Annotated in this window: 47 protein-coding genes; 17 read left to right on the top strand and 30 right to left on the bottom strand. The window is 67.5% G+C overall.

Going from position 1 to position 52,406, the window contains the following annotated elements; all coding sequences use genetic code 11:
- Positions 1–395 precede the first annotated feature (395 nt).
- Genes ACVK00_RS07105 through phnS form a run of 7 tightly spaced genes read right to left on the bottom strand, consistent with a single transcriptional unit; the run spans position 396 to position 7,684 of the window.
- Complete coding sequence (locus ACVK00_RS07105) at positions 396–947, bottom strand: phosphonate degradation HD-domain oxygenase (RefSeq protein ID WP_284894283.1); 552 nt, start codon at positions 945–947, stop codon at positions 396–398.
- Positions 948–951: 4 nt separating this feature from the next.
- Entirely contained in the window at positions 952–2,406 is a 1,455-nt protein-coding gene (gene phnY / locus ACVK00_RS07100) for a phosphonoacetaldehyde dehydrogenase (RefSeq protein WP_354123243.1), read from the bottom strand.
- Entirely contained in the window at positions 2,403–3,713 is a 1,311-nt protein-coding gene (gene phnA / locus ACVK00_RS07095) for a phosphonoacetate hydrolase (protein ID WP_284894281.1), read from the bottom strand. Before phnA ends, phnY begins: the two co-directional genes overlap by 4 nt.
- Positions 3,710–4,570, bottom strand: coding sequence for a 2-aminoethylphosphonate ABC transport system, membrane component PhnV (phnV, locus tag ACVK00_RS07090; protein ID WP_284894279.1), 861 nt, complete (start codon positions 4,568–4,570; stop codon positions 3,710–3,712). The genes phnA and phnV overlap by 4 nt, the downstream gene beginning before the upstream one ends.
- The gene (locus tag ACVK00_RS07085; RefSeq protein WP_228908434.1) at positions 4,560–5,480 is read right to left on the bottom strand and encodes a 2-aminoethylphosphonate ABC transporter permease subunit; all 921 of its coding nucleotides are present in this window, start codon (positions 5,478–5,480) and stop codon (positions 4,560–4,562) included. Before ACVK00_RS07085 ends, phnV begins: the two co-directional genes overlap by 11 nt.
- Complete coding sequence (gene phnT / locus ACVK00_RS07080) at positions 5,458–6,561, bottom strand: 2-aminoethylphosphonate ABC transport system ATP-binding subunit PhnT (RefSeq protein ID WP_284894278.1); 1,104 nt, start codon at positions 6,559–6,561, stop codon at positions 5,458–5,460. The genes ACVK00_RS07085 and phnT overlap by 23 nt, the downstream gene beginning before the upstream one ends.
- 34 nt (positions 6,562–6,595) lie before the next feature.
- A complete protein-coding gene (gene phnS / locus ACVK00_RS07075; protein WP_284894277.1) occupies positions 6,596–7,684 on the bottom strand; it encodes a 2-aminoethylphosphonate ABC transporter substrate-binding protein in 1,089 nt (362 codons plus the stop codon).
- Between the two features lie 254 nt (positions 7,685–7,938).
- Here phnS and ACVK00_RS07070 point away from each other — a divergent pair, with 254 nt between their 5' ends.
- A complete protein-coding gene (locus ACVK00_RS07070) occupies positions 7,939–9,048 on the top strand; it encodes a 2-aminoethylphosphonate--pyruvate transaminase (RefSeq protein WP_284894276.1) in 1,110 nt (369 codons plus the stop codon).
- Between the two features lie 101 nt (positions 9,049–9,149).
- On the opposite strand, the gene ACVK00_RS07065 is transcribed toward ACVK00_RS07070, so the two are convergent.
- From ACVK00_RS07065 to aroQ, 3 genes are read right to left on the bottom strand one after another with little or no spacing between them, the layout of a single operon-like run.
- Entirely contained in the window at positions 9,150–10,499 is a 1,350-nt protein-coding gene (locus tag ACVK00_RS07065) for an MFS transporter (RefSeq protein ID WP_284894275.1), read from the bottom strand.
- A 34-nt stretch (positions 10,500–10,533) separates the two neighbouring features.
- Complete coding sequence (locus ACVK00_RS07060) at positions 10,534–11,388, bottom strand: shikimate dehydrogenase (RefSeq protein WP_011659622.1); 855 nt, start codon at positions 11,386–11,388, stop codon at positions 10,534–10,536.
- Complete coding sequence (gene aroQ / locus ACVK00_RS07055) at positions 11,385–11,840, bottom strand: type II 3-dehydroquinate dehydratase (protein WP_138849552.1); 456 nt, start codon at positions 11,838–11,840, stop codon at positions 11,385–11,387. Before aroQ ends, ACVK00_RS07060 begins: the two co-directional genes overlap by 4 nt.
- 256 nt (positions 11,841–12,096) lie before the next feature.
- Here aroQ and ACVK00_RS07050 point away from each other — a divergent pair, with 256 nt between their 5' ends.
- Positions 12,097–13,989, top strand: coding sequence for a bifunctional sugar phosphate isomerase/epimerase/4-hydroxyphenylpyruvate dioxygenase family protein (locus tag ACVK00_RS07050; RefSeq protein ID WP_228908439.1), 1,893 nt, complete (start codon positions 12,097–12,099; stop codon positions 13,987–13,989).
- A gap of 285 nt (positions 13,990–14,274) precedes the next feature.
- Positions 14,275–14,538, top strand: a complete 264-nt coding sequence (locus tag ACVK00_RS07045) for a hypothetical protein (RefSeq protein ID WP_175694035.1) — start codon at positions 14,275–14,277, stop codon at positions 14,536–14,538.
- 74 nt (positions 14,539–14,612) lie between these two features.
- On the opposite strand, the gene ACVK00_RS07040 is transcribed toward ACVK00_RS07045, so the two are convergent.
- Positions 14,613–15,407, bottom strand: coding sequence for an AraC family transcriptional regulator (locus ACVK00_RS07040; protein WP_284894274.1), 795 nt, complete (start codon positions 15,405–15,407; stop codon positions 14,613–14,615).
- A 646-nt stretch (positions 15,408–16,053) separates the two neighbouring features.
- Between ACVK00_RS07040 and ACVK00_RS07035 the strand changes: the two genes are divergently transcribed.
- Both ACVK00_RS07035 and ACVK00_RS07030 read left to right on the top strand, forming a co-directional pair.
- The gene (locus tag ACVK00_RS07035) at positions 16,054–17,190 is read left to right on the top strand and encodes a branched-chain amino acid ABC transporter substrate-binding protein (protein ID WP_166721216.1); all 1,137 of its coding nucleotides are present in this window, start codon (positions 16,054–16,056) and stop codon (positions 17,188–17,190) included.
- A gap of 321 nt (positions 17,191–17,511) precedes the next feature.
- The gene (locus tag ACVK00_RS07030; RefSeq protein ID WP_284894273.1) at positions 17,512–18,822 is read left to right on the top strand and encodes an MFS transporter; all 1,311 of its coding nucleotides are present in this window, start codon (positions 17,512–17,514) and stop codon (positions 18,820–18,822) included.
- Between the two features lie 120 nt (positions 18,823–18,942).
- Here ACVK00_RS07030 and ACVK00_RS07025 read toward each other — a convergent pair whose 3' ends face one another.
- The 3 genes from ACVK00_RS07025 to ACVK00_RS07015 form a co-directional block, all read right to left on the bottom strand.
- Positions 18,943–19,380: a DoxX family protein gene (locus ACVK00_RS07025; RefSeq protein WP_175671802.1), complete on the bottom strand. Its 438-nt coding sequence runs from the start codon at positions 19,378–19,380 to the stop codon at positions 18,943–18,945.
- A gap of 224 nt (positions 19,381–19,604) precedes the next feature.
- Entirely contained in the window at positions 19,605–20,060 is a 456-nt protein-coding gene (locus ACVK00_RS07020) for an RbsD/FucU family protein (protein ID WP_006752322.1), read from the bottom strand.
- A gap of 79 nt (positions 20,061–20,139) precedes the next feature.
- A complete protein-coding gene (locus tag ACVK00_RS07015; RefSeq protein ID WP_284894272.1) occupies positions 20,140–20,532 on the bottom strand; it encodes a nuclear transport factor 2 family protein in 393 nt (130 codons plus the stop codon).
- Between the two features lie 172 nt (positions 20,533–20,704).
- Between ACVK00_RS07015 and ACVK00_RS07010 the strand changes: the two genes are divergently transcribed.
- The gene (locus tag ACVK00_RS07010; protein ID WP_284894271.1) at positions 20,705–21,190 is read left to right on the top strand and encodes a cysteine hydrolase family protein; all 486 of its coding nucleotides are present in this window, start codon (positions 20,705–20,707) and stop codon (positions 21,188–21,190) included.
- 68 nt (positions 21,191–21,258) lie between these two features.
- Here ACVK00_RS07010 and garD read toward each other — a convergent pair whose 3' ends face one another.
- Positions 21,259–22,812, bottom strand: coding sequence for a galactarate dehydratase (garD, locus tag ACVK00_RS07005; protein WP_284894270.1), 1,554 nt, complete (start codon positions 22,810–22,812; stop codon positions 21,259–21,261).
- A gap of 228 nt (positions 22,813–23,040) precedes the next feature.
- Here garD and kdgD point away from each other — a divergent pair, with 228 nt between their 5' ends.
- The gene (gene kdgD, locus ACVK00_RS07000; protein WP_006752326.1) at positions 23,041–23,955 is read left to right on the top strand and encodes a 5-dehydro-4-deoxyglucarate dehydratase; all 915 of its coding nucleotides are present in this window, start codon (positions 23,041–23,043) and stop codon (positions 23,953–23,955) included.
- A 135-nt stretch (positions 23,956–24,090) separates the two neighbouring features.
- On the opposite strand, the gene ACVK00_RS06995 is transcribed toward kdgD, so the two are convergent.
- Positions 24,091–24,642 carry a hypothetical protein gene (locus ACVK00_RS06995; RefSeq protein WP_228908443.1) on the bottom strand — a complete coding sequence of 184 codons (552 nt, stop codon included), beginning with the start codon at positions 24,640–24,642 and terminating at the stop codon, positions 24,091–24,093.
- A 176-nt stretch (positions 24,643–24,818) separates the two neighbouring features.
- Here ACVK00_RS06995 and ACVK00_RS06990 point away from each other — a divergent pair, with 176 nt between their 5' ends.
- Complete coding sequence (locus tag ACVK00_RS06990) at positions 24,819–25,016, top strand: type II toxin-antitoxin system VapB family antitoxin (RefSeq protein WP_354123242.1); 198 nt, start codon at positions 24,819–24,821, stop codon at positions 25,014–25,016.
- A 158-nt stretch (positions 25,017–25,174) separates the two neighbouring features.
- Here the strand turns inward: ACVK00_RS06990 and ACVK00_RS06985 are convergent, their stop codons facing one another.
- Positions 25,175–26,752, bottom strand: a complete 1,578-nt coding sequence (locus tag ACVK00_RS06985; RefSeq protein ID WP_284894268.1) for an aldehyde dehydrogenase (NADP(+)) — start codon at positions 26,750–26,752, stop codon at positions 25,175–25,177.
- Positions 26,753–27,000: 248 nt separating this feature from the next.
- On the opposite strand from ACVK00_RS06985, the gene ACVK00_RS06980 reads away from it, so the two are divergent.
- Positions 27,001–28,404: an MFS transporter gene (locus ACVK00_RS06980; RefSeq protein ID WP_284894267.1), complete on the top strand. Its 1,404-nt coding sequence runs from the start codon at positions 27,001–27,003 to the stop codon at positions 28,402–28,404.
- Positions 28,405–28,465: 61 nt separating this feature from the next.
- On the opposite strand, the gene ACVK00_RS06975 is transcribed toward ACVK00_RS06980, so the two are convergent.
- The gene (locus ACVK00_RS06975) at positions 28,466–29,191 is read right to left on the bottom strand and encodes a site-2 protease family protein (RefSeq protein WP_284894266.1); all 726 of its coding nucleotides are present in this window, start codon (positions 29,189–29,191) and stop codon (positions 28,466–28,468) included.
- Complete coding sequence (locus ACVK00_RS06970) at positions 29,188–30,141, bottom strand: DUF2167 domain-containing protein (protein ID WP_284894265.1); 954 nt, start codon at positions 30,139–30,141, stop codon at positions 29,188–29,190. Before ACVK00_RS06970 ends, ACVK00_RS06975 begins: the two co-directional genes overlap by 4 nt.
- 254 nt (positions 30,142–30,395) lie before the next feature.
- Here ACVK00_RS06970 and ACVK00_RS06965 point away from each other — a divergent pair, with 254 nt between their 5' ends.
- The gene (locus ACVK00_RS06965) at positions 30,396–31,244 is read left to right on the top strand and encodes a helix-turn-helix domain-containing protein (RefSeq protein ID WP_284894264.1); all 849 of its coding nucleotides are present in this window, start codon (positions 30,396–30,398) and stop codon (positions 31,242–31,244) included.
- An 18-nt stretch (positions 31,245–31,262) separates the two neighbouring features.
- Here the strand turns inward: ACVK00_RS06965 and ACVK00_RS06960 are convergent, their stop codons facing one another.
- The 6 genes from ACVK00_RS06960 to ACVK00_RS06935 are packed head-to-tail and all read right to left on the bottom strand — an operon-like array spanning position 31,263 to position 37,517.
- On the bottom strand, positions 31,263–32,474 hold the full coding sequence (locus ACVK00_RS06960) for an acyl-CoA dehydrogenase family protein (protein WP_284894263.1): 1,212 nt from the start codon (positions 32,472–32,474) through the stop codon (positions 31,263–31,265).
- On the bottom strand, positions 32,471–33,328 hold the full coding sequence (locus tag ACVK00_RS06955) for a hypothetical protein (RefSeq protein ID WP_284894262.1): 858 nt from the start codon (positions 33,326–33,328) through the stop codon (positions 32,471–32,473). The genes ACVK00_RS06960 and ACVK00_RS06955 overlap by 4 nt, the downstream gene beginning before the upstream one ends.
- 56 nt (positions 33,329–33,384) lie before the next feature.
- Complete coding sequence (locus tag ACVK00_RS06950; protein WP_006752338.1) at positions 33,385–34,041, bottom strand: methionine ABC transporter permease; 657 nt, start codon at positions 34,039–34,041, stop codon at positions 33,385–33,387.
- On the bottom strand, positions 34,034–35,209 hold the full coding sequence (locus ACVK00_RS06945) for a methionine ABC transporter ATP-binding protein (protein WP_284894260.1): 1,176 nt from the start codon (positions 35,207–35,209) through the stop codon (positions 34,034–34,036). Before ACVK00_RS06945 ends, ACVK00_RS06950 begins: the two co-directional genes overlap by 8 nt.
- 18 nt (positions 35,210–35,227) lie before the next feature.
- A complete protein-coding gene (locus ACVK00_RS06940) occupies positions 35,228–36,646 on the bottom strand; it encodes an LLM class flavin-dependent oxidoreductase (protein WP_284894259.1) in 1,419 nt (472 codons plus the stop codon).
- Positions 36,647–36,656: 10 nt separating this feature from the next.
- Entirely contained in the window at positions 36,657–37,517 is an 861-nt protein-coding gene (locus tag ACVK00_RS06935) for a MetQ/NlpA family ABC transporter substrate-binding protein (RefSeq protein ID WP_284894258.1), read from the bottom strand.
- A gap of 419 nt (positions 37,518–37,936) precedes the next feature.
- On the opposite strand from ACVK00_RS06935, the gene ACVK00_RS06930 reads away from it, so the two are divergent.
- The 5 genes from ACVK00_RS06930 (at position 37,937) to ACVK00_RS06910 (ending at position 44,183) form a co-directional block, all read left to right on the top strand.
- Positions 37,937–39,301, top strand: a complete 1,365-nt coding sequence (locus ACVK00_RS06930) for a 2-hydroxycarboxylate transporter family protein (RefSeq protein ID WP_228908453.1) — start codon at positions 37,937–37,939, stop codon at positions 39,299–39,301.
- A 145-nt stretch (positions 39,302–39,446) separates the two neighbouring features.
- Positions 39,447–41,351 carry a sensor histidine kinase gene (locus ACVK00_RS06925; RefSeq protein WP_284894257.1) on the top strand — a complete coding sequence of 635 codons (1,905 nt, stop codon included), beginning with the start codon at positions 39,447–39,449 and terminating at the stop codon, positions 41,349–41,351.
- Positions 41,341–42,702, top strand: coding sequence for a sigma-54-dependent transcriptional regulator (locus ACVK00_RS06920; RefSeq protein ID WP_284894255.1), 1,362 nt, complete (start codon positions 41,341–41,343; stop codon positions 42,700–42,702). Before ACVK00_RS06925 ends, ACVK00_RS06920 begins: the two co-directional genes overlap by 11 nt.
- A 25-nt stretch (positions 42,703–42,727) precedes the next feature.
- Positions 42,728–43,069 (top strand): DUF3579 domain-containing protein, encoded by a 342-nt coding sequence (locus ACVK00_RS06915; protein ID WP_284894254.1) that lies wholly within the window; start codon positions 42,728–42,730, stop codon positions 43,067–43,069.
- A 262-nt stretch (positions 43,070–43,331) separates the two neighbouring features.
- Entirely contained in the window at positions 43,332–44,183 is an 852-nt protein-coding gene (locus tag ACVK00_RS06910) for an alpha/beta fold hydrolase (protein WP_284894253.1), read from the top strand.
- Positions 44,184–44,277: 94 nt separating this feature from the next.
- Here the strand turns inward: ACVK00_RS06910 and ACVK00_RS06905 are convergent, their stop codons facing one another.
- Positions 44,278–44,718, bottom strand: coding sequence for a PACE efflux transporter (locus ACVK00_RS06905; protein WP_228908458.1), 441 nt, complete (start codon positions 44,716–44,718; stop codon positions 44,278–44,280).
- 98 nt (positions 44,719–44,816) lie between these two features.
- On the opposite strand from ACVK00_RS06905, the gene ACVK00_RS06900 reads away from it, so the two are divergent.
- Both ACVK00_RS06900 and ACVK00_RS06895 read left to right on the top strand, forming a co-directional pair.
- On the top strand, positions 44,817–45,707 hold the full coding sequence (locus ACVK00_RS06900) for a LysR family transcriptional regulator (protein ID WP_284894252.1): 891 nt from the start codon (positions 44,817–44,819) through the stop codon (positions 45,705–45,707).
- 189 nt (positions 45,708–45,896) lie between these two features.
- Positions 45,897–46,814: a helix-turn-helix transcriptional regulator gene (locus ACVK00_RS06895; RefSeq protein ID WP_354123241.1), complete on the top strand. Its 918-nt coding sequence runs from the start codon at positions 45,897–45,899 to the stop codon at positions 46,812–46,814.
- On the opposite strand, the gene ACVK00_RS06890 is transcribed toward ACVK00_RS06895, so the two are convergent.
- The 4 genes from ACVK00_RS06890 to ACVK00_RS06875 all read right to left on the bottom strand — a co-directional run bounded on the left by ACVK00_RS06890 (position 46,777) and on the right by ACVK00_RS06875 (position 51,745).
- The gene (locus ACVK00_RS06890) at positions 46,777–47,988 is read right to left on the bottom strand and encodes a hypothetical protein (RefSeq protein WP_284894250.1); all 1,212 of its coding nucleotides are present in this window, start codon (positions 47,986–47,988) and stop codon (positions 46,777–46,779) included. The two genes, ACVK00_RS06895 and ACVK00_RS06890, sit on opposite strands and share 38 nt — an antisense overlap.
- A gap of 328 nt (positions 47,989–48,316) precedes the next feature.
- Complete coding sequence (locus ACVK00_RS06885; RefSeq protein WP_350227440.1) at positions 48,317–49,606, bottom strand: DUF6765 family protein; 1,290 nt, start codon at positions 49,604–49,606, stop codon at positions 48,317–48,319.
- Positions 49,607–49,650: 44 nt separating this feature from the next.
- Positions 49,651–51,285 (bottom strand): LVIVD repeat-containing protein, encoded by a 1,635-nt coding sequence (locus tag ACVK00_RS06880; RefSeq protein ID WP_284894248.1) that lies wholly within the window; start codon positions 51,283–51,285, stop codon positions 49,651–49,653.
- Positions 51,286–51,331: 46 nt separating this feature from the next.
- Positions 51,332–51,745 (bottom strand): hypothetical protein, encoded by a 414-nt coding sequence (locus ACVK00_RS06875; RefSeq protein WP_284894247.1) that lies wholly within the window; start codon positions 51,743–51,745, stop codon positions 51,332–51,334.
- Positions 51,746–52,406: the final 661 nt, after the last annotated feature.

Below are 52,406 nucleotides of genomic sequence, written 5' to 3'. Positions count from 1 at the left end.
CTATCTGATCCGAGGATCAGCTCGCTTCCATCAAGCGCCCACACTTATCGGCTGTTAATTTTTAAAGAGCATTTCTGCGAGAAACCTTCTGTTTCCCAGCAGCGCTGCGTTTTCAGCAGCAGAGAAGCGAGATTATGAACCGTCTTTCTTCGCTCGTCAACAACTTTTTGAACTGCTTCGTTGCGACGGCGGGGGTTCAACTTCGTGTGCGCCGGAGTTCCTACAACCTACCCTCGCCAGCACCGCTTCCCTTCCCTCCCGCGCTGCGTTTCCGTTAGCGCGAAAGAGGCGTGATTGTAGGCAGCCCCCTCGAACTGCGCAAGGGGTTTCTCGAAAAAAATATAAGGCCCCGCACGCTGCCGCGTGCGGGGCCTTATATGGACGCAACCGGGCCGTCAGGCCACACGCACCTGGCGCGCCACTATCTCCATATAGTGATCGAGATTCGGCGTCACCTTGCCCGCTTCCTTCGCCGTATCGTCCCAGCGGCGCAGACGCAGCGCATCCTCCGCGAACGGGCGTCGCAGGAACGCCGCCGTCTCCTCCTCACTGAAGATGCCGCCCTGCAGCGCAAGACTGCGCACCGAATCCGGCGACAGGCTCTCGAAGTAGCCGGCGTCCGTCCGGCACAGGCAACGCTTCGCGTCGACGTGCAGCCGGATCGGCTCCAGCACCGCGTCGTTGAACAGCGGCCGCAGGAACGGCAGCACGTAATACTGATGAAGATCGTCAATTCCGCGTGCGCTCGGCGTCTCGCCCTGGCGATTCAGCAGATGCCCGAGGTCGTGCAGGAATGCCGCCGCGACCAGCGCGTCGTCGGCGCCCGCCTCCTCCGCCAGCAAGCCGCTTTGCAACGCATGCTCCAGCTGCGTGACCGGTTCGCCGCTATAGGCGACATGGCCATGCTCGCGATACAGCCCGTGGATCTCTTCCACCGTCAGTGCCATCCGCTTACTCCCAAGGCAGCGAAAACGTCTTCAGATTCGTGAAGCTCTTCATCGCTTCCTGAACGCCTTCCTTATAGCCAAGCCCCGAATCCTTGACGCCGCCGAAAGGCGACAGCTCGATCCGGTATCCGGGCACTTCCCAGACATTCACCGTCCCGACGTTCAACTCGTTCACGAACCGCACGACCGCGGCCGTACTGTCCGTGCACACCCCCGACGACAGCCCGAATGCCGTGCCGTTGCTGATCCGGATCGCATCGTCGATCGTGTCGAACGTAATGACGGGCGATACGGGGCCGAAAGTCTCTTCGCGCACGATCGTCATCGACGGATCGACGTTGTCGAGCACCGTCGGCGAATACAGCGCACCGCGCCGCACGTTGCCGGTCAGCAGGCGCGCACCCTGCGCAAGCGCCTCGCCGACCCGCGCCTCGAACAGCCGCGCCGCCGCGTCGTCGATCACCGTGCCCATTTCGTTCGCGGGATCGAACGGATCGCCGTAATTCCATGCGCGTGTCTTCTCGACGAGCAGTTCGGTGAACGCCGGCGCGATCGAGCGCTGCACCAGGATCCGCTTGACGGCCGTGCAGCGCTGCCCCGAATTGCGGTACGAACCGAGCACGGCCAGCGATGCCGCACGTTCCAGATCGGCATCGTCGAGCACGATCAGCGGATCGTTGCCGCCCAGCTCCAGCACGATGCGCCGGTAGCCGGCCCGCGCGGCGATCGCCTTGCCGATCGACACGCCGCCCGTGAAGGTAATCAGCGATGCATGCGGATGCGTGACGAGTTCGTCCGCGATCTCGCGCGGGTCGCCGGTCAGCACCTGCAGCATCGGCTCGGGCAAGCCGGCCTCGTAGAGCAGGTCCGCCAGATAGAACGCCGACAGCGGCACCTTCTCCGACGGCTTCACGATCACGCGGTTGTTGGTCGCGATCGCCGGCGCGATCTTGTGCGCGACCTGATTCATCGGGTGATTGAACGGCGTGATCGCGACGATCACGCCGTCGAGCGGCTGCCGCTGCGAGAACACGCGTCGCGCCTTGCCGTGGGGTGTCAGGTCACACGAGAAGGTCTGCGCGTCGTCGCGCAACGCCTCGACCGACGCGAACTTCAGCACGTCGGCGACGCGGCCGATCTCGTAGCGGGAATCCTGTTTCGACAATCCCGATTCGAGCGTGATCAGGTCGGATGCCGCCTCGGTACGCTCGCGCAGCAGCGCGGCCGCACGTTCGAGGATCTGCGAACGCTCGTAACGCGTGAGCGCGGGCCGGTACGCCATCGCGTAGTCGAACGCGGCGCGCACGTCGTCGACGCTCGCCAGCGGCGCCGTACCGACACGCGTGCCGGTGTACGGATCGGTGACGTCGAAAACACGGTCGCGCGTCGCACGCGTGCCGCACCAGCGCAGGGTCTCGGCGCGAAACGCGGGGTGATCCTGTCGGGGATGAGCCATCATGACGCGACCCGGTTCAGCACGAAATCGAAAACGTCGAAGTTGCGCGGCCGACGTGCCGGGTCGTCCCGCTCGATCCGACGGTTGAACAGCAACGGCACCTCCTGCTCGGACACGCCGCCGTGCGAACGCAGCGGCACGGTCAGGCCGGACAGGTCGTGTTCGCGCTCGCGCGTGCCGAGCGTCATGTCGCGCCGCGCGATCACGACGAGATCGCCGATCCGGTCGGCCGGCAGCTCGAAGCGGGCGGCGGCTTCCGCGTTGTCGAGCACGAGTTCGACGCCGTCGAGCCCGCCGACGCGCCACATCGCATCGGTCCGGTCGACACCCGGCGCCAGGTACACGGTCGCGAACGAGCCGAGCGCGCCGTGGTGCACGACGTACGGATCGGTGATCGGCAGGATCACGCGCGCGGCCCGCGCACCGAACCAGCCGTCGAACGCGTCCTGCAGATAGATCACGTTCGGGCGGCCGGTTGCCGGATCGTGCTTCGCGTTCATCCCGTGGTCGGCCGTGAGTCCGATCGCCCAGCCGAGCGCGTCGAGCTGCGCGAGATAGCCGTCCATCATTGCGTAGAACGCGTTCGCGCCGGCGCTGCCCGGCTCGCACTTGTGCTGCACGTAGTCGGTGGTCGACAGGTACATCAGGTCGACCTGGCGCGTCTGCGCGAGCCGCACGCCGGCCGCGAACACGAATTCGGACAGCGCCGCGCTGTATACGTCGGGCGACGGCAGGCCGACCCAGTCGAGCACGTCGACGATCCCGTTTTCCGCGAGATTCGCCTGCGCGGCCTTCTCCGCGGAAAAACAGATGCCGTTCATCTGCCAGCCGAGCAGCCGGCGCAGCTTGTCCTTCGCCGTGACGACGGCCACCCGCGCGCCGGCGTCGGACGCCGCCGCGAGCAACGTGCCGGCCCGCAGGTAGGCCGGGTCGTTCATCATTACTTCGGCGCCGCGACCGCCGTCGGCGGCCGGATCCCAGAAGTAGTTGCCGCAGATCCCGTGGACCGACGGCGGCACGCCGCAAACGATCGACAGGTTGTTCGGGTTGGTGAAGGTCGGCACGACGCAGTCGGCGCGCCACGCGGTGCCTGCCGCGATCATCCGGCCGATGAACGGCGCGACGCCCGCCTCCACCGCACGCTCGAGATAGTCGTACTCGCAGCCGTCGACGCAGACCACGACAGTCGGTTCGACCGGCAGCCGGTAGCGCCGGCCGTTCACGTCGACGGAACGTCCCGCGAGACCCGTCGATACCTTGCCCGCGGCCGCTTGCTCGCCGGGCAGCCGCAACGCGAACGCGGCGTTCATGATGCCGCCCGCGTGCCGCGCGGCACGCGCGCGGCGATCAGCAGCAGCGCCGCGAGCGACGCCCCGAGCATCAACAACGACAGCGCCGATGCCGGAAGGTAATAACCACGCTCCACCTGGCCGATCACGACGATCGGCACGGTCGCGAAACCCGGCGGGTAGACGGTCAGCGTCGCGCCGAGTTCGCCGAGCGACAGCGCGAAGCCGAGCGCGAGACTCGCACGCAGCGCCGGCACGAGCTGCGGCAGCAGCACGCGGCGCAGCACCATCGCGGGCGGCGCACCGAGGCTCGCCGCCGCTTCGCGCAGCACGGTCAGTTCCGGCCGCAGCGCGGCGGCCGCGCAGCGATAGCAGAACGGCAGAATCAGCGCGAGCTGCACGAGCACGACGATCGCCGCGGAGCTCGACAGGTCGAGCGGCTTCTGGTGATACGCGATCAGCACCGCGAGCCCGAGCACGACGCTCGGCACGCCGTTCGGCACCATCACGAGCGCATCGACGAGCGCGCCGAGGCTGCGCCGGTCGCGCCCTTCGAGTGCGAGCGCGAGCCACAGCCCGAGGATCGTGCCGAGCGCCGACACACCGAAGCCGATTTCGAGGCTCGTCAGCAGCGCGTCGTATTCCGGCGACCCGAGCCGTTCGAACCAGCGCAGGCTGTAGCCGGCCGGCAAAATCGTGCCCGACCACTGCGTCGACACGCTCGACAGCGCGACGACGACGACCGGCAGCACGAACAGCCAGAAGCAGGCGAACGCGGCCAGCGCGAGCGCGGCGCGCGACGCATGCTTGAGCAGCGTGTCGCCCCAGCCGATCTGGTGGCGCGGCACGGCTGGCCCGATACGGAATTCAGCGGACATCGTTTCCTCCCGTCGCACGCCGGTTCACCCGACGATAAACCGCATAGAGCGCCAGCGACAGCGCGAGCATCACGACCGCGCCGGCCGATGCGGTCGGCAGGTCGAGGTCGACGGTCGCGCTGCTGTAGATCGCGACCGGCAGCGTCACGAGCCGCGCACTGCCGAGCACGAGCAGAATCCCGAACTCGTTCAGCGTCAGCAGGAAACACAGCACAGTGCCGGCGGCAATGCCCGGCCACGCGATCGGCAGCACGACGCGGCGCGCGAGCATCCAGCCGGACGCGCCGAGACTGCGCGCCGCTTCGATCAGGCGCAGGTCGAGCGTCGCGAACGACGCGAGCGTCGGCCGCACGACGAACGGCGTATAGAAGACAGTCTGCGCGAGAATCACGCCGCCGATGCCGAACAGGAAGTCGAGCGGCGGGTTCTCGAGATGGAACAGCTGCTGCAGCGCGATGCTGATCGAGCCTTGCGAGCCGTACAGGAAGATCAGCGTGAACGCGACGAGGAACGACGGGAACGCGACGTACAGCTCCAGGAAGCGCGTGACGAGCGATGCGCCGGGGAACGGCCTGAAGAACAGCAGCGCGGCCAGCAGCACGCCGAGCACCGACGCGGTGCCGGCGCTCGCGAACAGCACGCCGACGCTCGTCAGCAGCACGCTGCGCGTGTCGGGGTTGCCGAAGAACGTCCGGTACGCGGCGAAGCTCAGCCCGTGATCGCCGGACACGCTCAGCAGCACGAGCCGCACCAGCGGATAGATGACGAGCGGGCCCAGCACGACGAGCGCGAGCGCGGCGAGATGCAGGTCGCCCATGCGCTTGCAGCGCCGCGCGGCGGCGGCATGCGCGGCGGCCGACGCGAGCGCCTGCGGCGGCAGGCCGGCTTCAGGGCTCGATAAGGACGACATCGTCTGCCTCGCAATGCAGGGAAACGCGCGCACCGCGCTCGGGAGCCGCGCCGCGGCCGCGTTGCATCGTGACGCGCACGGGCTCGTCGGGCGCCGCGTCGATCACGACCGCGATCGACAGGTCCGCGCCCTGCCATTCGACGGACGACACCGTGCCGTGCAGGCCGCCCGCCGCGAGCGGCATCACGGTCAGGCGCTCGGGGCGCACGCAGGCGACCTTGTCGCGCACGTCGTGACGCGGATCGCCGAGCGGGAAGATCACATGCGGGGGCAGCAGGTTGGCGGGGCCGAGATAGCGCGCGACGTAGCCGTCCTGCGGCGTGTCGTACAGCTGCTGCGGCGTGCCAAGCTGCGCGATGTGGCCGTCGCGCATCAGCAGGGCGCGGTCGGACAGCACGAGCGCGTCGTCGCGGTCGTGCGTCACGCAGACGACGGTCAGGTTCGGCAGGCGCTCGTGCAGCGCCTTCAGTTCGCTGCGCACCGATGCGCGCAGGTTGGCGTCGAGCGCCGACAGCGGCTCGTCGAGCAGCAGCACGTCCGGTTCGATCACGAGCGCACGCGCCAGTGCGACGCGCTGCTGCATCCCGCCCGACAGTTGCGCGGGCAGATGATGGCCCGCATCGCCGAGTTGCACGAGCTTCAGCGCGTCGGCGACGCGGCGCGTCACGTCCGACGAGGCCATGCCGCGGGCGCGCAGCCCGAATGCGACGTTCTCGAACACCGACAGGTGCGGGAACAGCGCGTAATTCTGGAACAGCAGACCGAGATTGCGCTTGTGCGGCGGCGCATAGGTCAGGTCGCGTCCGGCCACGGTCAGCGTGCCGGTCAGGCCGTCGGCCTTCACGAACCCGGCGATGAAGCGCAGCAGCGTGGTCTTGCCGCAGCCGCTCTTGCCGAGCACGGTCAGAAATTCTCCGGCGCCGATCGACAGCGACAGATCTTCCAGCACCGTGCGTGCGCCGTAGCGCACGCTCAGGTGCTCGATCCGCACGCCGCCCGGCACGCCGGACCGCAGCGTCGCTTGCGGTTCGGCGGCGCCGAATGCGCCGGGATGGGTCAGGGTGGTTTCCACCGGGTTCATCCTCTTGCTCACTAATACAGGCGGCGTGCGCCGATCACTTCGGCTTGACGACGTCGAGCTGCTTGCCCGAGCTGCCGATCACGTCCTTCTTCCAGCGCTCGATCCACACCGGCTTCTTCGCCATCACCTGGGTCCAGTCGACCGAGATCAGCTTCACGCCCGCGATCGCCTTCTTGACCGCCTCGCCGTTCTTGCCGGCCAGCGGAACGTCGGTGCGGCCCGGGATGCCGTACATGTCCGGCACCTTCGACTGCACTTCCGTCGACATCAGGTAGTCGATCAGCTTCTTGCCGACGTCCTGGTTCGGGCCGCTCTTGATCAGACCGATGCCGTACGGCAACTGGAACGTGGTCGGCTGGTCGCCGTCCTTCGCGGCCAGGAAGATCGGCTTGACGGACAGCGCGCCGTGTTCAGCGTCGTCGAGGTCCATCTGCAGGTCGCCGTTCGCGACGCTGATCTCGTTGCGCGACAGCAGCACGTTCAGGTAGCCGGTGCCCTTCGTGTGGAACTTCACGCTCTGCGACAGCTTCGCGAGGTAGTCGAACGCCTTGTCCTCGCCCATCAGCGAGGTCGTCAGGATCAGCACGGCCATCCCGTCGCCGGCGGTCGCCGGGTTCGAGTACGCAACCTTGCCGGCATAGCTCGGCGACAGCAGGTCGGCGAACGTCTTCGGCTGGTTCTTCACGACGTCCGGGTTGATCGCGAACGAGAAGTAGTTGTTCACGAACGTCGCCCACGTACCGTCTTCCGCCTTCGCGATCGCCGGCACGTTCTTGTAGTTCACGCTCTGATACGGCTGCAGCAGGCCCATCTGGCCGGCTTGCTGGATGAACGGCGGCAGCGTGACGATCACGTCCGCCTTCGGCGAGTTCTTCTCGATGTTCGCGCGGTTGACGACCTCACCGCTGCCCGCCGTCACGATGTTGACCTTGACACCTTCCTTCTTCTCGAAGGCCGGCAGCACATCGCGATAGAGGTTCTCGAGACCGTCCGCCGTATACAGCACGACCGCGTTCGCCGCATGCGCGGGCAATGCGACGCCCATCAGGCCAGCGATGCCGGCAGCCAGCGCGAGCTTGCGGAACGCGCCGGCAGCGGCGCGCGAGGAATTCTGCAGTGTCATCTCACTTCTCCGTAGGCGGAACACCAGGCGGCCGGGGCACGATCCGGCTCGTTTCAGTCGGGCAGACCGACAACCGGCCGGCCTCGCTGCCGCGCTGCAGGTGGTTTCGCGCGGCAACCGAAGGATCACAGCGTTCGATGACAAAGCCGTGACGCGCGCCACAATTTCCACAAAATGACACATTTCGCCAATATCATGCAAGTCATTCAGAAATGCCGCCCTCGCGTTTCATCCGACCTTTGCTGGAGAAAACCATGCCCAATCCCATTCTGCTCACGCCCGGCCCGCTCACCACGTCCGCCACAACACGCCACGCAATGCAACATGACTGGGGCTCGTGGGACGCCGCTTTCAATCAGTTGACGGCCAGCGTCTGCGCGGACCTCGTCGCGATCGCGCGCGGCGGCGACGAGTACGTGTGCGTGCCGATGCAAGGCAGCGGCACCTTTTCGGTCGAGGCCGCGCTCGGCACGCTGGTGCCGCGCGACGGCGTCGTGCTGGTGCCCGACAACGGCGCCTATTGCGCGCGCATCCTGAAGATCCTCGGCCGGCTCGGCATCGAAGCGATCGCGTTGCCGTTCGGCGAGGACGCAGCGGTCGACCCGGCAGTGGTGGAAGCCGCGTTCGCGCGTGAGCCGCGCATCACGCATGTCGCGCTGGTGCACCTGGAAACGAGCACCGGCATCCTGAATCCGCTCGACGCGATCGCGGCCGTGTGCCGGCGGAACGGCAAGCGGCTGATCGTCGACGCGATGAGTTCGTTCGGCGCGCTGCCGATCGCGCTGGCAGACAGCGGGATCGACGCCTTGGTGTCGGCGAGCGGCAAATGCCTGGAAGGCGTGCCGGGGATGGGGTTCGCGATCGTGCGGCGCGACGCGCTCGATGCAAGCGAAGGCAACTCGCCGTCGCTCGCGCTCGACCTTCAGGATCAGCACGCGTACCTGCGCAAGACGGGCCAGTGGCGCTTCACGCCGCCGACCCACGTGATCGCCGCGCTGCGCGCCGCGCTCGACCAGTATCTCGCCGAAGGCGGCCAGCCCGCGCGTGGCGCGCGCTATGCGGAGAACTGCCGGACGCTGGTCGAATCGATGCGCGCGCTCGGCTTCGCGCCGTTCCTCGACGCGAGCGTGCAGGCGCCCGTGATTGTCACGTTCCATGCGCCCGACCATCCGGCCTACGATTTCCGCCGCTTTTACGACGCGGTGCGCGACGCGGGCTTCATCTTGTATCCGGGCAAGCTGACGCAACTCGAGACGTTCCGTGTCGGCTGCATCGGCGCGATCGATGCCGGTGACATCCGGCGCGCGGTCGCGGCGATCGCGCAGGCGCTCGAGTCGCTCGGGATTGCCATGCAGCGCGCGTGAGCGCGGATGCGTGAGCCGGCCCGCAATCCGGCGGCAGAAATAAAAACGCCCGGCGACCAAGGTCGCCGGGCGAATGCACCGAGCGTGCGTGGAGCCGGTACTTACAATTCGATCCGCTTGATGTCGCCGACGACGAAGATGTACGACAGTGCACCGATCAGCGCGATCACGCCGATGAACACCAGCGCACCGACGAAGGATCCGGTCGACGCCACGATGAAGCCGACGACGAGCGGCGTGACGATCCCCGCGAGGTTCGCCGCGAAATTGAAGATGCCGCCCGTCACGCCCAGCAGGCCGTCCGGCGCGATGTCGGACACGAGCGTCCAGCCGAGCGCGGCCATCCCCTGCGCGAAGAAGGCGATCGACATGATCGCGATCACGGCTTCGTTGCTCTTCACGTAGTTCGCGAGAATGATCGTCGACGCGAGCAGCAGGCCCGCGATGATCGGCAGCTTGCGCGCGAGGTTCGCCGACTTGCCGCGACGCAGCAGCCAGTCGGAGAAGATCCCGCCGAACATCACGCCGACCGATGCGGCGATGAACGGCATCACCGCGAAGAAGCCGATCTTCAGCCAGCCCATGTGGCGCTCGGTCGCGAGATAGGTCGGGAACCAGGTCAGGAAGAACACGAGCGTCGAGTTGCCGGCGAACTGGCCGAGGCAGATACCCGCGAGCTGGCGCTTCTTCAGCAGCTGGCCGGCCATCGACCAGCTGAACTTCTTCTGCTCGCCCTTGCCGCCCTTGGCGCCGTTGTCGCCCTTGCGCACAGCGTGCACGAGGCCGCCGCCCGCCTCGATGTAGGCGAGTTCCTCCGAGTTCGCGCCCGGATGATCACGCGGCTCGTGATAGAACTTCCACCAGATCAGGCCGAACGCGATACCGACCGCGCCGACGACCCAGAACAGCGAGCGCCAGCCGAACGCACCCATCAGCGCGAACAGCACCGGGCTGAAGAACGCGAGGCCGATGTATTCGCCGACGGTATAGGTACCGGTCGCCATCGCGCGTTCGTTCTGCGGGAACCAGGTCGCGACGACGCGGCTGTTGGTCGGGAAGCACGGCGCCTCCGTCACGCCGAGGCCGAGCCGGCATGCGAGCAGCGTCGCGATACCCGGCACGAAGCCTTGGAGGAGCGTGCACAGCGACCACAGCGTCATCGACCAGTAATAAGTGACCTTGCTGCCGAAGCGGTCGAGGAACAGACCGCCGGGCACCTGCATCGCGACGTACGTCCACGAGAACGCGGAGAACATGATGCCCATCACCGCCGCGTTGATGCCGAGCTCCTTGGTGAGCTGCGGCGCAGCCACCCCCAGCACGGTACGGTCGAGATAGTTGATCATCGTGCCGATCGCGAGCAGCGCGAGAATCTTGTAGCGCGCCGATGTCCGCCGGACCGTGCCGGCCGCCTGCGCTGGCGCGGCGTTCGTGTGGGTGGTGTGCTGCATGGTTGTCTCCTGGTTTCTCTTTTGGATCGAAGGATCAGCGCGCGACGAGCGACTGAAAGTGTTCGAACATCCGCTCGTCGTCCGGCGTACGTCCGGTGAAGATTTCGAACGCATCGACGGCCTGGTACACGGCCATCCCGCCACCCGGCAGCGTCGCGCAGCCGGCCGCGCGCGCCGCGCGGATCAGTTCGGTTTCGAGTGGGAAATACACGATGTCGGCCACCCACATTCCCGCGTGGAGCAGTTCGGCCGGCAGCGGCAGGCCCGGATGCTTGGCCATGCCGGTCGGCGTTGCATGGATCAGGCCCGTCGCGGCGCGCATCGCGGCCGCGAGATCGCTGCCCGGCGTGACCCGGGCGGCCGGGAAACGCTGCTGCAGTTCGCTCGCGAGCGTGTCGGCACGCGTGCCGTCGACGTCGAAAATCGTCAATTCGGCGGCGCCCATCTGCAGTGCCGCATGCGCGACGGCCGCGCCCGCGCCACCCGCACCGAGCTGGACGACGCGCTCGAGCGACGCGTCGGGAAGCCCGCGGCGGAACGACTTCGCGAAACCCGACCAGTCGGTGTTGTGGCCGATCCGCTTGCCGTCCTTGAACAGCACGGTGTTCACCGCGCCGAGCGCGCGCGCGTCGTCCGACAGCGCGTCGAGGTGCTCGATCACGCGCTGCTTGCACGGGTGCGTGATGTTCAGCCCGTTGAAGCCCATCCGCTGCGCGGCCTCGAGCAGTTGCGGCAGCGCGTCGACGGTCAGGCCGAGCGCGTCGAGATCGATGCGCCGGTACACGTAGCCGAATCCCTGGCGGAATCCTTCTTCCTCATGCATCGCGGGCGACAGCGAACCGGCGATGCCCTGGCCGATCAGGCCGATCAGAAAAGACGGGCGGCTCATCGTGCGGCTCCCTGGGCAAAAAGGGTCGACAGGCGCTGCAGCGCGAATACGTAGCCTTCGGTGCCGCAGCCGCAGATCACGGCTTCGGCCACCGCCGACACATACGAGTGGTGACGGAACGCCTCGCGGCGATGCACGTTGGAGATATGCACCTCGATCACCGGCTTCGCGATCGCGGAAAGCGCGTCGGCCAGCGCGACCGACGTGTGCGTATAGGCAGCCGGGTTGATCACGATGCCGTGCGTGTCGTGACGCGCGGCATGCAGCCAGTCGATCAGCTGGTGCTCGGCGTTCGACTGGCGGAAATCGATCTCCAGCCCGAGCCCCTCGGCCGCCGTGCGGCAACGCTGCTCGAGGTCGGCGAGGGTTTCCGCGCCGTAGATATGGGGCTCGCGGGTCCCCAGCAGATTCAGGTTCGGGCCGTTCAGTACCAGTACCTTGTGCTTGCTCATGACGATTTCTGCTCTAAAAAAAGGGGGCGGAACCCTGCCGGATGCGCCCGGGTATCAGGAAGTTGGCGCTAGTGTGCGCCGGCATGCACGCGCTGTCTTTTCGGGTTTTCGCTTATTTGTACCACCTAGTTAGTTTGTATAATCCATCTCACTTCCCTAGTAAATTCGGGATATGGCGTTCGCCGTGAATTCAACGACTGGTTCATTCGGGTCCGATCGGCCGACGCCCCACCCCGCTCATCCGCAGGATTCGCCCATGCAGCGCTCGATCGCCACCGTGTCACTGTCCGGCACACTCGCCGAGAAGCTCGCCGCCGTCCAGGCCGCCGGCTTCGACGGTGTCGAAATCTTCGAGAACGACCTCGTCTACTTCGACGGATCGCCGGCCGACGTGCGCCGCATGGCCGCCGATCTCGGCCTCGACATCGTGCTGTTCCAGCCGTTTCGCGACTTCGAGGGCGTGAGCCCGGCGCAGCTCGCCCGCAATCTCGACCGCATCCGGCGCAAGTTCGACGTGATGCACGCGCTCGGCACCGACCGCATCCTGGTGTGCAGCAACGTGTCGCCCGACACGATCGCGGACGACGCGCTGCTGGTCGACCAGCTCGGCGCGCTCGCCGAAGCCGCGCGGCAGGCCGGCGTGGTCGCCGCGTACGAGGCGCTCGCGTGGGGCCGCGTCGTGAAGCGGTACGGCCATGCGTGGCAGCTCGTGAACGCGGTAAACAGCCCGCACCTCGGCCTCGCGCTCGACAGCTTCCATACGCTGTCGCTCGACGATTCGCCGGACGCGATCGCCGACATCCCCGGCGACCGGATCGCGTTCGTGCAGATCGCCGATGCGCCGAAGCTCGCGATGGACGTGCTCGAATGGAGCCGCCACTTCCGCTCGTTCCCCGGCCAGGGCGACTTCGACCTCGCGCGCTTCACGGCTCGCGTGATCGAGTCCGGTTATACGGGGCCGCTGTCGCTCGAGATCTTCAACGACGGCTTCCGCGCCGCGCCGACCGCGATCACGGCGGCCGACGGCCATCGCTCGCTGCTCTATCTGGAAGAACTGACGCGTGCGCGGCTCGCGCAGGACGGCCGCGCGCCGGCCGCCGACCAGCCGCTGTTCGCGCCGCCGGCGCCGCCCGCGCACGTCGGGTTCCAGTTCATCGAATTCGCGGTCGACGCGCAGGCGGCGGCCACCGTCGGCGCATGGCTCGGCCGGATGCGGTTCCGGCTCGCGGGCCGCCATCGGTCGAAAGATGTGACGCTGTTCCAGCACGGCGCCGCCTCGATCGTGCTGAACGCCGAACGCGACTCGTTCGCCGATGCGTTCTTCCAGCAGCATGGGTTGTCGCTCTGTGCGTCGGCGTTTCGCGTCGACGATGCGAAGGTGGCGTTCGAACGCGCGGCCGGCTTCGGCTACGCGCCGTTTTCCGGGCGCGTCGGCCCGAACGAGCGCGTGCTGCCGAGCGTGCAGGCGCCGGACGGCAGCCTCGAATACTTCGTCGACGAGACGCCGAACGCGCCAACGCTGTATGAATCGGATTTCGTGCTGACCGACATCGACGGACCCAGCGAGGTCGGCCCGCTGACGGGCATCGACCATGTCTGCCTCGCGCTGCCGGCCGACGCGCTCGATACGTGGATCCTGTTCTTCAAGACCGCATTCGGCTTCGAGGCCGAGCGCAGCTGGCTCGTGCCCGATCCGTACGGCCTGATGCGCAGCCGGGCGGTGCGCAGCGCGGACGGCTCGGTGCGGATCGCGCTGAATGCGTCGGTCGACCGCCATACGGCCGTCGCCGAATCGCTGGACCGCTATCACGGCACCGGGCTGAATCACGTCGCGTTCCGGACCGACGACATCGTGAAGACGGTCGCCGCGTTTGCAGCCGACGGCGTGCCGTTCCTGCGGATCCCGCCGAATTACTACGACGATCTCGCCGCGCGCTACGCGCTGCCGGACGACCTGATCGACACGCTGAGCGCCCACCATCTGCTGTACGACCGCGACGAAAACGGCGGCGAATTCCTGCATGCGTATACGGAACTGGTCGACAACCGCTTCTCGCTGGAGATCGTCGAGCGGCGCGGCGGCTACGACGGCTACGGGGCGACAAACGCGGCCGTGCGGCTCGCCGCGCAGGCCCAGCGCAGGAAATAAGGAAGCAACGGGAAGTTCGTTCCGGGTCGGAGCACGTGGGAAAGCCGCGGGCTCCCACGGCGCCAGCCGTGCGCACGCACCATCGTGGTGAATGTCCCGGCGGCGCCCCGCCCGGCAAGGTTGGCGCTTGCGCATCCGGCACGGCCGGCCGGCGCGAGTTACATCCGGTAATGCTTGCCGCGCCGCAACATCCGTGCGGTCGCCGCAATTTTAAGAATCGCTTAAGTCTTTCTCGGCACCATCCGCAACCAGTACCCGATGGATATCCCGAAAAGGAGGACAGCGATGAGCGCCGTAGATGCACCCGCGGGCCGCCCGGCCGCCCCCCCTGCGAAAAAGACGATGCTGCGCCGTTTGCTCAGCCATCACGAAATCGCGACGCTGCTCGTGCTGCTGCACGCGCCGATCGGCGCGAATGCCAAACCCGAATTGCCCGCGCTGCAAGAAGCCGGTCTCGTCGAGATGATCAAGCTCGACGCCGACACGTCACCGCGCTTCCGGCTGACCGAAGACGGCACGGCCGTCCTGAAAGGGCTCGGCTACCGCTGAGCCGACGCTTTCCCACTCCCCGCTCCCGCCTCACCCCGATCATCCCGAACCGCCGGCCCGGCCGGCGCGTCACTTCACCCTGTGCGGTCCTGCAGCATCAGCCGGTATTCCGTCGGCGTCACGCCGACGGTCGCCTTGAACTGGCGCGTGAACGCGCTGTGATCCGTATAACCGCATAGCGCCGCCACGTCGGTCACCTTGTCGTGCGTGACGAGCAACGCGGTGGCCGCGTCGAGCCGCGTCTTCAGCAGCACCTGGCGCGGCGTCAGGTGAAACACCTTGTGGAAGTAGCGCTCCAGCTGCGCGACCGACATCCCGGCCATCTGCGCGAGTTGCTTGAGGTTCAGCGGCTGCACGTAGTGATCCTGGATGTGCTGGACCACGTCGGCGAGCTTGCTGTAGGCCGGATGCGAGCCCTCTTGCGCCTTCAGGTCGCGCGAGATGCCAGCGAGGCCGACTACCTTGCCGGCCGCGTCGCGCAGCGGCTCCTTGCAGGTCAGGCACCAGCCCGGCTGGCGGCCCGGATACAGATGCAGCTCGAGCTGGTCCATCAGTTGCTGGCCGGCGTTGATCGTCGCCATGTCCTGCTCGAAATAGGTGCGGCCGAAGCGGCGCGGAAACACTTCGTCGGTCGTCTTGCCGAGCAGGTCGCGCTTGTCCTTGTAGCCGCAGCGCATGGCCAGCGTGCGGTTGACGAGCGCGTAGCGGCCGTTCGCGTCCTTCACGAAGAACGCGACGTCGGGCAGCGCGTCGAACACCGGCTCGAGCAGGCGGAAGTGCGCGAGCATCGCGCCGAGATCGGCGTTGTCGGGCTGGTAGCGCAACGTATCGGACAGGCTCATGGGTGGTGCGGCAAGGAAGGTCGTCATCCCGGCATCTGCGAAGGGAGTGGCTGATGGCGTCGATTATAGGAGTGCCCTCTCGAACGCGTCATGGCGATCGCGGGCAGGCGAGCGGGGCGGCTCGGCGAACGGTGGGACGCGCAATGCGCCGCCGATCGGATCGCATACGTTGGCCCGTAGTGCGCCGTGCGGTTGTGTGCACAACCACCGCGCCGCTCGCGTGTCCGGCGACAACGATTTCGCGTCGGCCCGCTGCATGTCGCCGCGCGTCGGTCGGCGCGGGCGGCGACATGCAGCGCACTCCGCCGGCGCCGCGACAACGCACGCCCGAACCCGCCATCCTAGAAATGCCGGCGTGTCGCGTCTTGGCGCGTTTGCGCACTCCGTATGACGATTTCAGCATATATCAGGGTTATCGACGATATGCCGAAATCGTCGCCGGCCGCGCACCGAACGCGCAAGACGCGCGCATTTTCGCTACCTAGACTTCGCTCAACGGTTACGAGACGACATCCCGCCGCCACCGCGCACGCCGATTCCGGCACAACCCGCGCGGCGCACGGCGAGCCGCGCCGCCGTCGCATTGGCGTGCCAACCGATACGTCTCGCCCGGTTTACCGCACCGGCCCGCTGGCCGGCGGCGGCCCAACCACGCCATCAAGGGGAAGTGAAAGTGAAGCTGAAGGTATCGCACGTCGCGCTGGCTGCTGCCTGCGCACTGTCGGGCGCACACGCCATCGCCGCCGACGTCGTCAAGATCGGTTTCGCCGCACCGCTGACGGGGCCGCAATCGAACTACGGCGCGGACATGCAGAAGGGCGTGCAACTCGCGATCGCCGATTTCAACGCGACGCATCCGACGATCGGCGGCAAGCCCGTCACGTTCCAGCTCGACTCGCAGGACGACCAGGCCGACCCGCGCACCGGCACGACCGTCGCGCAGCGGCTGATCGACGACAATGTCCGCGGGGTGATCGGCCACTTCAACTCGGGCACGAGCATTCCGGCGTCCGACCTGTACGATCGCGCGGGGCTGCCGCAGATCTCGATGGCGACGTCGCCGCAATACACGGCGCGCGGCTACAAGACGACCTACCGGCTGCTGACGAGCGACGCGCAGGCCGGCCGCATCGTCGGCACCTATGCGGTGAAGTCGATGCACTTCAAGCGCATCGCGATCATCGACGACCGCACGGCCTACGGCCAGGGCATCGCCGACGAATTCGCGAAGGCCGTGCAGGCCGCGGGCGGCACGATCGTCAAACGCGACTTCACGAACGACAAGGCGCTCGACTTCTCCGCGATCCTGACCAATCTGAAGGGCATCAACCCCGACGCGATCTTCTACGGCGGCGGCGATGCGCAGTCTTCGCCGATGATCCGCAAGATGCGCCAGCTCGGCATGAAGTCGGCATTCGTGACCGGCGAGATGTCGCGCTCGCCGACGTTCCTGAAGGTCGGCGGCGAAGCGGCCGAAGGCGCGATCGTCTACATGGGCGGGCTGCCGAAGGAAAAGATGCCGGGCTTCGCCGGCTACGCATCTCGCTACAAGGCACGCTTCAATGAAGACGTGATCACCTACTCGCCCTACGCGTACGACGGCACGATCGCGCTGCTCACCGCGATGAAGGACGCGAACTCGACCGACCCGAAGGTCTACACGCCGTATCTCGGCAAGGTGTCGGTCAAGGGCGTGTCGGCGCCGAGCATCGCGTACGACGCGAAGGGCGACCTGAAGGATGCGCCGGTGACGATCTACAAGGTCGAGCACGGTGCGTTCAAGCCGGTCGACACGATCGCCGGCAACTGATCGCGGGGCGCCTGCCCCGCGCGGCGCGGCAAGCGGTTCACCCCGCCTGCCGCGCCGCATGCGTTTCGGCTCGACGAAGTCCGAAACATCCCTCGGCGCGCCCCCGCGCTCGCGCATTTCGCGCTCCTGTAGAATCCCCCCACCCGCTTTTGACGCTTCGTCTGCGTCGCGCCCCATCCCGGTGCGACGCCGCGTGTTTCGTGCCCCATCCGGCACCCGGCACGCTTCGACGATGCAAGCCGCGCCTTGTCAGTCCATGCCGATAGCGGGCCCTGGAGACGCAGCACCGACAACTACATTCGAAAACCGATCGTCCTGACCATGCAAGCTTCCGAATTGAGCGGCGTGCCCCGCGCCGCCGAACGCGCGCTCACGCGCAGCGACTACAAAACCCTTGGCCTTGCCGCACTCGGCGGCGCCCTCGAGTTCTACGACTTCATCATCTTCGTGTTCTTCGCGCCGGCGATCGGGCAGCTGTTCTTCCCGCACGACATTCCCGACTGGCTGCGCCAGTTGCAGACGTTCGGCATCTTCGCGGCCGGCTATCTCGCGCGCCCGCTCGGCGGCGTGATCATGGCGCACTTCGGCGACCTGTTCGGCCGCAAGCGGATGTTTACGCTGAGCGTGCTGATGATGTCGGTGCCGACGCTGCTGATGGGCCTGCTGCCGACTTACGACTCGGTCGGCATCCTCGCGCCGGTGTTGCTGCTGCTGTTCCGCGTGCTGCAAGGCGCGGCGGTCGGCGGCGAAGTGCCGGGCGCATGGGTGTTCGTGTCGGAGCACGTGCCGTCGCGCCACATCGGCTATGCGTGCGGCACGCTGACCGCGGGCCTCACGGCCGGCATCCTGCTCGGCTCGCTGGTCGCCGCCGGCATCAACAACCGTTACTCGGGCGCCGAAGTCACCGCGTTCGCATGGCGCATTCCGTTCCTGCTCGGCGGTGTGTTCGGCCTGTTCTCCGTGTACCTGCGCCGCTGGCTGCACGAGACGCCGGTGTTCGCCGAGATGAAGGCGAAGAAGGCGCTCGCGGCCGAGATTCCGCTGAAAGCCGTGCTGCGCGACCACGGCCGCGCGGTGATCGTGTCGATGCTGCTCACGTGGATGCTGTCGGCGGCGATCGTCGTCGTGATCCTGATGACGCCCGCGCTGCTGCAGAAGCAGTTCCACCTGACGCCCGCGACCACGCTGTTCGCGAACAGCGTCGCGACGCTGTGCCTGACGGCCGGCTGCGTCACCGCCGGCTCGCTCGCGGGCTGGATCGGCGCGAAGCGCGTGCTCGGCATCGGCGGCTTGGTGCTGGCCGCGTGCTACTACCTGCTGTTCGTGCAGGTCGCGGCCGACGCGTCGACGCTGCCGCTGTACTACGGGATCGCCGGCTTCGCGGTCGGCACGATCGGCGCGGTGCCGTTCGTGATGGTCCGCAGCTTCCCGGCCGTCGTGCGCTTCTCGGGCATCTCGTTCTCGTACAACGTCGCGTATGCGATCTTCGGCGGCCTCACGCCGGTGATCGTGTCGCTGATGATGAAGTCGAATCCGCTCGCGCCGGTCGTGTACGTCGCGGCGATCTGCGTGCTCGGCGCGATCGCCGTGCAGTTCTCGAAGGATGCGCCGGATCCGAAGGACGCACGCTGATCGTCGGCGCGCACGCGCCGGCTGCATGAACGAAGGGCCGAATCCTGCGGCGTGCGGGATTCGGCCCTTTTGTTTTGCTTCAGTGCGACGACGTGCGTGCGTTGCCCGCTTCAGCTCGAATCAGCGCAGCGCGCCATACGACGAACTCGGCCGGCGCAGCGCGTCGATGCTCGCGCCGCCGGCGCCGGTCACGTACAGCAGCAGGAAGCCGCCGGCGATCGCGACGTTCTTCCAGAAGTGGATCACCATGTCGTGCTGGACCGCGGCGTCCGTCGCGTCCCAGAAATTGTGGCCGACCATCGCGGTCGCGATCGTATAGAACGCCAGCAGCAACGCGAGCGGCCTCACCTTGTAGCCGACGATCAGCAGCAGGCCGCCGAGCGCTTCGATCGTGACGACGATCGGGCCCATCACCTGCGGATAGGGCACGTTCAGCGCGTGCAGATAACCGATGAAATCGCTGTAGCCGAGCAGCTTCATCACGCCGCCCCACAAGAACAACGCCGCCAGCGCCAGGCGCGCGAAAAAAATGACGCCGGAATCGACGGAACGCGTCATGCCTCTCTCCTCGTATGCAATTCGGCCGTCCGCACGGGGCACACCCATGCAGTTCGGGGCCGCGTGGCCCTGCGGGGCCCGCGGCAAATGGGCCAGCATAGAGGGTCTTTCCGCGGTGTCCAAGGAAAAGGTTGTAGCAAATCTTTACATTGCGGCGGCGGCGCAGGCCCGGCGGCGCCGCGAAAAACGGCGTTCGCCCGTGCCGCAAATAAAGGGATGCGGCCCTAAGCCGCGTCGCTCAGCAGCACGCCTTTCTTGAACAGAAAGCAGCCGTAGCCGCGCAGCTCGCCGGTGACGATCACCGCGTAGGCCTGCTGCGCGCGCTCGTAGAACGCGAAACGATCGATGCCCGCGAGCGGCACCGCGCGCCCTTCCGCACGATCGATCTCGGCCTGCACCTCGCGCTGCACGGGCGGCACCGCGGCCGGATCGCCGACGACTTCCATCCGCCATGCGGGCGTGTCGACGAACGTGTCGAGCGGCAGCACCGACAGCACCGCGCGCGCGACGCGCGCCGAATCGGCGCCGTCGATGCGCAGCGCGCGGCCGACCACCGTGTGCTCGGCGACGGATTCCGCCGGGAAATTCGCATCGCAGATCGCCACTTCATCTCCGTGGCCCATCGCGCGCAGCGCGTGCAGGATGTCGGCGTGCAGCAGCGGATCGAGATTCTTCAGCATGTCGGCAAGTCTCCGGGATCAGGAACGAACCGCATAACGTTACCCGATCCCGGACGCCGCCGGGCATGCGCGGCTCGCGTCACGACGCCGCGGCCGGCATTTCGTCGATGAAACCCGTGACCGACTTCAGGCGGCCCGATGCGTCGACGGTGCCGAAATCCGAACCCTTCACGATCGCCGCGCCGTCGGGTGACACGAGCGCCCACGAGAAGCGCAGGTGCTGGCCGAACCCGTCGACGTCGGTCGTGCGGCGGAAACGGAACGCGGGGAAGCGTTCCTGCACCGCCGCGATCATCGTGTCGATGCCCGCGTGGCCGTCGCCGGCCATCAGCGGATCGCGATAGGCCGCGTCGTTCGCGTAGGTCGCATCGATCAGTGCGCGCCGGCGCGCGGCGTCGGGTTCGTTCCATGCATCGAAATAGCGGTCGATCAGGTCGGCGTGAGCGGACTGGACGGTTTGGGCTGTGTTCATGCGAGGCTCCTGGTCTGGATGAAGGGAGGACAGCGCCGCGAACCTGTCGGGTTCGCGTGCCGCTATCGTCGCCGGCTCCGCGCGGGTGGTCGATTACGTTCGAGGTAAGGAAATCGCGCCGCCGGCGCACGCGCTAGAATCGGCCTGCCTGGTACTCCGGACGTCATCCGCCATGCAGCAAGCCCTCCTGATCGTCGACATCCAGCCGACGTTCGCGCCGCCCGAATGGCTCGTCACCCGCGTGCGCGCGCTCGTCGGGCGCCTGCCGACCGTCGCGACGGTCGAGCGTCACGACGAAGCGCGCGTGCCGTTCGAGCGGCAGCTCGGCTGGCGCCCGTCCCGCGACGACGACAGCCTGATCGCCGCCGATCGCGTGTTCGTCAAGCACGGCTACGGGCTGCCCGTCGAAGTCGTCGAGCACTTGCGCGCGCTCGCGCCGGAACGCGTGCTCGTCTGCGGCATCCAGACCGACACGTGCGTGCTCGCGGCCGGCTTCGCGCTGTTCGACGCGGGCCTGCATCCGACGCTGCTCGCGGATCTCACGGCCGGTTCGTCGCTCGATCGCAGCGGCGAACTCGGCGTGCGGCTGTGGCAACATCATTTCGGCCGCGTCGAGTACGCGCATACCTTGTTCGACCTGCCGAACGACGACGCGTAGCGCGCCCGCCGCCGCAACGAAAACGGGCGCCCGAAGGCGCCCGCATCGTCGGCCGTCGCAACCGTGCTTCAGGTCACCGGCGCCGGATTGAACAGCGTCAGCGCATTCGCGAGCTTCCACTGCTCGGCCCACGTGCGGCGCTTGCCGCTCGCGACGTCGAGCATCAGCCGGAACAGCTCCCAGCCCACGTCCTCGATCGACGCCGCGCCGGTCGCGATCTGCCCCGCGTCGAGATCCATCAGGTCGTGCCAGCGGCGCGCGAGATCGCTGCGCGTCGCGACCTTGATCACCGGCACCTGCGCGAGGCCATACGGCGTGCCGCGGCCGGTCGTGAAAATGTGCAGGTTCATCCCCGCCGCGAGCTGCAGCGTGCCGCAGATGAAGTCGCTCGCGGGCGTCGCCGCGTACAGCAGCCCCTTTTGCCGAGCACGATCGCCGGGACGCACGACGCCGGCGATCGGCGCGCTGCCCGACTTCACGATCGAGCCCATCGCCTTCTCGACGATGTTCGACAGGCCACCCTTCTTGTTGCCGGGTGTCGTGTTCGCGCTGCGGTCGACGCGGCCGCGCTCCAGGTAACGGTCGTACCAGTCCATCTCGCGGATGATCTCGCGGGCGACGTCCTCGTTCGCGGCGCGCGACGTGAGTTGCGCGACGCCGTCGCGCACTTCGGTCACTTCCGAGAACATGATCGTCGCGCCGGCACGCACCAGCAGGTCGGCCGCGAAACCGACCGCCGGGTTCGCGGTCAGCCCCGAGAACGCGTCGCTGCCGCCGCACTGCACGCCGACGACGAGATCCGACGCCGGACAGGTTTCGCGGCGACGGCGGTTCAGCCGCTCGAGGTGCGATTCGGCCATCTTCATGATCGAATCGATCATCGAGTTGAAGCCGACGTGCGCGGCGTCCTGCAGACACACCACGCCGCCATTGTCGGTTGCGCCGTCGGCCGTCACCGGAATCGTGCCGGGCGGCAGCAGGCGCTCGGGCTGCAGCTTCTCGCAGCCGAGGCTCACCGTCATCACCTCGCCGCCGAAGTTCGGGTTCAGGCTGATGTTGCGCAGCGTGCGGATCGGAATGTCGGCGTCGGGTGCATCGATCGCGACGCCGCAGCCGTACGTGTGCTCGAGCCCGACCACGTCGTCGACGTTCGGGTAACGCGGCAGCAGTTCTTCCTTGATCCGCTTCACCGCATGCTCGACGACGCCGGACACGCACTGCACGGTCGTCGTGATCGCGAGGATGTTGCGCGTGCCGACCGAGCCGTCGGCATTGCGGAAGCCCTCGAACGTATAGCCTTCGAGCGGCGCCAGCGGCGGCGCGGCACGCGTGGCGAGCGGCAGGTTGTCGAGCCCCGGCGGCTCGGGCATGCGCATGGTGCGCTCGTTGACCCAGCTGCCACGGCGCAGCTCCGTGAGCGCGTAGCCGATCACGACGTTGTAGCGAACGATCGGGTCGCCGGCCGCGAGGTCGGCCAGCGCGACCTTGTGCCCTTGCGGCACGCCTTCGCGCAGCGTCAGGCCGTCGGCGAACGTCGCGCCCTCGGGCAGGCCGCCGTCGTTGACGACGATCGCGACGTTGTCGTCCGGGTGCACGCGGATGTAGAGAGGGGAAGCAGTCATCGGAATTCCTGGGAGGCTACCGGTCAAATCGTTAGTCATCATACGACATTCAACACTAACCGGGATGCTGAGTAAACCCTTATCCGGAAAGACCCTAACCCCCGCCCGCCAGCAAACCGCTTGCGTCACCTCTTCCCTCGTTGTACGATGACATACAACGACATCGCCAATACGGCTCGGATGCCGTGCCCGACAAACCAGCACTCGCGCTAGACGGACGACCCAACCATGACTTCACCGCAAGAACTCAAACAAATCATCTCCCACGGCCTGCTGTCGTTTCCGCTGACGGACTTCGACGCAGACGGCAGCTTCCGCCCGACCACCTATGCGGAGCGCCTGGAATGGCTGGCGCCGTATGGCGCGACCGCGCTGTTTGCGGCCGGCGGCACCGGTGAATTCTTCTCGCTCACGCAGCGCGAGTATTCGGACGTGATCCGCGTCGCGACGGAAACCTGCAAGGGCAAGGTGCCGATCCTGGCCGGCGCCGGCGGCGCGACGCGCGTCGCGATCGAATATGCGCAGGAAGCCGAGCGCCTCGGCGCGAGCGGCGTGCTGCTGATGCCGCACTACCTGACCGAAGCCAGCCAGGAAGGCATCGCCGAACACGTCGAGCAGGTGTGCCGCGCGCTGAAGATCGGCGTCGTGGTGTACAACCGCGCGAATTCGAAGCTGAACGCCGACATGCTCGAGCGCCTCGCCGATCGTTGCCCGAACCTGATCGGCTTCAAGGACGGCGTCGGCGAAATCGAGAGCATGGTCACGATCCGCCGCCGCCTCGGCGACCGCTTCGCGTACCTCGGCGGCCTGCCGACGGCCGAAGTCTACGCAGCCGCGTACAAGGCGCTCGGCGTGCCGGTGTACTCGTCGGCCGTGTTCAACTTCATCCCGAAGACGGCGATGGAATTCTACGAAGCGATCGCGAAGGACGACCACGCAACGGTCGGCCGCCTGATCGACGAGTTCTTCCTGCCGTACCTGCAGATCCGCAACCGTCGCGCGGGCTACGCGGTCAGCATCGTGAAGGCGGGCGCGAAGCTCGTCGGCCACGACGCGGGCCCGGTGCGCGCGCCGCTCGTCGACCTCAACGACGCCGAAGTCGCCGAACTGGACGTGCTGATCAAGAAGATGGGCCCGCAGTAAGCGGGGACGGCCGGCGCGGTGCGCTCAGCGGCACCGCGGCCGGCTTGTCGCCAGTGTTGCGTCGCGGCCGGCCCTTGCCGGCCGCGGTCGTGTGCCGCGGCAGCAACGCGCTGCATCCCGCCGCGACGCGTGCCGTCACATCTGCGCGATGACGCCGATGATCCGGTGACGCACGTTGCCGAGCTTGATGCGGGTCGTCTCGATCTGTCCCTGTGCGCCCGAACGCACGCGTGCGTTCGACTCGCCGCCGAGAATCTGCCCCAGCACGTCGCGGTCGACGACCGCATCGAAGAACCGGCCGACCGTGATCGTCGCCGACTGCTTCGCGGTCAGGAGCGCGCTGTTGGCCTGCATCAGCGCGTCGGTACGCAGGTTCTGGTCGCGTTCGTCGATGCCGCGGCGCTGCTCGAGCGCGAACACCAGCGCTTCCATGTCCTGCCTGAAACGGCGCACGGCGAGGCCGAACATGAGCGAATGCGCATCGGAGCCGGTCACGGGCCGCCCCTGGTTGATGGTCACGTCGAATTCGCTGCCGCCCAGGTCGCGCTGGAATTCCAGCAGCGCATTCGCGAGCACGCGCCCTTCGCTGTACTGGCCGATGCGGCTGCGCACGGAATGCGCGACGTCGCCGATCGCCTTCCACAGTCCGGCGGCAAACAGGTGGTCGCCGCGCTTGCTGATGTTCATCGGATGGTTCCTTGTTGGTCTTGTGTCGGTCTCTCAGGCTCGCCAGCGGACCGGACGGCCCGAGGCCTCGCTACTGTAGGAGAAATTCAGGCGGCGCGGAAGGTGGGGGCCGGCACGTCACGGCAACACATCATCTGATGCGACAATTGACGCGTCGACTTACTCGCGAGCCGTTCATGCGCACCACCTTGTCCCTCGACGACGCACTGCTCGCCAAAGCGCAGCAATTAACCGGCGTCACCGAAAAATCGGCGCTGGTGAGAGAAGCGCTGCGCGCTTTGATCGCGCGCGAAAGCGCACGACGACTTGCCCGCCTCGTCGGCACCGAGCCGGATCTTGAATCCGTTCCACGCCGGCCGTCAAAGCCCGCATGATTCTTGTCGACACTTCAGATCGCGCAACCCGCGGCACGAAACCCCGCCATAAATGAAAACGGCGGACGCGCCCGTGGGCACCGTCCGCCGCCATCCATCAACGTACCGAATCGCGCCCCTCCCGGGACGCGGCCTTCAGTCGGTCACGTTCCGCACCCTCACTCCGCCTTGCCGTCCCGCAACCGCGGAATCGCGAGCGGATTGCTTTCCCGCAACCCTTCCGGCAGCAGATCGTCCGGGAAGTCCTGGTAGCACACGGGCCGCAGGAAACGCTCGATCGCGGTCGCGCCGACCGACGTGACGGCCGGATTCGACGTCGCCGGGAACGGCCCGCCGTGCACCATCGCGTCGCACACCTCGACGCCGGTCGGATAGCCGTTGACGAGCAGACGCCCGGCCTTGCGTTCGAGGATCGGCAGCAGGCGGCGCGCGAGCGGCTTGTCGTCGGCGTCCATCTGCAGCGTGGCGGTCAGCTGGCCCTCCAGCGCGTCGAGCACGTGCGCGACTTCGTCGAGATCGCGGCAGCGCACGATCAGCGATGCCGGCCCGAACACCTCGTGGCTGAATGCCGGCTCCGCCAGGAACGCCTGCGCGGCGACTTCGTACAGCGCGCCGCCTGCCTGACATTCGGTCTGCGCCGTCTCGCCCGCGCCGATTTCACGCACGCCCGGCAATTCGGCCAGCTTGCCGCGACCGTTACGATACGCGTCCGCGATGCCGCGCGTCAGCATCACGCCGGCCGGCTTCTTCGCGAGCGCCTGCGCGGCGACCGACTCGAAGCGGTCGAGATCGGGACCGTCGATCGCCAGCACGAGGCCCGGGTTCGTACAGAACTGGCCAACCCCGAGCGTCAGCGAATCGACGAAGCCGGTCGCGATCGCGTCGCCGCGCGCGGCCAGCGCGGCCGGGAACAGCACGACCGGGTTGATGCTGCTCATTTCCGCATAGACGGGAATCGGCTGCGGACGCGCGTTCGCGAGCTGCACGAGCGCCATGCCGCCCTGCCGCGACCCGGTGAAGCCAACGGCCTGGATCGCCGGATGACTGACGAGCGCCGCGCCGGTCACGCGGCCCGGGCCGATCATCAGCGAGAACACGCCGGCCGGCATCCCGCATTTCGCCACCGCCGCGCGGATCGCTCGACCGACCAGCTCGGACGTGCCGAGGTGCGCCTCATGGGCCTTCACGATCACCGGGCAGCCGGCCGCCAGTGCCGACGCGGTATCGCCGCCGGCCACGGAGAACGCGAGCGGGAAGTTGCTCGCGCCGAACACGACGACGGGCCCGAGCCCGACCTTCTGCAGCCGCAGGTCCGAACGCGGCAGCGGCGTGCGCTCGGGCTGCGCGGGATCGATCGACGCGGCGAGGAAGCGCCCGTCGCGCACGACGCGCGCGAACAAGCGGAGCTGGCCGACGGTGCGGCCGCGCTCGCCCTGCAGCCGTGCGACGGGCAGGCCCGTTTCGGCGTGCGCGCGTTCGATCAGCGCGTCGCCGAGCGCGACGATTTCGTCGGCGATCGCTTCGAGAAACGCCGCGCGGGCCGCGAGCGGCTGTGCGCGGTACGCATCGAAGGCGTCGCGCGCGAGTTCGCACGCGCGCTCGACGTCGGCCTGCGTCGCGACGCCGAAGGCCGGCGCGTCGATCGGCGCGCCCTTCGACGGGTCGAACGCGTGCAAGGTACCGGCCGAGCCGGCCACCGCTTCGGCGCCGATCAGCATCTCTCCAGTCAGTTGCATGGGGTGTGCTCCGTGGTTCGGGAATGATTCGCCCATTGTAGCTCAACAGATATGATGTCTGCCGACGACATTTGGATATTTGCGCCGCGCGTCGGCAGCGTGGCCGCGTACATCAAATCCTTACCCATCCAGCCTAAGCACGATTTTCTGACCCTTTCGCGTCACCCGGCAAAGGGAAAACCCGAGGTTTCTGCGTGGCGGCGTTGCTCATAAACTCGCGGTCATGTCATACGACGACGTACCTTAACGTGCCCAACAATCAGACCACCTCTCGCGATCTTCCGATCGAACTCGCCGGCAGCGCGCGCCGGACCGCCGTGCGCTACTGGATCCTGGCGATGCTGTTCGTCGTCACGACGCTCAACTATGCGGACCGCGCGACGCTGTCGATCACCGGCACGCCGATCCGCAAGGCCTTCGGCATCGATCCGGTGACGATGGGCTACATCTTCTCGGCGTTCAGCTGGGCGTACGTGCTCGCGCAGTTGCCGAGCGGCTGGCTGCTCGACCGCTTCGGCGCGCGCCGCGTGTATGCGGCGAGCATCTTCCTGTGGTCGGCGTTCACGCTGCTGCAAAGCACGATCGGCCTCGGCGGCAGCGCCGCCTTCGCGGTGACCGCGCTGTTCGTGATGCGCTTCGCGGTCGGCATCGCCGAGGCGCCCGCGTTTCCCGCGAACGCGAAGGTCGTCGCGAGCTGGTTCCCGACCGCCGAGCGCGGCACGGCGTCGGCCATCTTCAACGCCGCGCAGTATTTCGCGGCGGTGGTGTTCTCGCCGCTGATGGCGTGGCTCACGCATGCGTACGGCTGGCACCACGTGTACCTGTGGCTCGGCCTCGCCGGCATCGCGCTCGCGTTCTTGTGGCTGCGCGTGATGAAGGACCCGGTCGACCATCCGGCGGTGAACCGCGCGGAACTCGAGCACATCGAGCAGGGCGGCGGCCTCGTTCGCGCGACGGCACGGCCGAACGCAGCGCGCGGTAGCGGCGCGGCGTCCGCGGCGTCTGAAGGCAGCCGCGTCGCGGGCTGGTACTACGTGCGCCAGTTGCTGTCGAACCGGATGCTGCTCGGCGTCTATCTCGGCCAGTACTGCGTGAACGTGCTCACGTACTTCTTCCTCACGTGGTTCCCGATCTACCTCGTGCAGGCGCGCGGGATGTCGCTGCTGAAGGCCGGCTTCATGACGTCGCTGCCGGCGATCTGCGGGTTCCTCGGCGGTGTGCTCGGCGGGATGCTGTCGGACCTGCTGATCCGTCGCGGCGTGTCGCTGACGCTCGCGCGCAAGATCCCGATCGTCAGCGGGATGCTGCTGTCGATGGTGATCATCGGCTGCAACTACGTCGACAGCGAAGTGCTGGTGATCGTGCTGATGGCCGTGTCGTTCTTCGGCAAGGGAATCGGCTCGCTCGGCTGGGCCGTCGTCGCGGATACCGCGCCGAAGGAAGCGATCGGCCTGTCGGGCAGCCTGTTCAACATGTTCGGCAACACGGCCGGCATCGTCGCGCCGATCGCGATCGGCTACCTGGTCGGCGCGAGCGGCTCGTTCAACGGCGCGCTCGTGTTCGTCGGGCTGAACGCGCTCGTCACGGTGTTCAGCTATCTGGTGATCGTGAAGGACATCAAGCGCGTCGAACTGCGTCATCGCGACGCGTGAGCTTCGGCGGGAATGAAAGGAAGATGACGGCGGCCGCGTGCAAACGGCCGCCGTTTTTGCGTCAGGCCGCCGAATGCGCGACGCGCAGCATGTCGTGCACGCCGGACGTCATCAGCGCGAGAAACGCGAGCAGGCCGATGTAGCAGAGCGCGTAGGTCGCCTTCGTCTCGATCGACGTCGCGTAGTACGCGCGGTTCTCCGGCGCGGCGGGATCGTAGCGCCACGCGCGCTTCAGCTGCGGCAGCGCGAGGATCGCCATCACGATCAGGAGCGGGCTCGGCCGGTACACGAACAGCACGATCAGCACGGGCACGCCCGCGAACCAGATACGCGGCGACAGCACCGCGGTGATGCGCCCGCCGTCGAACGGCGACAGCGGAATCATGTTGAACAGGTTCAGGAAGAAGCCCGTGTACGACAGCGCGAGCAGCAGGTTGCTGTCGTAGTGGCGCGCGGCCGCGTAGCAGGCGAGCGCGCCGAGCGTGCCGACGAACGGCCCGGCCAGCCCGACGTACGCCTCGGTTTCGGCATCGTGCGGCATCTCCTTCAACTGGATCCACGCGCCGACGAACGGAATGAACGTCGGCAGCCCGACGTCGAGCCCGCGCCGCTGCGCGGCCAGGTAGTGGCCGGCCTCGTGCACGAACAGCAGCGCGACGAAGCCTGCCGCGAAGCGCCAGCCGTAGAACAGCGCGTAGACCGCAATCGACGCGAGCATGGTGCCCGCCGACACGAGCACCTTGCCGAGCTTCAGGCCGCCGAAGATCAGCAGCAGCAGCTTCGTCATTCCTTGCGCTCCGTCTCCGGCGCGCCGGACGCATCGGCGATGACGGGTACCGCGGCTGCCTTCGGCTTGCGGCCGAAGAAGCGTTTCAGTGCCGCCCCGCCCGCCAGCAGCGCGATCGCGCCGATCTTGAAGAACTTCAGCGCGAACGCGCCGATCAGCGCGAGCAGGCCGAGCTTCTTCGCGCCGACGCCGACGATCAGCGCCGCGAGACCGTACTCGGCGACGTGGTCGGTCGACTTGTTGAAATCGGCATAGCGCTTGCCGTCGTTGAAGCGGATGTTCGCGAGCAGGTCGTCGGCCGAGGGCTTGTACTTCGGCAGATCGGCGAGCGTCGACGCCATCGTCAGCGACAGGTAGCCGTCGCGGCCGAGCACGAGCGTCCGGTAGTTCACACCGTCGTTCTCCGCGTTCGCGGGCGCGCCCTTGTGGCGGATGATCGCGGACCACACGAGCCGGTGCGTGGCCGCGTCGTATGCCGGCGCCTTCGCCCAGCCGACCACCTCGGTTTCCGGCAGGCCGCGCTCCTTGCGCGCGGGGTTGCCTTCCTCGGTGCCGGCCTGCAGGCTCTTCAGCAATTCGTCGGGTTTCCAGTCCTTCGCGTCGTCGTCGCGGATATAGCCGCTCGGCTCGAACGACACGACCGAGATCCAGTCGGCGTCCGGATCCTCCGGCAGCACGAGCCCGACCAGCTTCGATTCGTCGATCGAGTTGCCCATCGAGCGCAGGTAGCGGCCGGCTTCGGCAGCCGGCACGAACGATTCGCCCGCTTTCAGCTTCAGCACGGCTTCGTGCTTGATGTCGATATCGGCCGGCCCGCTGACGACGGCCTTGTTGGCGGCCGCGGCGGCGGCCCTCATTTCGACCTGCGCGGCTTCGGTTTGCGCGTGGCCGCGGGTCGCGGCGAATGCGAGCATCGCCACGCAGGCGACGCGGACGGCGAGTTTTTTCATTGTTGGATTCCCCTGGACTGCCTTGTTGTGAATGTGCACGGCGTCCGGCCCGAGCGTTGTGGTCGCGGGTCCGGCGCCGCCTCTCAGTGGCACGAAGGCTATGGTAACGCAGCGTCGCGGCGCGTCAGGGAACGAAATGCGGGGGCGGAAGAGAGCCCGGGCGGCAGCCGGCGGAAGCGGCGGCGCACGCCGGTCGGGAATGCTTACCTGTCGGGTAATGCCCGGCGCGTACAGGATTGCCTATCATCTTCACCATGAACTCGACCGCCGCCCTCCATTCGCTCCCCCCGTCCGCCGGCCGCGCGTCCGGCATCGGCCCGTTGCTGCGCACCTGGCGTCAACGCCGGCGCCTGAGCCAGATGGCGCTCGCGCTCGAGGCGGAGGTGTCCGCGCGACACCTGAGCTTCGTCGAATCGGGCCGCGCGCAGCCGAGCCGCGACATGGTGCTGCATCTCGCGGAGCGCCTCGACGTGCCGCTGCGCGAGCGCAATGCGCTGCTCGTCGCGGCCGGCTATGCGCCGCTGTTTCGCGAGCGGCCGTTCTCCGATCCGCAGCTCGATGCTGCGCGCCACGCGGTGGAGGCTGTGCTGCGCGGCCACGAGCCCTACCCGGCGCTCGCGGTGGATCGCCACTGGACGCTGCTCGCCGCGAACCGGATGCTCGGCGCGCTGGTCGCGCAGGCCGATCCGGCGCTGCTGCAGCCGCCCGTCAACGTGCTGCGCCTGAGCCTGCATCCGGATGGCCTCGCATCGCAGATCGTCAACTGGCACGAATGGCGCGCGCATATCCTGCACCGGCTGCAACGGCAGATCGACGCGAGCGGCGACCGCGCGCTGCATGCGCTGCGCGACGAACTGGCCGCCTATCCGGCACCAGCCGGCCAGCCCGACGACACGCATGCACGCACCGACTACGCGGACATCGCGGTGCCGCTGCGGCTGCGCACGGCGGCCGGCGAGTTGACGTTCTTCAGCACGACGACGGTGTTCGGCACGCCGGTCGACGTCACGCTGTCGGAGCTCGCGATCGAGGCATTTTTTCCGGCGAATCCGGAGACGGTGGATGCGATGCGGGCACTGGCGGAGAAGTTGCCGGCGCAGTGACGCGATGGCTGACCGCCGTCACGTATAGAGCGACGCCTGCGGCAACTCTCCCGTCAGCGCAAACCGGCCGACGTCGCGCAGCCGATAGTCGAGCGGATCGTGCAGCGTATGCGTGCGCGCGTTGCGCCAGAAGCGGTCGAGGCCGAGCGACGCGGCCGTCGCGCGTGCGCCGCACGCATCGAACAGCGCCTCGCCGTTGTCGAGCGCCGCGCGCTGCGCGACGATCTTCGCCTCCGACACGGCGAGCGCCACTTCGGCACGTTCGTCGGCCGTCAGCGCGTCGCGCCGCGCCCATGCGCGCTGCAACTCGACCGCCGCGCGGTCGGCCAGCGATCCCGCCGCCACCGCCCGCACGCGCATGTCGCCGAAACGCTGCAGCGTATAAGGATCGTCGCTTGCCTGCGCGACGCCAGAATGGATCCACGGCCGGCCATGCTTCAGCACATAGTCGCGCGCCTCGGCGAGCGCGCCTTCGGCAAGCCCGACGAACAGGTTCGTCAGCACCAGCTGCGACACCAGCGTGCGAAGCGTCGCGCGCGGCGTCGGCGGCGTTTCGGAGCGGTGCAGCACGTCGTCCGGCGCGAGCGTCACGCCGTCGAAGCGCACGCTGCCGCTGTCGGTCTGACGCTGGCCGATCGGATCCCAGTCCTCGTTGACCGTGATCCCGTCACGATCGGTCGGCACCACGCCGAACACGGTGCGGCCCGTTTCCGGATCGTGCGCGGACACGGTCATCCAGTGCGAGCCGCGCGTGCCCGAGCAGAAGCCCTTCACGCCGTCGAGCCGGTAGCCGCCGTCCGGCGTCGCGGTCGCCACCAGCCGCGTGTCGAGCGGGTTGACCGCATTGCCCCACCACCAGCGATGCTCGACCGTGCCGCGCAGATAGCGCTCCCGCTGGGCCGCGCTGCCCCACACGTCGACGCTCACGATCTGCAGGATCTGGAACCCGACCAGATGCGCGAGCGCGCTGTCAACGCGCGCGATCTGCCGGATCGTGTCGTAGATCGCAGGCCAAGCGGCTTCCTGTCCGCCGAATTCGCGCGGCACCGCGAGCGTCAGCAGGCCGGCGTCGGCGAGCCACTGCTTCTCGTCGGCCGCATGACCGCCCGCGCGGTCGCGCGCGGCCGCGGTCGCACGCAGCGAGTCGATCGCGCGCGCCAGCGCATCGGCGTCGATCGCACGTGCATCGTGATCCGGCGCAAACGTCGCCGGGCTGCGGGGATCGTTCATGCGACGGCTTCCCGTGCAAGGGGTTCATGCGCCACGACTTCGCCGGACAGCGGCACCAGCGCGCCGAGCGGGCGGCCGGTCAGCCGCGACAGGATCTCGCGCCGCCAGTCGTCGTAGATCGCGCGGTACTCGGCGATATCCGCACCGAACACATGCGCGGTATGCGCGTACTCGTCATGCAGATACCCGTCGAGCCGCGCCTGCGTTTCCTCGTCGGCCGCGATCACGCGGTCGATCAGCGCATCGCGCTCGGCGGTCGGCAGCGCCTTCAACGTGTCGAACCACCACTGGACGATCTGCACGCGATGCCACTCCTCGTCCGGGCGAATCCGGTTTTCGCCGTGCTCGCGCATCGCGCCATCCGTGATGCGGCCGGTCTTGCGCTGGATCCACAGCTTCGCGAGGATGTGCAGCTCGTAATGCCATTCGAACGCGAGGAAACCCGCGACGTCGCGCACCGCGATATCGCCGATGCGCGCCCAGTGCGCGGCGACGAGCCGCTCGACTTCCGGCAGCGGATCGCGGCCCGTCAGTTCGGTCACGCGCTCGCGGCCGATCACCGCATGCGCGCCGTCGTCGCCGAGCTGGCGCGACAGGATCAGCTGGAAATGCGGATCGTCGCGGAACAGCGTGTCGATCGCCTTCGCGACGACCTGCACGATGAACAGGTCGTGCGACGCCATCTTCGTGTAGTAGTCGGCGACGGCGGCCAGCTCGTCTTCGCTGCGCGGCTCGCGCGGCGGCGTCGCGAGCTTGTCGGGAAAGCCGGGACGATGGCGTCGCGCGACGTCCAGGAACAGCGCTTCCTCGAATTGTCCGTTCCATTCGCGCGGTGCGCCGATGGGCAAGGTCATGGGTATCGTTCTCTCAGGGTCTGGAAAAATGAAATGAGCCGCGCTCGTGGCGCCGCTCAGGTACGCCGGGTCACGTGTCGGACCAGGCGGTCGCCCGTGATCTGCACGGCCGATACGAGTGCGATCAGGATCACGATCACGGTCGCCATCACGGTGGTGTCGAAACGCTGGTAACCGTAGCGGATCGCGAGATCGCCAAGCCCGCCCGCGCCAACGGCGCCCGCCATCGCGGTCGAGCCGATCAGCGCGACGACGGTGATCGTGAAGCCGCCGAGCATGCCGGGCAGCGCCTCGGGCAGCAGCACGTGCCACACGATGTGGCGGCGTTTCGCGCCCATCGCGAGCGCGGCCTCGATCAGCCCGCGATCGACTTCGCGCAGGCTCACTTCGGCAATGCGCGCGAAAAACGGAATCGCGGCGATCGACAAGGGCACGACGGCCGCCCAGACACCGATCGTCGTGCCGATCAGCACGCGCGTGAACGGCAGCAGCGCGACGAGCAGGATGATGAACGGCGTCGAGCGGAACACGTTGACGAGCGCGCCGAGCACGGCGTTCACGCCGCGCCGCTCGTAGATGCCGCCGGGCGCGGTCGTCACGAGGATCACCGCGAGCGGAATGCCGATCAGCGCGGCGACGGCGGCCGACGCGGCGACCATCGACAGCGTGTCACGGATCGCGTCAAGCAGTTCGGGCCACCAGAGTTCAAACATAACCGAGCACCTCCGCGTGATTCGCATGACGGCGCGCGCGCTCCAGCAACGCGGCGACCGCGCCGCCGTGTGCCAGCGACTGCCCGGGCGACGCGGCGATCACGAGGCGCCCTTGCGCATGCCCCTGGATCCGCTCGATCCCGCCATGCAGGAAACGCACCGAGCCGCCGAGCGCCGCCGCGAGCGCGCCGACGTCCGGCTCGCCGCCACTTTCACCCGTATAGCGGACGTCGAGCACGACCTGCGCGCCGTCCGGCAGCGCAGCCTGCTCGGGCAACGGCTGCACGCGCGCGGCCAGTTCGGCCGGCAGGTCATGCACGAGCGTGCTGAGCAGCGCGCGCGTCGCGCCGTGGCGCGGATCGCCGAACACGCGCCATACCGGGCCCGTTTCGACGACCTCGCCTTGCTCGATCACCGCGACCGTGTCGCACACCGCGCGGATCACTTCCATCTCGTGCGTGATCAGCACGATCGTCAGCCCGAGGCGGCGATTGATGTCGGCGAGCAGCGCGAGGATCGACTGCGTCGTCTCGGGATCGAGCGCCGACGTCGCCTCGTCGCACAGCAGCACCTCCGGATCGTGCACCAGCGCCCGCGCGATGCCGACGCGCTGCTTCTGGCCGCCCGACAGGCTCGCCGGATACGCGTCGCGCTTCGCGCCGAGCCCGACGAGATCGAGCAATGCATCGACCTTGCGCGTGCGCTCCGCTTTCGGCACGCCGGCGATCTTCAGCGGCAGTGCGACGTTCTCGAACACCGTCTTCGCCGACAGCAGGTTGAAATGCTGGAACACCATCCCGGTGCGGCGGCGCAGCGCAACGAGGCCGTCCTCGTCGAGCGCGCCGACGTCGACGCCCTGCACGCGCACGCTGCCCGAACTCGGACGTTCGAGGCCGTTCACGAGCCGCAGCAGCGTCGACTTGCCGGCGCCGCTGCGGCCGATGATCCCGAACACTTCGCCGCGCCGCACGTCGAGCGTCACGTCGCGCAGCGCAGCGGCGTGGCCGCGCGGCGTCGCGAACACCTTGCCGACGTGCACGAGCGACACGGTGGCGACGTCAGCCCGCATGGCCGCTTCCCGATGCGCGCCATGCGCGTCGCGTGCCGCTGCGCCGGCCTGCACGGCCGATGCCTCGATGAAACCCAGCGTATCGAACAGTTGCGTCATCGCTTCGCTCCATCACGTTCATGCATGCGCGGGATGCGCGGGTTCCAATGCCGGCACGGCGGCCGGCCGGTGCTGCGCGCCCGTATGCCACGCGGGCAGCCGCGGGCCGGCGCCGAACAGCTTCTCGCGCAGCGTCGGCGCGGGATCGTAGTCTTCCTTGTAGATGCCGCGGTTCTGCAGTTCAGGCACGACCCAGTCGACGAAATCCTCGAACGACTCGGGCATCACGGTGCGCGTCAGGTTGAAACCGTCGATGCCGGTCTCGTCGATCCACGACTGCAGCTCGTCCGCGACCTGCGACGGCGAACCGACGATCGGCGCGTAGCGGCCGCCGAGCGACATCTGTTCGAGCATCCGGCGCACGGTCCACGTGCCGGTCGTGCTCTTGCGCGAGATCGCGTCGACGGCCGACTGGATCGAATCGGTCTTCACGTACGAGATCGGCTCGTCGAGCCCGTACTTCGCGAAGTCGATGCCGGTCGAACTCGCGAAATGCGCGAGGCCGGCTTCGGGGCTCGCGAAGCGCCGGTATTCGTCGAACTTCTCTCGGGCGAGCAGTTCGGTCTCGGCGGTCACGACGCTCACGCCGGCGAAAATCCTGATCGATGCCGGGTCGCGGCCCTGCCGTGCGGCGGCCGCGCGGATATCGAGCGCCGCCGCGCGCGCGGCGGCCTTGCTCTGCCCGTTCACGAACACGCACTCCGCGTGCCGCCCCGCGAACTCGACGCCGCGCGCGGACGAGCCGGCCTGGTACAGCACCGGCGTGCGCTGCAGCGACGGCTCGCTCAGATGGATCGCGTCGACCGAATAGAACGGCCCGTCGTGCTTGACGCGCCGCACCTTGCCCGGCTGCGCGAACACGCGCGCCTGCGCGTCGCGAATCACCGCATCGTCGTCCCAGCTTTGTTCCCACAGCTTGTAGACGACGTCCATGTAGTCGTCCGCGCGTTCGTAGCGGTCGTCGTGGCCGATCTGCTGCGCGAGGCCCATTCCGCGCGCGGCGCTGTCGAGATAGCCGGTCACGATGTTCCAGCCGATGCGCCCCTTCGTCAGATGGTCGAGCGTCGACATGCGGCGCGCGAACAGGTACGGCGGCTCGTAGGTCAGGTTCGCGGTCACGCCGAAGCCGAGATGCCGTGTGACCTGCGCCATCGCCGGCACGAGCAGCAGCGGATCGTTGACGGGCACCTGCACCGATTCGCGCAGCGCGGCGTCCGGGCCACCGCCGAACACGTCGTACACGCCGACGATGTCCGCCAGAAAGATCCCGTCGAACTTGCCGCGTTCGAGCGTCCTCGCGAGATCGGCCCAGTAGTCGAGATCGGTGTAGTGCGCGGAGCGGTCGCGCGGATGCGTCCACAGCCCGTGGTTGATGTGCCCGACGCAGTTCATGTTGAACGCGTTGAGCAGGATCTTCTTGCGGTTCGGCGTCGTCATGTTCCCTCCGTCACCACGCGATCGCGTAAAGCGAGCCGAACGCGTTGTCGAGCGCACGGCGCACCGCCGGTGAGTGTTGGTAGATCGCGATGAACTTGCGGATGCGCGGATCGTTCACGCTGTCGGGCCGCACGACCCACTGGATCGCGAAGCTCTTGTTCTCGGTGCCGTCGAACAGCAGCGCGCTGTTCGGGTCGGTCGTGCCGGCGAGCTTGATGAAGCTCGGGTAGCCCTGCGCGAGGTCGACGTCGTCGAGCGAGCGCGCGAGCTGCGACGCCTCGAGCGCGATGATCTTCAGGTGCTTCGGGTTGGACACGATGTCGTGCGTCGTCGCCCGGTAGTCGCTGCCCGGCTTCAGCGTGATGAGGCCCGCGCGCTGCAGCAGCAACAGCCCGCGCCCGCCGTTGACCGGATCGTTCGCGATCGCGACGCGCGCGCCGTCCTTCAGCTCGGCAAAGCTTTTCACCTTCTTCGAATAGAGGCCGATCTTCATGATCGTGCCCGGCGCGATCGACACGAAGTTGTAGCCACCCTGCTTCTTCGCGTTCTCGAGAAACGGGATGTGCTGGAAGTAGTTGACGTCGATGTCCTTGTTCGCGAGCGCCGCGTTCGGCGTGTTCCAGTCGGTGAACTCGACGATCCGCACGTCGAGGCCCTGCTCCTTCGCCTCCTTCGCGGCGATCTTCAGCGCTTCGATCTGGGGGCTCGTCGAGATGCCGACCTTCAGCGGCGCGGTGTCGGCGCGCGCGCCGCCCGGCAGCGCGACGGCGAGCCACGCCGCGAGCAGCGCGGCCGCCGTCAGGCGGGCCGGCAGGATGAGCCGTGCGAGGCGGCCGGCGCACGAGCGGGCGGAAAAAACGGCATGCGGCATGGGAACCACTCTCCTGTCCAAAGACGGTATCGACGGATGAGCGACGCCGCGGCGAACGCGCGGGCGTTCTCCGGACAGTCGTCGCATCGGAAAAGGATCAGCCGATGATAGAGAGCGGCAGGAAGGCGGTCTACGAAGCGATTGTGCGAAGAAAATCGCGCGCGGCGATATGGCGCGCAATCGGGGTCGACCTCGCGCCCGGCCGGCCGACTGGCCGAAATCTCGGCCTCCCCGCCGGACGAATTCCGAAATCTCGGCCGGCCTGGGGCGGCAACCCTTTCCGCAGACGAAACAAATCCCTTATGAATCAATGCATTAAAAATATTCAGGCAGGCCGGAATTCTGGCACGGGGGTTGCGTAATAGACGGCACACGATGCCGCGAAGCGATGCAGGCATCCAACAATCAGGAGACACGTCTTGCAGACCTCTATCCATACCCCGTCCCACCCGGAACCGATTGCCGAAGCCGGCGCCGCCACGCGCGCACGCTTCTGGCCGGAAGGCTGGTGGAAGCTGATGGAAATCCGCATCGGCATCATCCCGCTGCCGGTGTACGTGATCCTGTTCGCGCTGATCGTCGGTTTCTCGGTCACGGGCAAGGTGCCGGGCGAGATCTCGATGGCGATCGCCGTGCTCGCGTTCTTCGGCTTCACGTGCGCGGAACTCGGCAAGCGCCTGCCGCTCTTGCGCAACATCGGCGCGGCCGCGATCTTCGCGACCTTCGTGCCGTCGGCGCTCACCTACTATCACGTGCTGCCGAAGCCGGTGCTGAACCTGACGGTCGAGTTCACGAAGTCGACGAACTTCCTGTACCTGTTCATCGCGTCGATCATCGTCGGCAGCATCCTGAGCATGGACCGCCGCGTGCTGATCCAGGGCTTCGTGAAGATCTTCATCCCGCTCGCCGCCGGTTCGGTCGCGGCCGCGATCGTCGGCACGGCGGTCGGCACCGCGCTCGGCCTCGGCGCGCGCCACACGCTGCTGTACATCGTCGTGCCGATCATGGCGGGCGGTGTCGGCGAAGGCGCGATTCCGCTGTCGATCGGCTATTCGGAACTGATGCACCTGCCGCAGGGCGAGATGTTCGCGATGGTGCTGCCGCCGGTGATGCTCGGCAGCCTGACCGCGATCATCCTGTCGGGCGCGCTCGACATGCTCGGCAAGCGCCTGCCGCACCTGACCGGCAACGGTCGTCTGCAGGTCGGCGAAAGCGGCGACATGGCGCCGGAAAACGAAGAGATCCGCGGTCACGTCGACGTCACGCACATCGCCGGCGCCGGCATCACGGCGATCACGCTGTATCTCGTGGGCCTGATGGCGCACAAGCTGTTCGGCCTGCCCGCGCCGGTCGCGATGCTGTTCCTCGCGGTGCTGGTGAAGCTCGCGCGCGCGGTGTCGCCGCCGCTGCAGGAAGGCGCGTTCGTCGTCTACAAGTTCTTCTCGACCGCCGTCACGTATCCGCTGCTGTTCGCGATTGGCGTCGCGATGACGCCGTGGGACAAGCTGACCGCCGCCTTCACGATCGTCAACGTCGTCACGATCGTGTCGACCGTCGCGACGCTGATGGGCACCGGTTTCGTGGTCGGCCGCCTGCTGAAGATGTACCCTATCGACACCGCAATCGTGAACGCCTGCCACAGCGGACAAGGCGGCACCGGCGACGTCGCGATCCTGACCGCCGCGAACCGGATGCAGCTGATGCCGTTCGCGCAGATCGCGACGCGCATCGGCGGCGCAATCGTCGTCACGGTGACGCTGATCCTGGTCGCGCACTTCGGATAATGCACGGCCGCGCGCACCGTCGCGCAGGCTGCTTCGCACGCGCCGCCGCCGGCTCTGCCGGCGCGCGGCGCGCGTCATTGCGGAGGGCCGGTTGCGGAGGGCCGGTCGCGGACGGCCGGTTGCGCGTGACCGGTTGCAGGCTTCGATGAGGGCGAACGTGCAGAAGAGCTTCAAGGGAATCCCGTGGTGGGGGTGGGCGTCGGCCGCCGTGCTGTATGTCGGCGTGGCGGGCGCGGCCGTCGATTTCGCGTGGGAACGCGCGATCGACGCGCTGGAGGAAACCGGCGCGCACCGGCTCGACCTGTATGCGTCGAGCCTGAAGAGCGAACTCGGCCGCTTCGAGATCCTGCCCGGCCTGGTTGCCCGCCAGGACGGCGTGCGCGCGCTGCTGAAGGCCGCGCCGCCAGACCGGCCCGCGCTCGCCCACACGGTGAACACGTACCTCGAAGCCGTGAACCGCGACGCGGGCAGCGGCGCCGTCGACGTGATCGACCTGCGCGGCGAAGTGATCGCCGCCAGCAACTGGAACGAGACGATCAGCTTCGTCGGCACGAACGTGTCGTACCGGCCGTACTTCAAGGACGCCCTCGCGCACGGCAGCGGCCGCTTCTTCGGGATCGGCACCAATACCGGCGTGCCGGGCGTCTACTTCGCGAGCGCGGTGCGCGACGACGGCGTGCCGATCGGCGCGGCGGCCGTGAAGATCAGCGTCGACACGCTCGAATCCGCATGGCGCGCGCCGGGCGTCGCGGCGCTGGTGGTCGACGGCAACGGCGTGGTCGTAATCTCGACCGAGCCGGCGTGGAAATTCACCGCGCTGCGCCCGATCACCGCGCAGCAGCAGCGCGACATCCAGGCGTCGCGGCAATACGCGGGCCGCACGGTCGACGTGCTGCCGTACCGCCACATCGGCGACCGCAGCGCCGCCGCGTGGTTCGGCACGTTTCCCGATCCGCGTCACGCCGGCCGCAACACGCGCTATCTCGTGATGTCGCGCCCCGCCCCGCAGGCCGGCGATTCGCTGATGGTGCTGCTGGACATCGCCAGCGCGCGGCGCCAGCAGCAGACCGCGTTCGTGTTCGTCACCGGCGTGTTCCTGATCGCCGCGCTGCTGGTCGGCTACGCGATCCAGCGCCGCCGGGCGATCGTCGCGCGGCTGAACGCGCAGGACGCGCTGCGCCGCGCGAACGACCGACTCGAGCTGACCGTCGCGCAGCGCACGGCCGCGCTGACGGCCGCGAACGAGCGGATGCAGCGCGAGATCGTCGAACGCGAGCGCACCGAGCAGCGGCTGCGCGATTCGCAGCAGGAAGTCGTGCACGCGGGCAAGCTCGCGGTGCTCGGGCAGATGGCGGCCGGCCTCACGCACGAGTTGAACCAGCCGCTCGTGGCGATCCGCACGCTGTGCGACAACGCGCGCACGTTCTTCGAGCGCGGCCAGCCGGCGCCGGCATACGCCAATCTCGAACGGATCGGCAAGCTGGTCGACAGCATGGCGGTGCTCACCGGCGAGCTGAAGACCTTCGCGCGCAAGCCCGACGTCGAGCGCGTCGCCGTGTCGCTGACCGAGGCCGTCGCGCATGCGCGGTTCATCTACGATGCGCGGATCCGCGACGAAGGCGTGCAGCTCGACGTGAACATCGCGCCCGGCACGACGGTGTCCGCCGAATCGAGCCAGTTGCAGCAGGTGATCGTGAACCTGCTCGGCAACGCGCTCGATGCGGTGCACGATGCGCCCGTGCGGCGGATCGTCATCGAAGCCGCCAAAGTGGACGATGCGGACGAAGCAGACGAAGCCGGCCGCGTGCGCTTCACCGTCGCCGACAGCGGTGCCGGCATCGCGCCCGACGTGCTGCCGCACCTGTTCGAGCCGTTCGTCACCACCAAGCCGCGCGGCCAGGGCCTCGGGCTCGGCCTCGCGATCACGTCGCGCATCGTCGAGGCGTTCGGCGCGAAGATCGCCGCGACGAACCGCGACGCGGGCGGCGCGCAGTTCACCATCGAATTCGCGGCGGCGACGCCGCAACAAAGGACAGAGCATGGAAGATGAGATTCGCGTGCTGGTCGTCGAGGACGATGAAAACGTCCGGATCGGCGTCGAGCAGGCCGTCGCGCTCGCCGGGTTCCCGGTCGATGCGTTCGCGTCGGCCGCCGACGCGCTCGCGCACGTCGCACCCGGCGCGCCCATCGTGATCGTGTCGGACGTGCGGATGCCGGGCATCGACGGGCTGCAGTTGCTCGAACGCGTGATGGCCGTCGATGCGCAGATCCCGGTCGTGCTGATCAGCGGCCACGCCGACATTTCGACGGCCGTCGGCGCGATGCACGACGGCGCGTACGACTTCATCGAGAAGCCGTTCTCGTCGGACGTGATCGCCGGCCGCGTCGCGCGCGCGGTCGAGAAGCGCCGGCTCACGCTGGAGGTGCAGGGGCTGCGCGCGGCGCTCAACAACTGGCAGGGCATCGAGGCGTTCGTGCTCGGCAAGTCGCCCGCGATGGCCGACGTGCGCAAGAAGATCCTGCGCCTCGCCGATACGTCGGTGTCGGTGCTGATCACCGGCGAGACGGGCACCGGCAAGGAACTGATCGCGCGCAGCCTGCACGACTTCGGCGGCCGGCGCGACGCGCATTTCGTCGCGCTGAACTGCGGCGGCCTGCCCGAGCAGATCTTCGAGAGCGAGCTGTTCGGCCATGAGGCCGGCGCATTCACCGGCGCGATCAAGAAGCGCATCGGCAAGATCGAATGGGCGCACGGCGGCACGCTGTTCCTCGACGAGATCGAGACGATGCCGATTCCGCTGCAGATCAAGATGCTGCGCGTGCTGCAGGAGCGCGTGGTCGAACGGCTCGGCGCGAACGAGCTGATTCCGGTCGACTGCCGCGTCGTCGCCGCGTCGAAGGCCGATCTCGCCGAGCTCGCGGCCGACGGACGCTTTCGCGCGGACTTGCTGTATCGGCTCAACGTCGCGCAGATCGAGCTGCCGCCGCTGCGCGAACGGCGCGAGGACGTGCCGCTGCTGTTCGAGCATTTCGTGCTCGCGGCCGCGCGTCGCTTCGGGCAGCCGGCACCCGTCGTCACGGCTGCACAGGTGTCCGAACTGATGACGCATGCGTGGCCCGGCAACGTGCGCGAACTGCAGAACGTGGCCGACCGCTTCGTGCTCGGCCTGACCGGCGACAGCCTGCTGTCGTCCGGCAGCGCGCCCACGGCGGGCGGCACGCTCGCGGAGCAGCTCGCGTATTTCGAGCGGATGCTGATCGAGGACATGCTGCGGCGTCACAACGGCAACGTCGCGGACGCCAGCGTTGCACTCGGCATGCCGAAGAAGACGCTTTATCACAAGCTGCGCCACCTGCGGATTCCCGCGCGCGGCGACGCGGCGGCCGACGGCGGCGAATGACGCGAACGAGGATACGCACAACGGCATGGATCGCATCGACATCACCGAACGCGGCCGCATCATTGGCCAACCCCGCGGCCACCTGATCCGCGGCATCACCCGCGCGCAGAAAACCTTCCGCCCGAGCGACTGGCCCGAACGGCTCGCGGGCGTCATCACGCTGTTCGTCGGCGAGCGGCGGCCCGGCTATCCGTGCGCGTTGTCGCGGCTCGCGATGCCGGTCGTCGACGGCGGCGCCAAATGCCTGTTCGTGTCCGACGAATTGCGCACGGTATGTGCCGATGCATTCGACTTCGCGATGCAGTTCGCCGCCGACAACGATCTGCCCGTCGAGCTTCAGACCGCGCCCGCGCTGGCGGTGCGGTGATGTGGGGGCCGCGTTCGCCGGCCTTTCCCCTTTTTCCCGCCTCCCCCGCCGATGCGCGTGGGCGCAGGCGTTCGCACGCGCGTTCGGCGGCGAAACGAATCGTCAGATGATTGAAAGCCTCGACACCTCCCCACGCTGCGACAAGGGTTTCCAGCGGAGCCATCAATAAAATTGATCGTCACGATGAAAATTATGCGTTTTCCTTGCAGGTCGCCGTGATGCATAGTTGCGTCGTGTTGACGCACCTTTGAGTCTTTCAGCCATGAACATGCGAATCGAGCCTTCGGTGCTCGCGAACCCCGACCTGCAATTTGCGACGCTTTCGTCGGGCATCAGCCTGCCGTATGTCGAGCGGGGCAGCGGCGCGCCGATGGTGTTCGTGCACGGATCGTTGTGCGACTACCGCTACTGGGATCCGCAACTCGCATCGCTGTCGGCACACTACCGCTGCATCGCGCCGAGCCTGAGCCACTACTGGCCGGCCGTCGAAGCGGGCATCCAGGACGAGTTCAGTTGGCAGAACCACGTCGACGAGCTTGCCGAATTCATCGACGCACTCGATCTCGGCCCCGTGCATCTCGTCGGCCATTCGCGTGGCGGCAGCGTCGCGTTCAACGTCGCGCGCCAGCATCCGCACCTCGTCGAGTCGCTGACGCTCGCCGATCCGGGCGGTCCGCTGCAACAGCCGGGCGTGCGCGAAGCCGCGCTGCCGGCCAGCGCGATCGCGCTGCGCACGAAGGCCGTGAACCTGATCGATCAAGGTGAAGTGGAAGCCGGCCTCGAGATGTTCGTCGACTCGGTGAGCCTGCCGGGCGCATGGAAGAAGAGCACGTCGCGCTTTCGCACGATGGCGATCGACAACGCAAGCACGCTGCCGAAGCAGCTGCGCGATCCGCTGCCTGCGTATTCGCAGCATGCGGCGTCGGATATCGCGTGCCGCACGCTGCTGATCGATGGCCAGCGCAGCCCGAAGATGTTCCGCAACAACGTCGACACGCTGTCGCAGTGGATCGGCGATGCGCAACGGCAGACCGTCGCCGGTGCGTCGCACGGGATGAACGCGGCAAGCCCCGCGGTGTTCAATCGTTTCGTGCACGAGTTCGTCGCCGCGTAACGCGCTCGGGCGGCATTCGTTCCGCCCACTGCTCCCCTTCTCTTTCGACGCGAAACGACGCGGGCCGCCCCGCGTCGCTACGTCATCCCGTGCGTCACGCGACCGCTTCCGGTTTGCGCGTCACCGCATCCGGCAATCCGAACACGCTGTCGAACGACCAGTTGTACGCGAACGTGAAGATCGGGAAGAACACGATCAGCACCGCGTCGTACAGGAACGCCTGCAGCAGCGACACGTCGAGCCACCACGCGATCAGTGGAATCAGGAACGTCACGAGCGCGATCTGGAATCCGATCGCATGCACGACGCGCCGCCCGACGCTGCGCGTGGTTTCCGCACGCCGCCGCTCCCACGCCTCGAACCCGAAGTTGTAGAGGAAATTGACGGTGACGCCCGTCGTCGAGATCATCACGCCGAGCAGGCCGCTCGTCGTCGCGCTCGCGCCGCTCAGCATGCCGAGCACCGACGACGCGACGAGGATGCCGAGCACCTCGAACATCACGACGTAGACTATGCGTCTCTTCCATCCTTGCATGACCCATCACCTTCGTATCGAACAAGGTGGCGAGACTACAGCGGGCACTTCGCCCGCAAAAGTCAGGTCCTTTCAATTTTTCTGACAGGAGGCCGCACGTGCTGACCAGCGACCACATCGACATGCTGCTGACCGTCATCGACAAGGGCTCGTTCTCGGCAGCCGCGCGTGCGCTCGGTCGCACGCCGTCGGCCGTCAGCATGGCGATCGCGAATCTCGAGGCCGAGCTGGACCTCGTGCTGTTCGATCGCGGCACGCGCGAGCCGACGCCGACCGCCGCGATGGCCGCGCTGCTGCCCGATGCGCGGTCGATCGCCGAACGGCTGCAGGCGCTGCGCGCGCATGCGCAGCATCTGTCGGAAGGCGTCGAGGACACGCTGCGGCTCGGGCTCGCGGCGGAACTCGACGGCGCACCCGTTGCGCGCGCGCTGACCGCCGTCGCCGCGAAGTATCCGGCGCTCGCGATCAGCATCGTCACCGCGCCGCAGGACGCGATCGTCGACGCGCTGCATCGCGGCGCCGTCGATCTGTGCGTCGCGTACGGCGGGCTCGATCTTCATCCGCAGGAACAGATCCACGCGCTGTGGACCGAGACGCTGATCGCCGTCGCGGCGCCGGGACATCCGGCGATCGCAGAAGCCGCGCAGCCGGAGGCGATCGAGCGGTTGTCCGGTTTCCGGCAGATCGTGATCGCCGATCCGGAACGGCCGCTCACCGACGTGCGGCCGGTGATCGGCAATCGCACGTGGAAAGTGACCGACATGGCGACCGCGATCGCGTTGGTCAAGGCCGGCCACGGCTGGGCCAACCTGCCCGAATCGACGATCGGCCGATACGTCGACGACGGCGAGCTTGCGCCGCTCGTGTTCGCGAATATCCGCAACGGGCTACTGCTGCCGGTGTATCTGCGTCGGCCGAAGCACACGGGGCTTGGCAAGGCGGCGAGCGAGCTGGTGCGGGCGTTGCGGGCTGCCGCCGGCAATCCGTAGCCGTTGCGGCAGAAGCCGGCGCTGCCGGTGAGCCGCGGCGGCGCCTCGGGCACGCCGCCAGGTAAGACTCGAGTAAGCATCGCGACCTACAGTAGGGTCGTTCAAGCGCCCCGTGGCCGTACCGGGTCACGGCTCAGGAATCGCTCGCCAGATCAGACGAAAGGAGGACGCGTGGTCAGCCGGCCAGCCATGAGGGATGTCTGCGCGATTGCGCCGAACGGGACCCGCGGAAGCTGGCACCCGCCGCAGAAGTGGAGAAGACAGCCGGTCGCGCCATCGCTTGCGGCCGTCTCGATCGAGCACTACATCGCCGGCGCCACGGAGATCGTCGACCTGGAGACGACCGGACCGATCCTGGGCATGTACCTGCAGGCGCCGACGACGCTCGAGTTGCGAACGAACGGCGGCCGGTGGGCCCCGACCCGCATTCGCGGGCCGCTGGCCTATGTGCCGCCGGGATTTTCGTTTTCCGGCCGATGGTCCGACGAAATCGAATGGATCACCGTCCACTTCGACCCGTCATGGTTGTCGCGGACGGGCCTTCAGACCGCCGTCTGGTTTGCGTCGGCGGCGCTCCGGATGGACGTGATCGACGACTTGCTCATGCAGATCGTCCGCAGTCTCCATGAAGATGCCGTCGCCGGGATGCCGCAGGGCCCGACCTATGCGGAGGCGCTCGGGTCCGCCGCATTGCATCGCATGCTGCATCTGGAATCGCGGCCGCAAGCAAAGCAATACACGCATGCGGGCATGATGCACAAGGCCGGCGAATACATCCGGGCCAATTTCCAGGGCCCGCTGACGCTGATGATGGTGGCCGAGGCCGTCGGCTATCCGGGCGATCTCTACTCGTTCATCCGGACTTTCAGAAAGGCCAACGGGCTGACGCCGCACCAGTACATCATCGAGAGCCGCTTGCAGGCTGCTCGCCGCCTCATCGAGCGCGGACAATGCGACGTGACGGAAGCCGCACTCGACTGCGGCTTCTCGTCGGCCAGCCACTTTTCGGCGACGTTCCGCAAGCGATGGGGCGTGTCGCCATCCGAGCTCAAGCCACGTTCGGCGATCGTCACGCCAGAGGAAGCGAGAGAATCCACAGGCCGCTGATCGTCAACACGATCGTCAGAACCAGAAGCGGCAACTGGCCGACGATCGCCCTTCCGCCCGGTGCGCCGCTCCGGACGTCGATCGCATGAGTGAGCATCACGCTCACGATGTGGCCGCCGAGAATCAGAAGTACCTGCGCATGCCAGATGTATCCGACGTTGATGAGCGCCTGTGCCGCCGACACCTGATCGTCCGCGGCCGCTGCCGGCAGCAGGCGCCAGCCGAGCCCGAGCGGATCGGCCACGAGCGGGATGATCTGCCGTCCCTGGTCCCAGAACATCGTGAAGTAATGGCAGACGTTATAAAAGAACGCGATCGGCAGCAGTATCAGGCAGAACCGCCGCGAGAAAGCGGCCCCGTCCGACGCTGACCGCGAACCGATCGCACCCAGCGTGCAACAGCCGCGGAACAGCAGGTAGTACGCCACACCGACGACCGCGAACGCCAGCCATTGCCACGTCAGCAATAGCTCCGCCGAGAAGGCGTAGTTTTTCCCCAGCGACGGAATCAGATCGACGATGTGCGGATAGATGCGGCGCCAGAAGAACGTGTTCCACGGCGCGGTATCGCGCAACCCGTCGTAGGCCGTCGACGCCAACATGAACGACAGAAGCGCGACGATGCTGGTGTCCGCCGATGCGGCGCGCGACATGTCGGTAATCGGGTTGCGCAATTCGACGATCACGTCATGACGCTCGGACATACGCCATTTCAGCGGCGACAGCTTCGCGCACAACCCGCACAGCGTGCCGAACGTATCGAAGTGAGCGATCCATCGCTCACGCCCGAAGCAGAACGCACCGATCAGCGCATACGCGACATACGCGACGAGGAACAGGCCGACGTCTCGAGGCCGCCCCGCTCCGAACAGTTCCAGCGCGATGAGCGCAATATAGCCGCCCAACGCCGGCCACGATGCGAGGCGTGGCGGATAACGATAGCGACCGCGCTCCAGGACGGAGAAGCAGCGGGCGGCGATGCGCAACAGCAGCGCAAGCGGATTGGTGAATGCGTAGACGTCGCCCAGTATCGCGCTGACATAGAGCGAGCCCAGATAGAACCAGACCCAGAAACCCGACATCGCGAGATTCAGGAACGGGTTTGCGGTTCCTGCGATGCCGGCCACGATCAGAAGTGCGACGAATGCCGCACTCGCGATTTGCGCTGCGTTCACGATCGAAGCCGGGATTCGCAACGCCTTTCTTTTTCGTGTTCCCGAGCACCATCCCGGCGCGGGAACACGCGTGTCCGACACAAATGCCAGGACCATGAAAGACACCATGAGCGTGCCCGTGGCGGCATACGCGTACAGCCACAGCGGCACCGGCAAGTAGTACGGAATGTTCCACGCATGCGCACTCGCGCCGGTCGGCATGCACGTGAGAACCCATGCAGCCCAAGCGGCCAACCATCCCTTGCGGCGCCATGCGGGGCCTTCGAGGCGGTTCCTCACGTGCGCCGCCCCTTGTGCAATATCGTCGGGCATGTCCCAATCTTCCTGCTCAGTAGTCGGCGGACGAGATCCATCCCGTTACCTTCCAGCCGGATCCATGGCGCTTCTCCGACACGACGCCCAGGGTGTCGTACGGTGCATCGAGCAACTTGATGAGTGCAACGGCACGCGTGGCGCCGTCGCTCGAACGCGGTAGCAGAAACACCAGGAAAGGCAGGACCGGAGACGGCTTGTCCCCCTCCACGATCAGCGGCAGCACGGCATCGTTCAACGACTTGAACACCTCGAACGATGCCCGGTTGCGCGCAGACGCGGATGAGTGTGCTGTCGAATGCTGCGAGCCCTGGACGGCCAGATAGGCACCGTGGTCTCTCAGTCTCCATCCGACGAGCGCGTTGACCAGCGCATTGTCGGGCGGGTGCCCGCGTTCGGCTGAGAGCGCGGGCAGCCAGTGCTTGTCGACCGGCGACGTCGTGACCCAGTCGCCGAAGAAGCGCGTGTAGAAATCGACGAGATCCTCGTCGACGCCAGCCTGAACCGTCGGTGGCAGCGGTGTCGGCAAGTCGCGCCGCCCATGCCATCTGACGGCTTTCCACGCGAGACCGTCCGGCAGGCTGATGCCGTCGAGAAACGACGTATCCGCGATGCCGTTCGCGACGAACCAGTCCGACTTGGCCCGCTTCGTTCGTGCATGAACGAAGTCGGGAAGCCGTTGCCTTACTTGATCCCAGGGGGTCGCCTGCCGGGCCGCCCCATCGATCTTCGGATACCTCGTCATTTGCTGGTAGGTCGCCTTCGCCATTTCCTCCACGTCGGCGGCCCGACGCCACGTCAGGCCGGCCGCGTGACTCGACGGCGCGCCTTGATCGAGCGGTGCAGCCATCGCCAGACCGGCATCGCATTCGATCCCGTCACGGTGCCAGTCCGGAACGGAAGGCGTACCGCGATGGGCCCAGGAATCCTGCCACGCATGGAGCGCGCGGCCGAATTGGCCGAGCATGAATGCGGCCTTGCCGCCGCCGGCGTTGCCGAGCGCAGCGTCGATCAGCGCCAGCGCAGCCGGTCCGCCGGGCACGACGGTTCTTGTCTGCGCGTCGGCCGGCACACTGCGTGCGCTGGGATAGTGCCGGGCCTGCGCGTCGACGGCATCCGGAACGAAGCGCGACAGGCACGCGTACTGCAGCGGCGACGTCATGTACTCGATCGACCCCGCGTCGACGCGCTGATCCGCGAGCGCAATGGCTTCGGCGTCGCGCGGCGCGAAGCCGGCCTGCTGCGCGAGCCACAGCGTGAGGCCGAAGTGCACATCGGCCTCGAAACCGGCACAGGTCAGCGGCATCGCGAGCGCAGTCGCGCAAGCAAGCAGGCGACATCCCAGGCGTGTCAATTGCCGATCTCCGTCGCCTTCGCGCTTTCCGGGAACGGCCAGCTGCCGTTCTCGAATGACAGGACCAGCATGCCGTTGTCCTGGCACGCGGTGGTCAGCAAATGCCGGTCGAAGTCGAAATCGAGGCGCGACGCGCACCAGTCCGGCCCGCCCGCGCGGTATTGGCCGAACATGAGGTGCGCGGAGCCCGCGCCCGGCGACTTCGCGGAGGCCGGATTGTAGTACGCGATCTCCTTGGGCTTCGACGGGTCGCGAATGTCGAAGACGCGAATGCCGGAGTTGAAATAGCTGCACGCGAGCGCGGTCGCGTTCTGCCGGTTGTCGACGCTGCAGTAGTGCGCGCCATACGTGAAGGTGGTCAGGCCCGCGATATCGGGAATGACCTTGCTGCAGTTCGCGATCGCGTGCGTTTCGAGCCGGAGTTCCGACACCAGCCGCGGTGTGGCTTCGTTGGACATGTCGTAGATGTGCCCCATCGGGAACGGCGCCACGCCGGCATTGCACGCGGCTTTGACGGCCGTTGCGCCCGGATCCTGAAGCCCGCCGGCCCCGCCCTCGTCGACTTCGATCAGATAGGGTTTCCCCGCCACGGAGAACGAGATCGTATGTTGCGCAATGCTGCCGTCCCGCACCGGTACCGTCGCGATCCGGTGCATCTGCGCATTGGGACGCCGACTCTGCACTTCGCTGGTATCGACGACGAAGAAGCCGTTGTCGCCGGTCGCGTTCGCGTCGTTCAGCGGCGGTGCGCCCATGCCGACCGCCGCGCCGCCGTTCCCCGACGCGACGAAGTACGCGCGGGTCCCGTCCTGGCTCACCGACAGGCCGTGGGAAAAAGTACCCATGCCCAGATCCGACAGGCTGATGGCGGAAATCATTTTCGGCCGGGTCGGCACGGTCAGGTCGACCGCGTAATAGGCTTTCGTGAAAGCCCCACCGACGTAATACGTCAGTCCGTCCGGCGAGAATCCGCCTTCGTGGCCGAGCGGCTTGGCGGCCGGAACGATGCCGCCGTCCGCGCCGGTACCGACGGGCACGCTGGCCAGCAATTGCGGCCGTGTGCAATCCGAAGCAATGTCGTACAGGTCAATCTCTGGGCCCCCACCGCCACCCAGGCCGTTGTCGGCGGCCAGGATCCCGCGCGCGACGTTCACGCGCAGCGACTCCCACGGGTCGATCATCGACGTGGACGTCAGCGAGCTCACCCGCACCGGTTGCGCCGGGTCGGTGATGTCGATCACCGGCACGCCGGGGTTCACACGCGGCGGCGCGGCGGGATTGTTGAACAGCGCGTTTGCGCCCATCGTCGCGTGATAGAAGCAGGTCTGGCCTTTCCTGTCGGTATAGGTGGCGGCGGACCACGACGCGCCTTCGCCCTGAAGCTGGCCGACGCGCTTCAGATTGCAGTTGAAACCGCCGAAGCCGGTCTGCCGAAGCGCCGCCGGCACCTGCCCTTGCAGCGCGGTCTCGGGCGTATCGCCCGGACTGCAGTGCGGCACGCGCGGAACGACATAGTCGGCCACGGATACGCCGGACACGGCCGCCGGTGTATCGTCGGCCTCTCCACCGCAGCCGGCCAGCACGAACACGCCGAGCGACAGCGCAATCGCTGCGCGAATCGGTAATTGCATCGTTGTCTCCTTTCGTCTTGTTTGTCGTGATGGAATTGCGTTGCAGTCACGGCCGTGGATAGATTTCGATCACGGCGACCTCGATCGGGTCGCCTGTCCGGCCATGGAAGTGCAGCGAGAAACGCCCGGTGACGCCGACCGGGAGGATGTCCAGCGACTGCGCACGCCCGGAAGCGCATACGGCGAACGCGCCCGGTATTTCATGCGCCATCAGGACGCCGGCTTCGTTTGCGAGCACGTCGATATGCACCGGCACCCCTTCGCGAATCACAATCACGGGCCGCTCCCACGGCGCCCTGGCGCGGTCCACGTGGACTGAGAAATGCTGTGGCTCCAGCGGTGCCGGCGATGCCCGCGACACGTGCCTCGCGACGCCGTAGGCCAGCACCAGTGTCACGGCGATGACGATCCCTGCACGCACGCGGCTTCGCCGCGGCAGACGCCCTGCCTCGATGCTCATGCTTCGTTCCATCGGCGTTCGCGCCACGCAACGTGGCTCCGTCAGACCGCCCGCCAATCGGGCGGAATCGATATCGATGGATGGTAGTGACCGGTGCTGCGGTGAGATATCGGCTTATTGCGGACTGTCGAGAAATTGCGTACCGAATAACCCGAGTAGTCGCGACGGATGAAGGGCCGTGCCGAAGTCGCTTCGGCGGCGGCGAGAAGAAGACATGATCCTGCCGACGCTTGTCGCCCGGAATTGCATCGATGCGGGCAGCGAACGGCCTGCCAGCGACACAGGCGAGCCGCACGCGCCAACCGAACGAGACCGCACGCTGCGCGCCTCGGGCTGTGGATGACGATCGATAACCGGTGTGGCGGCGATCGCCGCCACACCGTCGGCCAATCCGCGCCGACTTGACCGTTAGTTGCAGTTAATTAATACGCTGCCGCCTTGATCGAATGGACCAGCGATGCGTTGTCGTAGCGGCGTCCGGCAATGCCTCATCCGCCGTCGACTGCGTGAACGACAATCACCCGCCTCTGCGTCGCCGCCAGCCATCCGCCCGCACGGCGCTGCCGTCGGGCCGATACGCGGTGGTGATCGCCGAGCGCACGGATGCCCAGCCGAAGCCGGAGCAACGCGCATCACGCATGCCCCATGAAAAAACCCGATC

Source organism: Burkholderia sp. PvR073, from assembly GCF_054055695.1.
The sequence above is the reverse complement of the archived record's forward strand: the minus strand, read 5'-3'. Positions and strand labels throughout refer to the sequence as shown.

What these genes read in the sequence shown, in the direction of transcription:
- ACVK00_RS06910 (WP_284894253.1), top strand. Translation starts at nt 43,332, where the DNA reads ATGAACATGCGAATCGAGCCTTCGGTGCTCGCGAACCCCGACCTGCAA.
- kdgD (WP_006752326.1), top strand. Translation starts at nt 23,041, where the DNA reads ATGACTTCACCGCAAGAACTCAAACAAATCATCTCCCACGGCCTGCTG.
- aroQ (WP_138849552.1), bottom strand. Translation starts at nt 11,840, where the DNA reads ATGAGCAAGCACAAGGTACTGGTACTGAACGGCCCGAACCTGAATCTG.
- ACVK00_RS06965 (WP_284894264.1), top strand. Translation starts at nt 30,396, where the DNA reads ATGAACTCGACCGCCGCCCTCCATTCGCTCCCCCCGTCCGCCGGCCGC.
- ACVK00_RS06905 (WP_228908458.1), bottom strand. Translation starts at nt 44,718, where the DNA reads ATGCAAGGATGGAAGAGACGCATAGTCTACGTCGTGATGTTCGAGGTG.
- ACVK00_RS06875 (WP_284894247.1), bottom strand. Translation starts at nt 51,745, where the DNA reads ATGAGCATCGAGGCAGGGCGTCTGCCGCGGCGAAGCCGCGTGCGTGCA.
- ACVK00_RS07045 (WP_175694035.1), top strand. Translation starts at nt 14,275, where the DNA reads ATGAGCGCCGTAGATGCACCCGCGGGCCGCCCGGCCGCCCCCCCTGCG.
- garD (WP_284894270.1), bottom strand. Translation starts at nt 22,812, where the DNA reads ATGACTGCTTCCCCTCTCTACATCCGCGTGCACCCGGACGACAACGTC.
- ACVK00_RS06940 (WP_284894259.1), bottom strand. Translation starts at nt 36,646, where the DNA reads ATGACGACGCCGAACCGCAAGAAGATCCTGCTCAACGCGTTCAACATG.
- phnA (WP_284894281.1), bottom strand. Translation starts at nt 3,713, where the DNA reads ATGAACGCCGCGTTCGCGTTGCGGCTGCCCGGCGAGCAAGCGGCCGCG.
- ACVK00_RS06960 (WP_284894263.1), bottom strand. Translation starts at nt 32,474, where the DNA reads ATGAACGATCCCCGCAGCCCGGCGACGTTTGCGCCGGATCACGATGCA.
- ACVK00_RS06920 (WP_284894255.1), top strand. Translation starts at nt 41,341, where the DNA reads ATGGAAGATGAGATTCGCGTGCTGGTCGTCGAGGACGATGAAAACGTC.
- phnT (WP_284894278.1), bottom strand. Translation starts at nt 6,561, where the DNA reads ATGAACCCGGTGGAAACCACCCTGACCCATCCCGGCGCATTCGGCGCC.
- ACVK00_RS06895 (WP_354123241.1), top strand. Translation starts at nt 45,897, where the DNA reads ATGAGGGATGTCTGCGCGATTGCGCCGAACGGGACCCGCGGAAGCTGG.
- ACVK00_RS06935 (WP_284894258.1), bottom strand. Translation starts at nt 37,517, where the DNA reads ATGCCGCATGCCGTTTTTTCCGCCCGCTCGTGCGCCGGCCGCCTCGCA.
- phnY (WP_354123243.1), bottom strand. Translation starts at nt 2,406, where the DNA reads ATGATGGCTCATCCCCGACAGGATCACCCCGCGTTTCGCGCCGAGACC.
- ACVK00_RS07030 (WP_284894273.1), top strand. Translation starts at nt 17,512, where the DNA reads ATGCAAGCTTCCGAATTGAGCGGCGTGCCCCGCGCCGCCGAACGCGCG.
- ACVK00_RS07065 (WP_284894275.1), bottom strand. Translation starts at nt 10,499, where the DNA reads ATGCAGCACACCACCCACACGAACGCCGCGCCAGCGCAGGCGGCCGGC.
- ACVK00_RS06885 (WP_350227440.1), bottom strand. Translation starts at nt 49,606, where the DNA reads ATGCCGCTGACCTGTGCCGGTTTCGAGGCCGATGTGCACTTCGGCCTC.
- ACVK00_RS07015 (WP_284894272.1), bottom strand. Translation starts at nt 20,532, where the DNA reads ATGAACACAGCCCAAACCGTCCAGTCCGCTCACGCCGACCTGATCGAC.
- ACVK00_RS07085 (WP_228908434.1), bottom strand. Translation starts at nt 5,480, where the DNA reads ATGTCGTCCTTATCGAGCCCTGAAGCCGGCCTGCCGCCGCAGGCGCTC.
- ACVK00_RS06975 (WP_284894266.1), bottom strand. Translation starts at nt 29,191, where the DNA reads ATGACGAAGCTGCTGCTGCTGATCTTCGGCGGCCTGAAGCTCGGCAAG.
- ACVK00_RS06985 (WP_284894268.1), bottom strand. Translation starts at nt 26,752, where the DNA reads ATGCAACTGACTGGAGAGATGCTGATCGGCGCCGAAGCGGTGGCCGGC.
- ACVK00_RS06925 (WP_284894257.1), top strand. Translation starts at nt 39,447, where the DNA reads ATGAGGGCGAACGTGCAGAAGAGCTTCAAGGGAATCCCGTGGTGGGGG.
- ACVK00_RS06915 (WP_284894254.1), top strand. Translation starts at nt 42,728, where the DNA reads ATGGATCGCATCGACATCACCGAACGCGGCCGCATCATTGGCCAACCC.
- ACVK00_RS06950 (WP_006752338.1), bottom strand. Translation starts at nt 34,041, where the DNA reads ATGTTTGAACTCTGGTGGCCCGAACTGCTTGACGCGATCCGTGACACG.
- ACVK00_RS07010 (WP_284894271.1), top strand. Translation starts at nt 20,705, where the DNA reads ATGCAGCAAGCCCTCCTGATCGTCGACATCCAGCCGACGTTCGCGCCG.
- ACVK00_RS07050 (WP_228908439.1), top strand. Translation starts at nt 12,097, where the DNA reads ATGCAGCGCTCGATCGCCACCGTGTCACTGTCCGGCACACTCGCCGAG.
- ACVK00_RS06955 (WP_284894262.1), bottom strand. Translation starts at nt 33,328, where the DNA reads ATGACCTTGCCCATCGGCGCACCGCGCGAATGGAACGGACAATTCGAG.
- ACVK00_RS07040 (WP_284894274.1), bottom strand. Translation starts at nt 15,407, where the DNA reads ATGACGACCTTCCTTGCCGCACCACCCATGAGCCTGTCCGATACGTTG.
- phnS (WP_284894277.1), bottom strand. Translation starts at nt 7,684, where the DNA reads ATGACACTGCAGAATTCCTCGCGCGCCGCTGCCGGCGCGTTCCGCAAG.
- phnV (WP_284894279.1), bottom strand. Translation starts at nt 4,570, where the DNA reads ATGTCCGCTGAATTCCGTATCGGGCCAGCCGTGCCGCGCCACCAGATC.
- ACVK00_RS06970 (WP_284894265.1), bottom strand. Translation starts at nt 30,141, where the DNA reads ATGAAAAAACTCGCCGTCCGCGTCGCCTGCGTGGCGATGCTCGCATTC.
- ACVK00_RS06880 (WP_284894248.1), bottom strand. Translation starts at nt 51,285, where the DNA reads ATGCAATTACCGATTCGCGCAGCGATTGCGCTGTCGCTCGGCGTGTTC.
- ACVK00_RS06990 (WP_354123242.1), top strand. Translation starts at nt 24,819, where the DNA reads ATGCGCACCACCTTGTCCCTCGACGACGCACTGCTCGCCAAAGCGCAG.
- ACVK00_RS06995 (WP_228908443.1), bottom strand. Translation starts at nt 24,642, where the DNA reads ATGAACATCAGCAAGCGCGGCGACCACCTGTTTGCCGCCGGACTGTGG.
- ACVK00_RS07070 (WP_284894276.1), top strand. Translation starts at nt 7,939, where the DNA reads ATGCCCAATCCCATTCTGCTCACGCCCGGCCCGCTCACCACGTCCGCC.
- ACVK00_RS06945 (WP_284894260.1), bottom strand. Translation starts at nt 35,209, where the DNA reads ATGACGCAACTGTTCGATACGCTGGGTTTCATCGAGGCATCGGCCGTG.
- ACVK00_RS07060 (WP_011659622.1), bottom strand. Translation starts at nt 11,388, where the DNA reads ATGAGCCGCCCGTCTTTTCTGATCGGCCTGATCGGCCAGGGCATCGCC.
- ACVK00_RS07020 (WP_006752322.1), bottom strand. Translation starts at nt 20,060, where the DNA reads ATGCTGAAGAATCTCGATCCGCTGCTGCACGCCGACATCCTGCACGCG.
- ACVK00_RS07105 (WP_284894283.1), bottom strand. Translation starts at nt 947, where the DNA reads ATGGCACTGACGGTGGAAGAGATCCACGGGCTGTATCGCGAGCATGGC.
- ACVK00_RS07025 (WP_175671802.1), bottom strand. Translation starts at nt 19,380, where the DNA reads ATGACGCGTTCCGTCGATTCCGGCGTCATTTTTTTCGCGCGCCTGGCG.